The following is a 43,924-nucleotide window of genomic DNA, read 5'->3' on the forward strand; positions in this document are numbered from 1 at the left end:
ATGACCGACACGGCCAGGGCCTTGGGGTCGCGGGACGAGGGGATCAGGCCCATCGGCATCCCGGTTCGGGATGGCTGCCCCCGGCGTCATCCGTCAGGGAACAGGATCGCCTCGATGTCCATGGCGCCGTTCACGACATGCAGGACCGTGATCCGATCGGAGGCAACGCGGTAAAAGATCAGATAGCGCCCATGGACCCGGCGCCGGATGCCATGGCGCTCGTGGCGGGGCACGATCGGCCAGGCCAGCGGCATCTCTGCCAGGTCCATGCAGCACTGGTAAAGCTCTCGGATGAAGGTCACGGCGCGCGCGGGATTGTCGCGCGCGATATGGTCGCCGATCCCCTCCAGGTCCGCCTCGGCCGTGGCGGTGATCTCGACGATCATTCCGTGCCGCGCGGCCATGCCTCGTACCGGGCTTCCAGCCGCGCCGCCACGTCCCCGGCAGGCCGCACCCGCCCTGCGTCGGCATCGGCCAGGCCACGCGCCAAGGCCTGGTCCAGCACGGCCAGGCGTGTTTCACGCTCCTGGATCAGGCGGATACCCTCGCGCACGACCTCGCTCTTCGAGTTGTAGCGGCCGCTTTCGACAAGCTTTGCCACATAGCCTTCAAGCTTCGGTCCAAGTTCGGCACTCAGCATGTCCTGCTCCTTATGCTGGAACCAAGATGGCAAGTTTCATAACAGTTATCAAGTCTCCTTCCCTGGATCCCCCCGTTCCTTGGGCCAAACTCGGCCCGGCATCGGACATCCTCCGATGCAATCTGCAATGCGCCGCTGTCGAGGTTCTCGCGCACCATCGGGACCGGTAGTTGCAGGACGCCCACGCCCGCGACGTTGGCGGTGACGAGCCGGGGATGATGCTCGGCCACGGCCTTCGCCCGGAACCATCCGCCGCCTTCGGTCCGGGGGCAGGCAGGCCGGATCAAGCGTCCGCGCGCCGCGATCCGGCGGCTTGCAGCGCGACGGTTCTGCCTTGTTTCCGCCGGGAAGGGGCGTCGCCCTGGCGGTGTGCGTCCCTTACCGTCTGGCGGTGATCGCGGGGTTGCCTGCGGCGGTCAGGACCAGCGCGCCGGTGCCGTCGATCCGGTAGCCGTCCACGCGGCCGAGGGCGTCCAGGAAGCGGCGTTCCTGCGCCATCAGCGCCTCGGGGCAGGCCATCATCGTGGTTCCCGCGGGCGTCAGCGCCAGCCGCCCGCCTTCGGCCTGGTAGCGGCCCAGGATGCGGTTGCAGGTGCCGTTCCCCGCCAGCCGCCCGTCCCGCAGGAACTGCAGGCTGGCGTGGCTGTTGTCGATCACGCCCTGCCCGCCGATGTCCTCGGCCACCCATTCCGCGCCCAGCAGGGGCTGGTCGTCATGGGCGATCAGGTAATCGGCCACCGCGCGGAAGGCGGGCAGCGAGGTCGGGTCGCTGGCCGCGTTGGCCGCCACCGGGTGCGAGGCGAAGCGCGCGATCACCATGTCCGCCCGGGGGTCGATCCAGATCGTCTGGCCGTGGACGCCGCGCGCCGTGAAGCTGCCGTGGTCGTCATGGGTGATCCACCACAGGCCCTGATAGCTCCAGCCCGGCAGGTCATGGCCCGCCTTGGCGAAGCGGGCCCGGTCGCCCCCCTGCCGCAGGCGGGCGATGGCGGCTTCGGGGATGATCTGCCTGTCGCCCGCGCGGCCGCCGTCCAGGATCATCTGGCCCAATCGCGCCATGTCGCGCAGGCTTGCGTTGAAGCCCCCGCCCGCGAAGGGCGTGCCAAGCGCATCGACGGTGTAATAGCCCTCGCGCCGCTGGCCGAGCCTCGACCAGATGGTTTGCGCCAGGTGATCGGCCACCGACCGGCCCGTCACCCTGGCCACCAGCCAGCCCGCCACATCGGCGTTGGGGGTCTTGTAGCCGAAGGCCTCGCCATGGGTGCCGCCCTTTCCGATGCCCTGCAAGGCCTCGTAATAGCCGCGCGGGCCGGTGTCATCCGGCCCCTTGGGGAAGGCGCTGCCCGCGGCGGAATAGGTCCAGACCCCGGCCCCGGGGTCGGCGTAATCCTCGGAATAGTCCAGCGCGGTGGTCATTTCCAGCACCTGCCGGACGGTGGCGTCGCCAAAGGCGCTGCCCGCCAGTTCCGGGATGATTCCGGCCACGGGCGCGGCCTCGTCCAGCCGCCCTTCGGCGATCAGCGCCTCGGCCATCAGCCCGGTCAGGCTTTTGGTGACCGACATGGCGCCGTGCAGGCCGTCGGGTTCCAGGCAGCCGCCATGGCGTTCATAAACGACGCGGCCGTGGTGCAGCACGATCACCCCGTCGCTGTAATTGGCGTCGGAGGCCTCGTCCCAGGTCATCCGCCCGCCGCCGCCGCCCAGGGGCGTGAAGGCGACGGCCCCGATCGCGGGGTCCAGCGCCTCGGGCAGCGGGGCGGCGGCATCCGGGCCCCGGTCCACGGCGACCACCGGCATCATCCGGCTGAAATGGCAGACGGTCCAGCGCAGCTTGGGAAAGGCGAAGAAATCGGGATCGCCCGGACGGATGGTCTTGTCGGGCGCGGGCGGCTGGCCCTGCATCCAGCCCAGCACCCCGGGGTCCGAGGCCCGGGCCGACAGCGGCTCGGCCGGTTGGGGTCCGGTCTGCTGCGCCATGGCCGCGCCTCCGAAGGTCAGGGCCACGGCCAGCGCCGGGGCGGTCAGGGGGGTCATGTCACGCTTCTTTCCGAGGCTTCCGCCCTGCCGGGGCGGGCAGGTGCCGCAGTCTGCCCGGTCATGGGGGGGCGTGGCAAGGGCGGGGCCGCGCGCCCGGCCTGGCGCGCCGGGCTGTTCGCCCTTGGCGCGCATCAGACGCTTTCGGCCCCGTCGATCACCAGGGCATGACCCGTCATGAAGGCCGACCTGTCCGAGGCGAGGTAGAGGATGGCTTCGCCGATCTCCTCGGGGGTTCCGAAGCGGCCCATCGGAATGGTGTCGCGCACATAATCCTCCAATGCCGCGCGGCCGCCCATCTGCTCCTCAAAGCCGGCATTGAAGACGGTGTCGACGAAACCGGGGCACAGGGCATTGCAGCGCACATTGTGGCGGGCGTAATCGGCGGCGATCTGGCGGGTCATGGCGATGACCGCGTGCTTGGTGGTGCAATAGGCGATCATCCCGCGGTCATGCTGCACGCCGGAATTGGACGACGTGATGATGATCGACCCCATCCTGCGGGGGACCATGACGGACATCGCGGCCTTGGCGGCCACGAAATGCGCCCGCACGTTCAGCCGCCAGGACAGGTCCATGCCAGCCACATCCATCTGGTCCAGCCGTCCCGGCACCTGGACGCCCGCGTGCGAGTGCAGGACATCCAGCCGCCCGAACCGGGCCGCCGTGTCCAGAATGGCGCCCGACAGCGCCGCATCGTCGGTCACATCAAGGCCCAGGCTTTCGGCCTGTCCCCCCTGCGCGGTGATGTCGCGGGCGACGGCGGCGGCACGGCCGGCGTCAAGGTCGGTCACAACGACGCAGGCCCCTTCGCGCGCTAGGGCCATCGCGCCCGCCCGTCCGATCCCGGCACCGGCCCCCGTCATGAAGGCCACGCGGTCTTTCAGCATCATGGTCCATCCTTTGAAGGCATGTCAGCGTTTGCGGGGGCGGAGGATCATCTGGGCCGCGATCAGCAGCACCAGCGAGGCCGCCATGACCATCGCCCCGATGGCGTTGATTTCAGGGGTCACCCCCCGCCGTATCGACGAGAAGATATAGATCGGCAGGGTCGTTTCCGATCCGGCAACGAAGAACGCGACGATGAAATCGTCAAAGCTGAAGGTGAAGGCCAGCAGGAAGCCCGCCAGCACCGCGGGGGCGATCTGCGGCAGGGTGATCTGCACGAAGCTGCGCATGGGGGGTGCGCCCAGGTCGGCGGCGGCCTCCAGCAGGGTGCGGTCCATGCCCTGCAGGCGGGCGCGCACGATCACGACAACCAGCGCCATGGTGAACAGCCCGTGCGCGGCGATCAGCGACCCTTTCCCCAGGCCGAGTTGCGGTGGGGTTTCGCCGCCGAAGATCGCGGCCAGAAGCGGGTTCAGCGTGCCGAACACCGTCACCAGGGTGATCAGCGTGGCGATGCCGATGACGATGCCGGGCACCATCACGGCCATGTAGATCAGCGCGTCATAGACCATCCGCATCCAGCCCCTGATGCCTTGCAACGCGATCGCGGCAAGCGTCCCGCAGATCGTGGCCAGCAGGGCCGAGGCCAGGGCCACGGCGAAGCTGGTCTTCAGCGCCTCCAGCACAAAGGGGTTGTTCAGCGCCTTGCCATACCATTGCGTGGAAAACCCCGTGAACTGCGCCGCATGGCGCCCCGCGTTGAAGGAAAACAGCGCGATGATGCCGATGGGGATATAAAGAAACAGATAGACCGAAAGGACATACAGCCTCATCAGCGCGCCCCTTACATCATCGAGACATCGTCGCGCCCACCCGACAGGCGCTTCATCGCCCGCAGATAGATCGTGACGGTGACCAGCATGACCAGCACCAGCGTCGCCGCCACGGCGGCTCCGAAGGGCCAGTTCCGGGATTGAAGGAACAGGTCGACCAGGGCGTTGCCGACAAAGAACACCTTTCCGCCGCCCAGGATCTGCGGGATCAGGAATTCCCCCATCAGCAGGATGAAGACCAGCATCGAACCTGTGGCCACGCCTGCCAGCGACAGCGGCAAGGTGATCTGCAGGAAGGTCCGCCAGGGCGGGCTGCCCAGGTCGGCCGAGGCTTCCAGCAGGCGGCGGTCGATCTTTTCCAGCGCGACATGGATCGGAAAGACCATCAGCGGCAGATAGCCATAGACGATCCCCACCAGCACCGCGAAGGGCGTGTTGATCAGGCGGGGGCGGCCAAGACCCAGTTCGGCGATCAGGCGGGGAAGGCCGTTGCCGCCCAGGATCTGGATCCACGCATAGGACCGGATCAGGATGGAGGTCCAGAACGGCACGATGACCAGGATCAGCAGGATGGTGCGCCAGCGCGGATCGGCCTTGATCGCCAGGTGATAGGCCAGCGGATAGGCGATCAGCAGGCACAGCACCGTGCCAAGCGGGGCCAGCAGGATCGTGTTCCGAAAGGCCGTCCAGCGCGCGGACAGGTTGGCGTAATTGTCCAGCGTGAAGGCCGGGACGTATCCGCCCGCAGCCCCCCTTTCGCCAAAGCTGAACAGGACGACGACCAGCAGGGGAAGCACCAGCATGAACAAAAGCCATGCCGTGGCGGGTGCCAGGAAAAGGGTGGTGCGCAGGGCTGGCCGCACGTCCGTTCCCCCCTTCAGGCCGACTTGAAGCGGGCCATGATCTCGGCCCGCTCGGGGTTGGTGAGGGTGACTGCGGCGCCGAATTCCAGGGCGTTCAGAAGCTCGGCCGCCGGATAAAGGATCGGGCTGTTGCGCATCTCGTCGGGCAGCAGCGCATCCACGCGCCTGTCCCCGGTGGGATAGCCATGGAAGCGCGCTTCCTGGGCCGCCATCTCGGGGGCCAGCAGGAAGTTGATCAGCGCGTAAGCCGCGTCGCGGTGCGGGGCCGAGGCCGGAACGGTGAAGAAGTCCGACCACAGCTCGCCCCCCTCCCTGCCCAGCACATAGGCGATTTCCGGCATGTCGCGCTGCAACTGCACCGCGTCGCCGGTCCAGCACATCGACATGGCCGCGTCCCCCGAACGCATCGAGGGCTGGTAATCCGAGTTGATGGCAAAGAGATGCGGCTTCGTGTCGATCAGCAGCTTTTCGGCATCGGCCAGTTCCGCGGGATCGACCGAGTTGAAGGAATAGCCGTAATACTTCAGCGCGTTGCCGATGGCGGTCAGCTGATAGTCATGCACCATCGCGCGCCCCGACAGCTGGTCGCGGGCAAGATCCCAGAACTCTTTCCAGGTGGCGGGCGTGGCGCCGTCCAGTTCGGAGGTGTTCACGCAATAGCCGGTCGTGCCGATATTGCGCGGGATGGCATAGGTCTTGCCATCGATGACGCCCGGGCCGGCAAAGCGGGCATCGAAGGCCGAGGGATCGAAGTTCGGGATGCGCGACAGGTCCAGTTCCTCGATGATGCCCTGCTCGGCATAGGTGGAAATGGTGTAGTTGGTCGCCACCACCACGTCCCAGCCTGCGCCGCCTGCCTGCAGCTTGGCCAGCATTTCCTCGTTCGAGCCGAAGACGTTCACGTCCACCGCAGCCCCGGTGGCGGCGCGGAAGGCTTCGAGGCTTTCAGGGGCGTGATAGTTCGGCCAGGTCGCGATCACGACCCGGTCGCCGATGCTTCCCTGCGCCCAGGCCTGCCGCGCAAGGCCGGGCATGGCGCCGGCCATCGCGGCGGCCGCCAGCCCAAGGCCGGTCCGGGCCAGGAAATCGCGGCGCGAAATCGACCCCTTGCGATAGCTTTCCAGCGTCTGGAGAAAGTGTCTTTCAGTGGCGGTGGCACGGCGGTCGGTCATCTTTTTCCCCTGTTGAGTGATGCGAAGGAAAGGTGCCCGCGCATGGGTCTGCGCAGGTCGCTGTTGATCGGGATCAGTCCTTGGTCAGCGCCAGCGGGCCGCCGTCGCGCCAAAGGGCGGCGACTTCGGCGCCCACTTCCAGGTCATGTGCCGCGGCATCGGCGCCGCGCGGGACCACGGCGACCAGATGGCCGATGGCCACCGACGAAAGGTGATATTCGGTATGTTCGCCCAGGAAGATGCGATGCGTGATCCGCATCGGGTGGCCATCCGGCGCCCCAAGCGGGGCAATGCGGACATCTTCGGGCCGGAGGGAGAGCACGATCTCTGTTCCCGCCGCAAGCGGCCCGGGGGTGCGGGCGGTGAAGGCCAGGCCCTGTGGCCCCCGCGCGCGGACCCGGTCCCCCGCCATGCCCACCACCCGGGACGGGATGAAGTTCGACCGCCCCACGAAATCGGCCACATAGCGGCTTTGGGGCCGGTCATACAGGTCTTCCGGCGTGCCGATCTGGGCGATCTGCCCCTGGTTCATGATGCAGACCCGGTCCGACATGGACAGCGCCTCCTCCTGGTCATGGGTCACAAGGACGAAGGTGATGCCCAGTTCCCGTTGCAGCGATTTCAGTTCGATCTGCATGTCGTGGCGCAGCTTCTTGTCCAGCGCGGCCATGGGTTCATCCAGCAGCAGGATCTTGGGCCGGTTCACGATGGCCCGCGCCAGCGCGACACGCTGTTGCTGCCCGCCCGACATTTCCCAGATCCGCCGGTCCCCGAAGCCGGCAAGACGCACCATCTGCAGCGCCCGCCCCACCTCTTGCGCGATTTCGGCAGCGGGGGGACGGGGGCGGCGCTGATCAAGCCCGTAGCCCACGTTCCGCGCCACGTTCATATGGGGAAACAGGGCGTATTGCTGAAAGACCATGTTCACCGGGCGAAGATGCGGAGGCACCCCGTTGACCACCCGGCCATCGATCAGAACCTCGCCCTCGGTCGCCTGTTCAAAGCCCGCAAGCATCCTCAGCGCCGTGGTCTTGCCGCAGCCCGAGGGGCCCAGGAAGGACAGGAACTCTCCCTGCCGGATGGTGAGGTTCAGCCCGCGTGCGGCGGTGACCAGGCCATACCGCTTGGTCACGGCCCTCAGTTCGGCGATGGGTTGAACGTCCATGCTGCTCTCGGAAGCCTATCCCTTGACTTGGGGAAAAGCGTAGAAAATCATGGCAAGGCTGTATATATCACAAAAAGCATAGTTCGGTGGTGTTTGACGCTGCGGATACCAAAGGGGCCCAGACCGGACTGCTTGCCGCGGCCATCGCCGCGCTTGGCACGGCCGGCTTCTGCCCGGCGCTCACGGCATGGCTGCGCTCGGTGATGCCCTGCACGTTCACCGTTGTCTTCGGCTATCAGGGCGACAGCCGCCCCCTTGAGATCCACGATGATTTTCCGCAGGCCCGACGCAAGGTCTTTGTCAGCGACTATGTCGAGGGGCCCTATCTTCTCGACCCCTTTTTCCTGGGGGCGGTCCGTCCGGTGCCCCCCGGTCTTTATCGGCTGCGCGACCTGGCACCCGACCGCTTCTATCAGGGCGAATATTTCCGCACGTACTACATGCGGACCGAGATCGCGGAAGAAATCGGCTATTTCGCGCACCTGCCTGGCGATGCCCATGTCGTCCTGTCCCTGATGCGCGAGGAAAAGGTGTTCAGCCAGCCGGAATTCCGGCGTCTTTCCAGGATCTCGCCGATCGTCACGGCCCTGATGGGACAGCATTGGTCCGGCCTTGCGGAAATCTTCGCCACCCGCGCGGCCAGGAAGGCGGAACTGACCGGGCAGGGCCTGGACCGCCTCACACCGCGCGAGCGCGAGATCGTGGGCTATGTCCTGAAGGGCCATTCGGCCGAGGCGACGGGACAGGCGCTTGGGATCGCATCGGGCACGGTGCGGATCCACCGCCGCAACATCTATGCAAAGCTTGGCATCTCGTCGCAACGGGAACTGTTTGCGCGCTTCCTGGCCTCGGTTTCCTAGAACACCGGACAAAACCCTCTGATCTGGTTGAGGCAGATGAGGGCGCAGCCGAGGAGCATTCAGCCCGGCAGCGATGATGATCGCAGGCCTTGTCGGCATGACGCTTGTCGGGCCGCTTGCGCGCGGCTCAGGAAGCGCAATCGGTGAATATCAGCGGGGCTGAAATGGCGATAGCCGTTCGGCCCACGCTGCGGTGCCACAAGACCGATGTCCTCATGGCATCGGACCGTCCTGGAGGTGAGACCCGACGCCTGCGCGGCTTCGGGGATGTTCATTCCAGCCCTTCCTTGCCCTGAAGGATGCCGCGTGCGCCCTGACCGGGGACACGGCAAGGCTGCGGCCGGAACCGCCCCCGATCACGGCCAGGATGCCCAGGATCAGCGATCTAGCGAATGCCGTTCGCAACCTGAACCTCGCGCACGAAGCGGATGATCCCGGCCAGTTCCGGGTCCGTGAGCCCCGGCACCGGAGGCATGTTTCCGAAGGGCCAGTGATGGGCACGCACCCCGTTGCGTGCTGCCAGGACGAATGCCATGTCGCCGTGGTGGCCCGGTTCGTAGATCTTGTGGATGAGGGGTGGTGCAGTCCCCGCCCGCCCCTCGGCATCGGTGCCGTGGCAGGATGCGCAGTTGGCGGCGAAGGCCTGCTGACCGGCCTTGGCTGCGGGTGACAACGTGGCCGGCAGGGTTACAGCAACAACAGCCTGGCCGTCTTCAGCCGGCCTTCCGGCATCGGATCGGCCCCAGAGCCACCAGGCAGCGCCTGTGGCGACCGCGGCAATGGCCGCAAGAAGAACAGTTCGCATGATATCTTTCCTGTGATTGGCCCGCGCGGAGGAAGAGCCGCGCGAGCGGCGCCGGGATACCCGGCGCCAGCTTCAGCGATCCGGTCAGTTCGACGGCCCATGGACGATGCCGTTGGGGCGGTCGCCCACCGGCACCGATCCGACGACCTCCTGGCGCGCGACGTCGATGACCGAGACGCTGTCGTCCGCGATGTTGGTCACGAACACGAAGGCGCCGTCCGCCGAAACCGACACGCCATGCGCGCCGGCAGCGGTTTCCAGCGTCCTGGCAACCTCGCCGGTCGCCGTGTCGATCACCGACACGGTGTCGTTCGGGGCGGCCTCGGTCCCCTGGTTGGCGACATAGACCTGGCTGCCGTCGGGGGTGACGATCATCTGGATCGGATTGGGACCGACCTCGATCCTGGCCGTGACCTTGCGCGTGGCGGTGTCGATCACGGCGACGCGGTTCTCGTCGCGCAGCGAGACATAGACCCGGCTGCCATTAGGGGTGAAGCCAACCTGGACCGGCGCCGTGCCCACCGGGATGCGCGCCGCCTCGGTGAAGCTGGCCGTGTCGATGACCGAAACCGACCCGTCCTCGACATTGGCGACATAGAGCTCGGTCCCGTCCGGGCTGAGCCGCAGCCCGTGCGGATAAGCTCCGGTCCTGATGCGCTTGACCACCGATGCGTTGGCGAGATCGACCACCGCGACCTCGTCCGCGCCCGAGAGGGACGCATAGGCGCGACCCTGCGTATCGGCGACGACGTGGGCCGGGTGGGCACCGAGCTGCACCGTGACGGCAGGCTTCGAGAGGTCCTGTGGATCAAGCATCACCAGAAGTCCCGCGGCGTCCCCGTCGTGGCCATGCCCCTGAAAGCCATGATCACGGGAAGCCGGAGTGCCGACCGCCAGCAGGAAGCGCCCGTCCGGCGTCAGATCGACGTTATGGGGCGCGACCGGGACCGGCGCCGTCGTCACGGTCCCGGTGCCCAGGTCGATGGCGCTGATCGAGCTGCCGCCTTCGTCGGCGGACCAGACGGTGCCGCCGGTCTGGCCGAAGTCGATGGCCTCGGGGTGGGTTCTCTCCTTCAGCCAGGCTTCCATCTCGGCGATCTCGCGCTCTTGCGCGGCGATGATCTGCCCGGCCCATGCCCTGGTCTGCGGATCATCGCCGTACTGCTGGACGATCCGGGCCATGTCGATCGCGCCCTGATGATGCGGGATCATGCCCCGGACAAAGGCCGTGTCGGGGTCATCGGCCATGACGCCGTCCATCATCGGCCCGTGCATCGCGTCCATGGCATCCACATAGGCGCGGGTGAAAGCGGGGATGTTCCCATCGGCTGGCGCTGTCCCGGCAGCCTTCGAGGCATCGGCCGCCCCGTTCATCATCCCGCCCTGCATCATGGTCCGCATCTGGTCTGGCATACCCGGCATCGGCATCGTTGGGGCGGCCTGTTCCTGCGCCTGCGCGGGGTGGTGGGTGTCATGCCCGGCCTGCGCCAGGGCAACAGTCGGCAGCCCTGCCGCGAGGCCAAGGGAAAGGGCGATTGCAGTTCGTTTCATTGCTGTTCATCCATGTCCGGGAAAACGCGGCATCACACAGCGCACGCGCATCCCCCTGGTGATCGTTGATGTCCGAGTGGCGTTATCGGCCTGTCGGCCGAAATGGCCGGAAGGCGCGGACCTTTCGGGTCCGCAACGCCTTCACGCGGCGACGGATGAACGTGGTGGCCGCAGGATCCCCCCGGCAGTCCGCCCCAGGCGACCCACCAGAATCCCGAGGCGGGTCTCTCCGCCGGAAGGCGGATCGGCCCGGGGGCTTTCCGGCAGAAGGGCGGTGATCGTGCAGAACCGGGCGCAGCAGTCGTCCTGGGAACCCGGCCCGCCCTCGCCGGAACCGTCCTGATCCCCGGAAGTCGTCCGGGCACCGCCGGACGCCGCATGAGAATGATCGCAGCCCTGGTCCAAGGTCATGGCGACAGCCCGCTTGGCATGGAGGGTGTGTGCTGCCGGAAGGGTGTGGGCTCCGGCCTGCAAGGCCAGGGCGGCGAAAGCCACGACCAGCCACAGGGTTGCCAGCCATTGCCTCCAGCAACCGCGAAGCCCCCTGCCCTTTGCCACACCCCTGCTCATCAGACCGTTCGTTCTCTTCCTCTGGATCGTCTCAGGCTTCCTGCCTGCTCGGAAAGCAGGGAAGCGGCCATTTTCCGGCAGTGCCCTCATCACACCACGTCGTGCGGGAAGACGACACCTGAAACCGGCCAGGGCAGGTTGCGACATGATGCCGCCCGTCAAAGGCGCTGACGATCGACTCTGGCCGCCTTCCGGTCATCACAGCTTCACTCCCCGCAGCCGGGACGCGTTCGCGATCACGCTGACCGATGACAGCGCCATGGCCGCCGCGGCGATGATCGGCGACAGCAGGATGCCGAAGAACGGATACAGCACGCCGGCCGCGACCGGGATGCCGAGCGCGTTGTAGATGAAGGCGAAGAACAGGTTCTGGCGGATGTTGCGCATCACCGCCTGCGACAGCCGCCGCGCCCGCACGATGCCGGTGAGATCGCCCTTGAGCAGCGTGACGCCCGCACTCTCCATGGCCACGTCGGTGCCGGTGCCCATGGCGATGCCGACATCGGCGGCGGCAAGCGCGGGCGCATCGTTCACCCCGTCCCCCGCCATCGCCACGACTTCCCCGGCCGCCTTGTGCCGCTGCACGACCTCGCTTTTCTGGTCGGGCAGGACTTCCGCCTCGACCTCGTCGATGCCAAGCTGGCGCGCGACCGCCTTTGCCGTCGTCCAGTTGTCGCCGGTGAGCATGACCACCCGGATCCCCTGCGCCTTCAGCGCGGCAAGCGCCTCCGGCGTCGAGGGCTTGACTGGATCGGCGATGGCGAAGATCGCGGCGACGCGGCCGTCCACGCCCATGAAGATCGCGGTCGCCCCGTCCTTGCGCAGCCGGTCGGCCTGTTCGGCCAGCGGCGCGACGTCGACCCCCTGTTCGGCCAGGAACTTCGCGTTTCCCAGTGGAATGCGCCTGCCTTCGACCACCCCGAGCGCCCCCTTCCCGGTCGGCGAGTCGAAGTCTGCGACCGACGCAAGCGCGATGTCCCGCTCCTCTGCTGCCCGCACGATGGCGAGCGCGAGCGGATGCTCGCTCGCCCGTTCCACGCTTGCGGCAAGACGCAGGACATCCGCCTTGGCCCAGCCGGGTGCCGGAACGATGGCGGTGACGGCGGGCCGACCCTCGGTCAGCGTGCCGGTCTTGTCCACGATGATGGTGTCCACCTTCTCCATGTGCTCCAGGGCTTCTGCGTTCCTGATCAGCACGCCCGCCTGGGCGCCGCGGCCGACGCCGACCATGATCGACATGGGCGTGGCCAGCCCGAGCGCACAGGGGCAGGCGATGATGAGGACGGACACGGCGGCAACGAGACCGAAGGAGAAGCGTGGCTCGGGGCCCCAGATCGCCCAGGCGATGAAGGAGAGGATGGCGAGCCCGATCACCGCCGGCACGAACCAGCCCGAAACTTGGTCGGCCAGCCGCTGGATCGGGGCACGGGACCGCTGCGCTTCCGCGACAAGCTGGACGATCTGCGACAGCATGGTGTCGCGGCCGACGCGGCGGGCCTCGATCACCAGGGCGCCGGACTGGTTCATGGTCCCGCCGATCGCCGATGCGCCGACCTCCTTGGTCACCGGCATGGACTCGCCCGTCACCATCGACTCGTCCACGGCACTGCGGCCTTCGATCACTTCGCCATCGACCGGCACCTTCTCGCCCGGCCGGACCCGAAGGCGGTCGCCGACATGGACCGCATCGAGCTGGACCTCCTCCTCGGCGCCATCCACGCCGATGCGACGCGCGGTCTTGGGCGCCAGGTCGAGCAGAGCGCGGATGGCGCCGCTGGTGCTCTCTCGGGCGCGCAGTTCCAGCACCTGCCCCAGCAGCACGAGCACGGTGATGACCGCGGCAGCCTCGAAATAGACCGCGACCGAGCCGTCATGCTGGCGGAAGGCGTCGGGGAAGATGCCGGGCACAAGTGTCGCAACGACGCTGTAGATCCACGCCGCCCCCGTGCCCATGGCGATCAGGGTGAACATGTTCAGGTTGCGCGTGACCAGCGACTGCCAGCCGCGCTGGAAGAAGGGCCACCCGGCCCACAGGACAACCGGAGTCGCGAGGATCAACTGGATCCAGTTCGAACTGCGTTGGCTGACGAGGTGATCGAGCCCGAGCAGGTGCCCCCCCATCTCCAGGATGAACACAGGGATCGTCAGCACCAGCCCGATCCAGAAGCGGCGGCGCATGTCGATCAGTTCGAGATTGGGCTCGGCTTCCAGGCTGACCAGCACCGGCTCCAGCGCCATGCCGCAGATCGGGCACGACCCCGGCCCGACCTGCCGGATCTCGGGGTGCATGGGACAGGTGTGGATCGTCCCCTCGGGCACGGGTTCGACCTTTGCCGCCGCTGCGCCCGGGTCGAGATAGCGGTCCGGCTCTGCCAGGAATTTCGCGCGGCAACCTGCCGAACAGAAGTAATAGGGCCGGCCGGCGTGCGCGGCCTTGTGCTGCGTCGCATGGGGATCGACCATCATGCCGCAGACCGGATCCTTGGCCTGATGCGCGCTGCCTGTCAGAGCCGTCGCTGGGGCGTGCGAATGCTCTGACCCGTGATGGCCGGAGTGGACATGCCCATGATGCTGATGGCCACCGCCAGAACTGCTCTCCCTGTGGAGAAAGGCGGGGTGTTGGTCTTTGCTCTTGCTGGCCATCATCTACCTCGTCTGGAATCTACCCGAGAATCGCCCGCGATCGTCCTGCACCTTCCTGCCACTGGAAGGTCCAGAAGAATCGTGAGGCGGAAGCGGTTGCGTCAGTCGTCATGATGAACGTTCCCCCGTGCCAGGTTCTGCCGGACTGATCGGGTGGAGCCTGCATGACATCCTTGCGGTCATTAAGGCCGCCGCAGCTCCAAGCTCCGGCGGCCGGATGCTTACTGCTGGCCCGTGTTCTTCTTGACCCAGGCAGTCATTTCCTCGATTTCCGGGCCTTGGGCGTCGATGATCTTCTGGGCCATCTCTTTCGACTGCTCGTCGTCGCCATACTTCAGCTCGACCTCGGCCATGGCGATGGCGCCGGCATGATGCGCGATCATGCCGCAGTGGAAGGCAAGGTCGGGATCCTTGATGGTGTGGGTGGCCATCATCGGGACGTTCATCTTCATCATGACATCCATGGAGGCCTGCTGGGCCTCATCCATTCCTTCCATGCCGCCCATCATGCCGGACATGTCCATGCCCTGCATCATCCCCGGCATTCCGGACTGCTGGATCGCGTCCCGGCAGCCTTGGGGCAGGATCGACAGATCCGTCATGGAGCCTCCCTGTCCCGCCATGTGCCCCGCCTGCCCCCCGGTCCCGCTCTCCTGGGCGAGAGCCGCGGGCGCGGCAAGAAGGACGGCGAAGAGGGCGGCTGGTTTGAACTTACGCATGAAGGTTCTCCTTTGATGCAACTGGTTTCGTTGGCGATCAGGCGGCCATTTTCCGGCAGCTTTCGGCGCACCGGCGGCAGGCATCGACGCAGTCCTGCATGTCGCCGACCTGCTCGCAGCTCCGGGCGCACTCCTCGCAGACTTCAGCACAGACCGCGCAGGTGCGCTTGTGATGATCGGTGCCGATCAGCATGAAGTTCGCCGAGGTCTGGCAAATCTCGGCGCAGGCGATCATCAGGCGGAAATGCTTCGGCTCGACATGCCGGCCGCCTGCCTCAAGACAGTGGTTCATGGCCATGCCGAGGCAAACGCTGTGGCAGCGCTGGCATTCGTCGATGCAGCTCTGCATTTCCGGGGACATCTGGTGCATGTGGCTTCTCCGTTGCCAAGGCGCCGGGAACAGGAAGCGGCGAGCGCGGCGCCAGTCTCACCGCATCGGGGACGCAAGGTGAAAACCTCGGGTTCATTGACCGCAATCCGCCCGTCTGAGGCTTGGGATCGGGCGCCCACCTCCTTGATCAGGCCTGGCGCTTCACTTCCGGTGGAACGCGATCAGATCCGATAAAGGCGCCGTGGAGGACGACGCAGCCCTTCAGGGTCGTGTCCGGCCAATGAGAAGACAACGAACAGGGACTTCGACCTTACGCCCCAAGGTTCGTTCAGATGAATATCCACGTCCGGCATCAGCGCCAGCAGACACGCCTCTCCGCAGCAGGGAGCAGTTCCATCCTTGGCAGTGCCATGCTTGTGGCCGACCGCCGACGAATGCTCATGGTTCTTACCCGGCTCGGCAGGAATATGACCTGTGATGAGCGATAATTCGGCGGAAGCAACGGAATGATCGTGGGCGTGGGGAAGTGCGCCTTTGGCCGCTGCACCATGCGCCACGAACATCGCGACCGCCAGAATTGCGATTGCACTCGCAAGCTTCTGCCAGACCGATGCAACTCTCGTCCTGGTGACTGATCGTCCCATGGCACAGGAACGCCAACGACAAGGAGTCGTTCCCGCTGGCAAAAGGGACTTAAAGAAAACGGAGGTTTTCTTGCCCCACGCGACAGACCATCGTGTTCGGTGCAGAAGCTGCTGATTCTGGGTAATGCCCGGTCAATAAAACCAGGGTCGGGACTCGTTCTTGCGTCATGGCCAGAACATGACGGTTGCGGCGAGAGCGACTACGGAGAGGAAGACCTTGGGACATCTGTCCTGGCGGGTGGCGACCCTGCGCCAGTCCTTTAGTCACCGGAACATGATCTCGATCCTGTTGCGGCGCTTGTCGTGCTTGACAGGTTTGCCGCGCGACTTCCTACCGGGGCTTCAGGGCTTTATCCCATTGATTTCAAAGCATCTCTGAACCAATCAGCGTCGTGGCCCCGGTCAGCCAGCAACCATTGCGCTTTGGGCAAGCTACCCAGCAGCGCAAAGGCGTCCAGGATGGCGGTCGGCGCGGGCAGAAGAAAGGACGGGATGGCCAGCAGCCGCACCGCCAGCTCCTCCAGGACCACCGTGCCGCAACGGTGCCACAGCACCCATGGCCTTGGTGCATGGCGCGCCTGTAGATAAACCTTCGCTGTGAAGGTGCGCTTCTGTTAGATCTTGCAGATCCCATAGGGTTCGACCGAATGGAGTGGCTACAGCGACCTGCAATTCATCGCAGGCTGCCGTGACAGCTAAAGTCAGCGGCTGATAATGGACAACGGCCGCCTGGTGCAGGACGCCGGCCTCAGATGCTCAGGTGGTTTAGCACCGTCTGCCGGGAGGCCGCTTCGCAAGCCCCTCCGTCGACAATCCGGCCCAGCTTCATCACTGCCCAGCGGTCCGCCACGTCCAACGCAAAGGCCAGGTTCTGCTCGACCAGAAGGATGCTGACTCCGCGCCGTTCTTGCTCGGCCCGCAAGGCGGCGGCGATCCGCTGGACCACACTGGGCTGCACCCCTTCCGAGATTTCGTCGATGAGCAGCAGATCGGGTTCGCACATCATCGCACGCGACAGGATCAGCATCTTCTGTTCACCACCGGACAGGGTGCCCGTTTTCTGGTCCAGCCGGTCAAGCAAGAACGGAAAGCTGCAAGACACATGCTCCAGCGCACGCGGCAGGTCGCGGTCGTGGCGCAGCGCCAGCCGCAGGTTGTCGCGGATCGACAGGTCCTGGAACAGTGGCAGTTCCTGCGGCGCATAGCCGACGCCGTTGGCAAGAAGCCAGGAGGGGGGCTTGCCCGCAACCGGCCGCCCGTCAAGGGCGATCGTGCCGCCCCGCGTCCGGATCAGGCCCATCAGCGTCTTGAGCAGCGTCGTCTTGCCCATGCCGTTGCGCCCCATCAGCGCCAGGATCTCGCCCCGCTTCAGGGCCAGCACGACCCCTTGCAGGATATCGAGTGCGCCATAGCCTGACACGAGCCCGTCGATCGTCAGCTTGTTCTCAGTCATGGGCCACCCCTGAATAGATCGAGCGGACAAGGTCCGAGTTCACCACCGCATCAACCGGTCCGTCCATGACCAACCGGCCCTGGTGCAGGACGACGATGCGCTTTGATATCTGCCTGACGAAATCAAGGTCGTGTTCGATCAGGACGGCAGCATAGCCCAGATCCCGGGTTAGCCGGATCAGCACCTCGCCGATCAAGGTGCGTTCGGCCTTGGTCAGACCGGCCGTCGGCTCGTCCAGGAGGATCAGCCTGGGTTGCATGGCGACGACCATGGCCAGTTCCAAGCTTTGCCGCATGCCATGCGAAAGGCCGCTGACCGGCTCGCTCAGCTTGCCGTCCAGCCCGGTCAGCGACAGGATGTCAAGCACTGCCCGAGGCAGGGTGATGCGCGCGGCGCGGCGCCAAAGGCTCGGGCGTTCCTGCGTCACGCGTGCAAGGCGCAGGCATTCCGCGACGGTCATGGTCTCGAACACGCTTGCCACCTGGAACTTGCGGCCGACGCCCAGAGCCACGACAGCCTCGGGCGGGCGGCCCGCGATGTCCTGCCCGGACAGCAGAACGCGGCCTTCGATGGTTTCGGTGCCGTCCGACAGACAGCGCAGGAACGTCGTCTTGCCCGCCCCGTTCGGTCCGACGACCGAAACCAGCTCACCCGGCCTCACCTCGAGGTCAATTCCATCCAGGACGACGAAATCGCCATAGCTCTTGCGCATCCCGGATACGGACAGCAGCGGCGCGCTGTCTCTCTGCTGCATGTGGTCGGGCAAGGCGCCAAGCTGCGGCACGGGGGCGCCGCCCCTGCGTCGCGGGATGAACCCGGCAAGGCCGCGCGGCATGAACAAGATCATCACCACGAATAAGATGCCGATGATCAATTGCCACAGGTAAGGCATGGCCCCCGAAAGCTGCGCCCCCAGATAGTCGATGCCGATGGCGCCCATCGCCGGTCCCAGGATGGTGCCGCGCCCGCCAAGCGCCGTCCAGACGATCATCTGCGTGCCAAAGCCGAAGCCCGCGATTTCAGGCGCGACGATCCGCCCGGCATTGGCGTAAAGAAACCCGGCGATCCCCGCGACCCCACCCAGTGCCGTCATCAGCAGGATCTGCACCCGTTGCGTGCGGATGCCAAGATACGCCGCGCGCAGCGGGTTGTCGCGGATCGCCACCAACAGGCGCCCGGCATCCGAACGCACGATGACCCAGGACAGCGCCGCGAACAGGATCAGTGCCACCCCGGCCAGCCGGAAGTAATTCGCCGCGCCCAGCTTCATGGTCGGATAACCAACCAGTCCGCTGGACGATCCGGTAAAGCTGCCGCCCGCAAAGATTGCCTGCGTCAGCACGATTGGCACCACCAGCGAGATGACCGAGGCGTAAAGCGGAGTCGACTTGTGATAAAAGGACAGCCAGCCAACAAGCGCGGCAAGCCCCATCGGCAGGACTAGCGACAGGACAAGGGCCAAGGCAAAGTTCTGCGCCCCTCCGCCGACATGGGTCAGGATGAGCGCGGTGGCATAAGCGCCCGCACCGAAAAAGGCCGACTGGCCGAACGTCAGGATACCTGCATAGCCCCACAGCAGGTCCACCGTGATCGCCATCATCGCATAGATCATGGAGCGGGTCAGGACGTTGAGGGTGAAGCGGTCCAGAAACAGCGGGCCCAGCAGCACAAGCACAAGGCCCAGGACGCCCAGGGCGATCAGCCCGGTGCCATGCCGGGTCAGCAGTTGCTGGGGTGCGGGGGTGGATTGTGCTTGGTCAGTCACGGGCGAAACCCTTCGGATGAAGCCGCAGCATGACAGCGCACAGCACCGCCACGGTTACGCTGCCAAGGATGGGGCTGACCCAAGTCGAGACAAGCACCTGTGCCGCACCAAAGCACAGGCAGGCCAGCGCCAGCGCGGCAACCGAGGTGCCCGAAACCATGACCAGCATGAAGGCCCCGATCAGCCAGGAAATTCCCATCGACGGATCGACGCTGGACAAGGGCGTCAGCAGCACTCCGGCCACGGCCGCGATGGCGGAACCCAGCATGAATGTGATCATCCGCACCCGCCCTGTATTCATGCCAAGTGCCCGTGCCAACGTCTCGTTCATGATGACGGCCTGTGCATTCAGGCCCAGACGAGTGCGTTCGAGCACAAGAACGAAGACCACGCCCAGCACGACCGCCGCCGCCAGCAGAAACAGCCGATAGCTGGAATAAGGCGTGCCAAGCATGTTCACCGTTCCCCCCATCAGCGCGGGCGGCATCTGCATGTCGCGTCCGAAGCCCAAGGTGATCAGTTGCACGATCACGACCCCGAGCCCCCATGTCGCCAGGATCGCATCCAGCGGGCGGCGATAAAGCGGACGGACGATGGCAACCTCGGTCAAGGCGCCCAGCAGCCCGCCGACAAGCAGGGCCAAGGGCAGCGACAGCCAGGGGTCAAGTCCCATTCCGGTGGCGAGGACGGTGGTATAGGCGCCGATGGTAAGCCAGGCGGCATGGGCAAAATTGATGATCTTCAACACGCCGAAGATCACGAACAGCCCGGCGGCGACGATGAACAAAAGCGCGGCTGTGGTGGCGATATCAAGCAGCAGGGCCATGCGGTTCCTCCGTTGAGATGCGGGTTGGCCGCGACCGCGCAGCGGCGGTCGCCCCCTTCGCGCGTGTCAAAGATCGGGGCACTGCGCGCCGGGATCGACATCGGGGAGATGGGTGACAATCTTGACCGATCCATCGGCCTGCACCTCGCCCAGATACATCGTCAATGGCGCGTGATGCTGGCGGGACATCGCAATCTCGCCCCGCGGGCCCTTGAAGGACACCTGCGGCAGGGCGGCCAGGACTGCGTCGGTTTCGGTGCTGCCGGCCTTTTCAACGGCGGCCTTGTAAAGGTAAATTGCTTCGTATTGGGGAACGGACAGGTCGTTCGGGGTTCGCATGTCAGCGCCGAACTTTGCTGTCATGGCTTCGATGAAGGCCTTGTTTTCAGGGTTGTCGATCCCGGTCAGATACGAGGCCGAGATCAGGATGCCCGTTGCATCCGCACCCATGGCCTTGGCTGTCCCTTCGTCCACCGCAAGGTTGGCATAGGGGATCGCATTGCCCGCCGCCCGCAACTGCTTGGTCAGGGTGACATTGGGCGCACCGCCCGCTGTGGAGGTGATGACCGCATCTGCCCCAGACCCGCGCAGGTTCGAGATGATCGCCGTCCAGTCCGACCCGTCCATGGGCAGATATTCCTCGCCCGCGATCTCGCCGCCCTTGCTTTCGATATACTGGCGCGAGAATTCCAGCATTCCACGTCCGAAGGCGTAATCCGATCCGATCAGGAAAAAGCGCCTGGCCCCATCCGCCATCAGCTTCTCGACCACCGGGGGAACCTGCTGTTCAGGCACCCAGCCGTTGACGAACATATTGGGCGAACAGGAGCGGCCTTCATAGAAGGAGGTATAGATATAGGGCTTCTCGCCTTCCTCGACGATGGGCAGGCCGGCATTCCGCGCGGCCGAGGTTTCCATCGAGATCAACACATCCACGTCGTCCTGGAACACCAGCGTGTTGAAGGCCGACTGCGCGCCCGTCGCGCCCGAGCCGTCATCGACGACCTGGATCGCGACCGGCCGGCCAAGGATGCCACCGGCGGCGTTGATCTGTTCGACGGCCAGTTCGCTGGATTGCACGACAGCCGGGGCGACAACGCTGTTGGCGCCCGACAGCCCGACCGGGATGCCGATGGTGATCGGCTCGCCGTCCTGTGCCACGGCGGCGCCCCCGAACATCGTGGCCATCATCAGCCCGAAGCGGATGGATTTCATGGTCTTCATCTTTGTTTTTCCCTGTTGATTTGGTTGTTCATGGTCGGTCGATCAGGTGTAAAGATCGGTGCGGCGGTCTTCCCAGACGTTGTTTCGGTCGCTGAGGCGGCGATGGTTTTCCCTGTTGCCGAAGACCACATCGGCGATCAGGATTTCCGGCTCGGTCCCCGATGCCGGGCCAGCCAGCGGCCAGCCGCGCGGGCCGACGATCAGGCTGCACCCCAGGAAGAGCTGACCCCGTTCGACGCCCACACGGTCAGCGCAGGCGATGGAGACGCCGTTGGAATGGGCGGCCGCCTTGTGCAGGACGTTGGCCATGGGTTCGGCGTTCGGCGGCTGATCCGGCATGGGCACCCAGTTCGTCGGCACGCAGATCAGTTCGGCGCCGGCGGCGACCAGGCCGCGGAATGTTTCGGGGAACCAGCCGTCATAGCAGATCGCCACCCCAACCCTGCCGTAGGCGGTATCGAACACCGGAAGTCCCAGGTTGCCCGGCTCGAAGAACAGCTTTTCCGCATTCCACAGGTGCAGCTTGCGAAAGGTTCCCAGATAGCCTTCGGGACCGCAGAAGATGGCCGAATTGTAGTAATGGCCGTCGGCGTTTTCACACAACCCCGATGCGATATAGACGCCCAGGTCGCGGGCCAGGGCAATCAGGTGCTGCGCGGCACGGCCGTCCGGGATCGGCGCGGCAAGCCGTTCCACCTCGTCATGGCTTTCGAAAACATAGCCGGTGTCGGCCAGTTCCGGCAGAACAAGGATCCTTGCGCCTTGTGCCGCTGCCTCGGATGCAAGGCGGGTGATTTCGGCCAGATTGGCATCAACCGCGCCGAACTGCGGTTCGAATTGCAGGCAGGCCACGGTGACGGCCTGACTGAGTCGGTCTTCTTGTTCCAACGTGTCCTCCAACGAAAAAAGCCCATGGATGCGGACGAAACCGCATTCCATGGGCTACCCAGCCTTGATTTTCTGTCGGCAATCCTGCCGTGCGAGCGATCCTGCTCGTCCTTCAGCTTGCCACAAGGCCAGCGTATGTCAACAATGCAACAAGAAAATTCCCCCGTCTTTCAAAAGTCCGCAATATTCGATCAAGACAGAGACATGCCCGCTGCCTTATTTGGCAGAACCAGGATCGTTTCCTGATATGGACAGGCCTATCCCGCTCAGCGTGGTTTTTGCCTCAAGCAAGGCGCCCGCAACAGAAGCCAGCGACACGCGTCGCGCCGTCGCCTGCTCGTGCAATGTGCGATAGGCTTCGTCATCGGAAATGCTGCGCAGTTCGGCCATCAGCTTGACAGCGCGTTCGACCAGGCGGCGGCCTTTCATCGTTTCCTCAAGCTTCTGGATCTTGCCTGACAACCGCCCTTCATAGCCACGTCGATACCGCGCCAGCACAAATTGCGCCAGAATCCCGAAAGGGCGTAGCGGTTTCGAGATCACGCCATGCACGTTCAAGTCCATGATCGCCTGCAAGGCCGTCGGCGTTTCATAGGTCATGATGGCGATGATCGCAGGATTGCGATCCTGAAGCATCGCCGACAGGGTTTCTCGCGGCAGGTTGTCCACCTGGACAAAGATGGTGTCGGTATCGGGCGGCACAGCGGCAGGCAGCGGCCAAGTCGCCGTCACCGAACACCCCAGGCGTTTCAGATGCGCGGTCAGCATCGCCCCATCCTCGTCGCGCGGATGCAAGACCAGCACCCGCGCATGCCGCAGATCGTCAAGGACGCGGCGCATGACGGGGGGCTTGGGACGATCCGGCTGCCCGTTCATCAGACCCAAACCTCGTCAAAGCGCGCGGTGGCCAGATAGGGGTCAGGGCGCACCGGCCCGGTTGTCTGCCAGACGACGTCGAACAATCCGTCCGCGCGGGCAACGCCGATGCGCGGGGTCAACGACAGGTGACGGTTTTCCGAGTCGATGCCGACCAGTCCCTCGGGGGCGAGCAGGCTTTGGCCCAGAAGATGCGGCGACAATGCCGAAGGCTCCAGGCTATCCGCCATCTCCAGCGCGTGGGCCAGAAGATAGACTTGAAGATAAGCGGTTTGCGACCAGACGCTGGTGGTGAAATCCGCCCCGAATCGCGCCTTGTAGGCCTGGACGAAGCGTCGGTTTTCCGGCGATTCCAAGGTTTGGAAATAGCTTGCCGACAGCACATGCCCTTTGCAATGATCGATGCCGATCTCGCGGATCTCGGTTTCGGCCATGGTCAGACTGGCGATGGGGCGGCTTTGGGTATCGAAGCCGGCTTCGGCATACATGCGGTAAAGCTGGCGCGCCGGCGCCCCGATTACGGTGCTGAAGACCACATCGGCCTTCCAGTCGCGAAGGTGGCCCATCAGGCCTGCAATTTCAGCCTGCGACGCTTCCAGCGGGACATAAACCTCGCCCACGATCTGCGCGCCCTTAGCTTCCAGGATGTCGCGCATGGTGCGGTTCGATTCGCGGGGAAAAATATAATCCGCGCCGACAAAGCCGATACGCTTTCCATAGCGACCGATCAGAAAATCCGCCAAGGGAAAGGCGCATTGGTTCAAGGTAGCGCCGGAATAGATCACGTTTTCAGAATATTCGAACCCTTCATAAACCGAAGGATAGAACAGCAGCGCATCATGCCGTTCGACCAGGGGCAGAACCGCCTTGCGCGAGGCGGAATGGGAACAGCCGAAAATCGTTGTCACATCCTCGTCCACGATCAGTTGCCGGGCCATCTGGCGATAGATCGCCGGGTCGCTCGATTTCGGATCGCGAAATACCGGGCAAAGCGGGCGGCCCCTGACGCCCCCCGCATGGTTGATCTCTTCGATGGCCAGGATGGTGCCCCGCAGATGGTCGCTTTCCGTCAAGGCACTGAGCCCACTGCACGAGAACAGCACGCCGACACGCCAATCCTCTGAACCGTTGGGTTTAGTATTCATGGCCTGTCCGGGGGTGTTGTTGAAGGTCTTGAAAATACTGCTCCGATCATCCCGTCGGCACAAGGATCACGGGGCCGATCGCTTGCCGGCATCCGGAAAAAGGCAATCCTGTTTCGAGCGGCTGTTCTTGCATCCGCCAACCAGCGGACTGCGCCGGGCGGTGAAGCCTTGCGCCAGGTCATAGGCATGGCCAAGTTCCAGCAGGGCGCGGTCTGCGCGGGGGCGGCCCAGGATCTGCAACCCCATCGGCAGGCCGCCCGGGCCAAAGCCCGCGGGCACCGCCAGGACGGGCACACCGGCCATCGAGCCGGGGATGACCACCTCCATCCAGCGGTGATAGCTGTCCATCGTCCGGCCTGCGATTTCGAGGGGCCAGTGCTGTGTGGCGTCGAAGGGGAAGACCTGCGCCGTCGGCAGCACCAGATAGTCATGGCATTCAAACAGCCGCAGAATCTCCTGATACCAGGCCGAGCGGATGACCGAGGCTGCGAAAACCTGAGCGCCGGTCAGGGCGCGGCCCGTCTCGATTTCCCAGATTGCTTCGGGCTTCAGAAGGTCGCGTGCGACGGGGTTGTCATAAAGTGCCTGCAATCCCCCCGAAACCAGAAAGCTGCGCAGCGTGACCCAGGCCTGCCAAAGCCGGCTCATGTCGAAATCGGTGCGCGCGGCTTCGACATGGCAGCCCATGTCGGAAAAGATTTTCAGCGCACCTTCACAGGTGTCCAGCACCCCCGGCTCGGTAGCCAGATGACCGCCCAGATCGGCCAGCCAACCGATCCGCGCGCCCTGGGCGATGCCGATCAGGGGTGCGGCAAACTCTGACCCGTCGCCCGAACGCGCCAGGGGCGTGCGCGGGTCATCGCCCGCCTGCGTCGCCAGCAGCATCGCCAGGTCGGCAACAGTGCGCCCCATCGGCCCTTCGCAGGTCAGCTGCTGAAAGAACACCTCGGGCGCGGGACCGGCGGGCACCTGGCCCATTGACGGCCGAAGGCCATAGATGTTGTTCCAGCCTGCCGGGTTGCGCAGTGATCCCATCATGTCGCTGCCGTCCGCTACCGGCAGCAGATGGGCCGCAATCGCCACCGCCGCTCCGCCCGAACTGCCGCCCGCCGACAGCCGCTGGTCCCAGGCGTTCAGCGTGGTGCCGAAGACTGCGTTATAAGTATGCGAGCCAAGGCCGAATTCGGGGGTATTTGTTTTGCCGATCAGGATCGCCCCCGCTGCGCGGGCGCGGGCCACGACAATGGCATCCTCGGGCGGCAGGTTGTCGCGCAATCCGCGAAAGCCGCGCGTGGTCACGATGTCGGTGGTCGCGGCCAGATCCTTGGGTGCCTGGGGCATACCGTGCATCCAGCCGCGCGACCGGCCCGCCAAAAGCTCGTCGTCGGCCCTGCGGGCATCCGCCAGCAGCGCATCGCGCGGGCGCATCGAAACGATGGCGTTGACCTTGGGGTTCACCGCATCGATCTGGTCCAGATAGGCCGTCATCACCTCGACGCAGCTAACCTGACGCGCATGGATTGCGCGGGACAGATCCAGGGCTGACAGGGTGGGGATTTCAGGGATTTCAATTGCATGAGGACTGTCTGTCAAAGGTACGGCATTCGAAACCATCATCAGATCCGGCTGTCCAACACGCTGCGTCCAAGCCAAAGCATGGTCCCTTGCCTGTTGTTCGTCCAGAAAAATCAGTTCTGATCTGAATAGAAGGTATCTGCTGATCAGGATTGGTCGAACCAAAGGCCATTGGATGCCTTGGGCGCTGTCTGCATTCAGGGCCTTTGTCTGGTATGAGCATGTGCTCCAAGGAAGCCAAAGGAGGTCAGCCTTGAGCAGACGAACTCTGACAGACAGGCAATGGGCGCGGATGGAAGACCATCGTCCTGGTCGGATTGGGGCGCCGGGACGAACCGGGTGGACAATCGGCTGTTTGTCGATGCGATCTTATGGATGGCTGGCGATGCGGCGCGCTGGCGTGATCTGCCGGACCTGTTCGGCACGTGGACTGCGGTTCATGCAAGGTTCCGGCGCTGGTCGCACGCAGGCGTATGGGAGAGGCTTTTCCATGCCTTGGCCGACATGCCGGATTTCGGATATGTTCTGACCGACAGCACCGTTTCAAAGGTCCATGCCGATGCCACCGGCGCAAAAGAGGGGCTGAAGCTGCCGCCATCGGCCGCTCGCGTGGCGGGCTGACCACCAAACTGCATGGGCTCGTGGATGCGCTTGGCTTGCCGATACGCATCCATCCGACACCGGGACATCAGGCGACTGTCCGCAGGCCGAGGCGCTTCTGGCAGGATTGCAAGGTGTCATCCACGCCATTGCCGACGCCGCCTGCGATGCCGACCCGCTCGGCGGTTTCATCGCGGATCGCCTTGGGGCGAGCGCACAGATCAAGGCCAATTCCAGCCGTTCCGTCATGCCTCCGATCAACTGGAGCCTCTACAAGGAGCGTGATCAGATCGAACGCTTCTTCAATAAGCTCAGGCGCTTCCGCCGGATCGCCCTGAGATGCGAGAAGACCCTGACCACCTTCAGGGGGGTTCGTCCACCTCGCCTGCGCCATGATCTGGATAGGCTGAATGCAGACAGCGCCTAGGGAGAAGCTCGTCCCGGGCATGGTGAAGCACGGTTATTCGAGAACCTGGAGAGGAAAGCTCAACTCGATCCTCAATCCATCCACTTGGGGATGCCGTTCGATGGTGCCGCCCAACTCTCCTTCGACCATGAGGCCGAGAAGGCGCGTCCCGAAGCCCGAGGCAGAGCCAGGCATCCGGGCCGCCACGGCGGGTGTGCTTTCCTCCCAGCGAAGCTTGAGCGTTTGACCTGCCGATGCCGTGTCGACCGACCATGTCACGTTCAGCCTGCCCCCCTCCTGCGCAGCCGCCCCGTATTTGAGCGCATTGGTGGCAAGTTCGTGAAACACAAGGGCCAGTGCATGTGTCTGCTGGGCGGTAAGGGCCACCGCAGGCCCCGAGAGACTTGCCGCCGTTCCCGAAATCTGATCGGTTTCTGCCCGAAGAAGATCCTCGAGATTCGTGGTTTCGGTGCCCGAGGAGATCAGCAGATCCTGCGCCGCTGCCATGGCCTGAAGCCGCGCGCTCAGGCGGCTGACCATTTCAGTCTTGTCGGATGTTTCGCGCGCTGTTTGCCGCGCGATGCCTGACACGCGGGCCAGCATGTTCTTCAGGCGGTGGGCCATTTCGCGCATGAGCAGATCCTTCTGCTCGGCGCTGCGGCGCGCCATCTCGCCCAGGGCGCGCGACCTGTCGATGGCCAAGCCTTGCCAGTGAACCGCAAAGGTTGTGGTCAGGACAAGAAGCGCAAAGATGATCCCGCTCACGAAAGTGTAGCGCAGCGGGTCGGCATCATGGAAACCAGGCCCCGGTCTTGCCGACAGGATCCACTCTCGTCCGGCGATCTGGAGGGGGCTCTCGCTTGCCAGGGTTTCATGGGCGGCAGCCGCCGGATAACCCGGACTTTCGAACAGGGGCAGGTCCGGCACCCCTGCATCCGTCGCGCGAAGTTCCAGGGGAAGATCCTTGCCTGCAAGGGCGGCGGTAAAGAGGTCCCCCATGCGCAGGGGGGCATAGACAAAGCCGTCGGGTCGTGCGCGTTCCGTCCTGGAAAGCGGCATGTAGATCAGGATGCCGGCCTGCACATCCCGGGTGATTTCCTGGACAAGTTCGACGGGGGCCGTGGCCGTCGGCCCATTTTGTTCCAGGGCCTGCAGCATGGCTGTACGGCGATGGGCTTCGGTGGCCATGTCAAAGCCCAAGGCCGCGCGGTTCCGGGCATCGCTTGGTTCCAGAAGGACGATCGCGGTCCGCAGGCCCGGAACGGCTTCGGGCCAGACATCCAGCGAGATGTCATAGTTCGTGCGGATGCCGGCTTCGACGACACTCTCGGATCCCGGTGGCAGCAACTGCGAGATACCGATCCCCTGCAGCCCGGAATACTGCCCATCCAGATCCAGCTTCGAAACAAAGGCGGCAAAGACATCGCGCTCGAACGAGCGGGGATGAACTTCGAAAAACGCCCGTGTGGCCGTCAGGAGGGCAAGATGTTGCTCGATCCTGATTTCGATCCGGCGCGCGGCTCTTTGCGCCAGGATGTCGAATGCAGCCTGCCGACCTGCAACCTCCGTGCGATAGATGGTCCATGTCAGCCCCGTGCCGACAAGCGACAGGACGGCAGCCACGGCAATGGAAAGACGAGACAGGGACCTCATGGCGCATCGGTAAGACCGGAAAGCGCAAAAGTCCAACGGATCGACAGGAAAAGGAAGATCATCCGTGTGATGGTCTTTCCTGACATCGAAGGGTTACGGGAAAGCGCAAGACGACCTGCCCCTTTTCGGAAGGTCAGGAGACAAGGCAACGCCGGCGGCGTGACGTCAGTCCCGCTGCAATGGCCGCGCCGATGTCGGCGCAGGCGATGATGCCCTGAACGAACGGCCTGTCACGCATCAGATAGGAAAGGGCCGCGAGACAGAGGCGGCCGGGGTAAGGCCCCGCCTCACCAGGCTGTAGTCCTGGGATACGTCGGGAATGTCCTGACCGTTCTCCAGCAACGTCCGGCGCAGGCCTGGAAAGGGCAGATCCTCGGAGGTCAGGGCCTTTTGTCCCCGGGCGTCGATGAACAGCTCGAACATCTCCACCTGCCCGTCATGATGGGTGATCCTGGTCAGGCTTCCCTGCCGATCAAGTTCATAATCCTGGCCGAGCGTCAGCAAGGACGGGCAATGTCGCCGCCTATACCGCCTCGAAGGCGGCGGTGGTTCAACTGACGCAGGCCCTGGCCCTGGAATGGGCCCGCTTCGGCATCCGGGTGAACGCCCTCTGCCCCGGCTATGTCGAGACGCCGCTGAACCGCGACTTCTTCGCCAGCGAGGCCGGGCAGGCATTGATCCGCCGTATTCCACAGCGCAGGCTGGGACAGCTTTCGGATCTCGATATGCCCTTGCGGCTGCTTCTGTCGGACAAGGCCGCCTACATGACCGGGTCCGCCATCGTCGTCGATGGCGGGCATCTCTGCTCAAGCCTGTAAGGGACCTTCATGGACTTCACCATTTCGCCGCGGATCGAGGATTACCGGCGCCGCATCGCCGCCTTTGTAGCGGAACGGCTGCTGCCGCTGGAAACCGATCCGGCCAGCTATGACGCGCATGAGAACATCGCCCTGCCCCTGTTGGCCGATCTGCGCGCCCTGGCCCGTTCCGAAGGGCTGTGGTGCCTGCAACTGTCGCCCCAGAATGGCGGCCAAGGTCTTTCGCGCATCGGCATGGCCGTCTGCTATGAAGAGATGAACCGTTCGATCTTCGGGCCGGTGGTCTTCAACTCTGCCGCGCCGGACGACGGCAACATGATGGTCCTGCAAGCCCTGGGCACCCCCCGGCAGAAGGACCGCTGGCTGCGCCCCATCGCCGAAGGCCGCGTCCGCTCGGCCTTCGTGATGACCGAACCCGCCCCGGGCGGAGGGTCCGATCCCGGCATGATGCTGACCCGCGCCGAACGGGACGGCGGCGATTACGTTATCCGTGGCCGCAAGTGGTTCATCACCGGCGCCGCCGAGGCCGAACATTTCATCCTGCTGGCCCGCACCGGCGACGATCCCCGCCGTGGCCACAGCTGCTTTCTGTTCCACCGCGACGATCCCGGGCTGGCGTATCCTGCGCCGCATCCCGATCATGGGCCCCGAGGAACATGGCGGTCATTGCGAACTGGAATTCGACGGCCTTCGCATCCCCGCAGCCAACCTGCTGCTGGAGGAAGGCCGCGGCCTGAAGGTCGTGCAGACCCGTCTTGGCGTCGCGCGCCTGACCCATTGCATGCGGTGGCTGGGCCTTGCCCGACGCTGCGTGGAAATCGCCCGCGACTATGCCGACCGCCGCGAGGGATTCGGCGTCTGGCTGAGCGACCGCGAAAGCGTGCAGATCATGCTGGGCACGCTGGCCGCCGATATCGAGATCGGCCGGCTTCTGGTCATGCGCGCGGCCTGGGAACTGGATCGCGGCGGATTTGCGCAGAAAGAGGTCTCGATGGCCAAGATCCACGTGGCCAACCTGCTGCACCGTGCGGCCGATACGGGCATCCAGATCAACGGCGCAAGGGGCTATTCCAAGGATACGGTGCTGGAATGGATCTATCGCTATGCCCGCCAGGCCCGCCTGGTCGATGGCGCGGACGAGGTCCACAAGATGATCCTGAACCGCCACATGGCTTCGGAAGGACGCGACTTCTGGTGCTGGCCGGTGCAGGGGGCCGCAACATGACAAAGGTGGCGCCGGAACGCCTGAACCCGTTCCTCTCGGAACGCTTCGGACCAGGGGAAACCCGGCTGACGCGCATCGGTGGCGGACAGTCGAACCCGACCTTCATCGTCGATCACGGCGACCGCCGGATGGTCCTGCGCAAGCGGCCGGACGGAGGGATCCTGCGCGGCGCCCATGCCATCGACCGCGAATTCAGGGTGATGCGGGCCCTTCGCGACACCGATGTCCCGGTCCCCCACGCCCTGGTGTTCCACGACGATCCCGACCTGCTGGGCACGCCCTTCTACCTGATGGATTTCGTCGAGGGCCGGGTCTTCCCGGACTGCCGCCTTCCCGGCCTTTCGCCCGGGGAACGTCGCGAAATCTATCTCTCGATGGCTGGCACGCTGGCGCGGCTTCATGCGGTCCGTCCCGATGCCGTCGGCTTGGCGGACTTCGGACGTCCGGGCGATTACTTTGCGCGGCAGCTGCACCGCTGGACAAGCCAGCTGAGGGCATCGAGCCTTGCGAACGACGCCTCGCTTCTGGCGCTGTCCGAAAGGCTGGCCGCCTTGCAGCCCCCCGACGACGGCCTGACCGCGATTGCGCATGGCGATTTCCGGCTGGGCAACATGCTGATCCATCCCCGCGAACCGCGGGTGATCGCGGTCCTGGACTGGGAACTGTCCACCATCGGACATCCCTTGGCCGACCTGGGCTTCGTGGTGATGCCGTTCCATACCAGTCCCGACGAATATGGCGGCATCCTGGGCTCCCAAACCCCCGGCATTCCGTCCGAGGCCGACTTCATCGACGCTTATCGTGCCATCTGTCCGGGGGTTCCCGCGCCGCAGCCTTTCCACATCGCCTTCGCCCTGTTCCGTTTCGCGGTCATTTTCGTCGGCATCGCCGACCGCGCCCGCGCAGGCAATGCGGCCGATCCCGAGGCCTGGCGCCTTGCGCCGCTGGCTGGCCGGTTGGCCGAGCGTGCCTGGCAGGTCCTTGGCAAGACGCAGCCCCCTTTATGGATGGACCGCCCCTGCCGCCGGTCTCCGTGTAGATGTCGGTGTTCAATGTTGAACTCAAGAGCGAAGAGCCGCGCGACGTTCAGACGCTGCACCGGGTGCGGGATCGGCTGGTCGGAAAGCGCACTTCGCTGACCAACCAAGGACGCCGGGGAAGTGCCGGGCCTGACCTGCCCCGCCATCATCTTTGACACCGAACACGACACCGGCTTGGGTGGGGACCGTGGGCGGCTGGAGCTGCGCGTCCCGGGCCGGGGCCATGCGGACGGCAGCCTGAAGGAAGCCTTCGAGGCCACGCGCGACGCGTTGGCGCCGGACTTCGGGAACTGGCCGATCTTCGAACATTGCCTGCCCCTCGTCGTGAAGCGGCGGCGAGACGAATACGACGGCATCAAGCATCCCCGCATCTGGACCGCCGAACGCGACGGCGGGGTCGGGACCCGGTTGCAGGACTGATCGGCCGGGGCAGAGGAGGACAAACATGGCAAACGTGCAGGAAATTCCCGTTCCCAGGGAAATCGGCGCAGCCCGGCGGGCCGGTTCTGGACGCACTCCACGGGGGCGGCCTCGCTGCCGATCCGGACCGCGCAATCGCTGCGGCCCGCGCCGATGCGTGATGCGGTCGGCTGCGGCCAAGTTCGAGCGGCTGGCGCCGGAACGGGGCGGCAACGACACGAACATCACGCGGCCCGACGCGGATCGGTAGGCGATTGCGGAAGGCCTGTTCTGGGGCGCCTTCATCAACAACGGCCAGACCTGCGCGGCGCTGAAGCGGCTTCATGTCCATGACTGCATCCATGCGGCCGGGACAGGGGCTGTTCTTCCCGCCGACCGTCATTGTCGGTTTGCAGAAGCGATCGGCGGGTGGACCAGGAACAGTTCGGCCCCGCCATCCCCGGACGCTGCCGTCATCCCATTTTCTCGGACGCGAAGCTTCCCGGCGAGGCGGGGAACACGACCGTCTTGTTGCCATTGAGGAACACGCGGCGGTGGATATGGGCATGGATCGCGCGGGCCAGCACCTGGCTTTCCACGTCACGACCCAGCGACACGTAATCCTCGGCTGATTGGGCATGGGTGACGCGGACCGTGTCCTGTTCGATGATCGGGCCCTCATCCAGGTCGGCGGTCACATAGTGGCTGGTCGCGCCGATCAGCTTCACACCGCGCTCATAGGCCTGCCTGTAGGGATTCGCCCCCTTGAACGACGGCAGGAAGGAATGGTGGATGTTGATGATCCGGCCCGACATCCTGCGGCAAAGGTCGTCCGACAGCACCTGCATATATCGTGCCAGCACGATCAGTTCGGCACCGCTGTCCTCGACCACCTGCATCAGCTGCGCCTCGGCCCCGGGCTTGTTGTCCCGTGTGACCTTGATCAGGTGGAAGGGGACGTCGTGGTTCACCACGACCTTCTGGTAATCCATGTGGTTCGAGATCACCGCCACGATGTCGATGGGCAGCGCGCCAATGCGCCAGCGATACAACAGGTCGTTCAGACAATGCCCGAAGCGGCTGACCATGATGACGACCTTTGTCTTGCGGGCCTCGTCATGGAAGGCATGGTCCATGCCGAAGGCGCGGGCGGGCCCGGCAAAGCCCTGCGCCAGATCGTCAAGCCCGGCGCCGGTTTCCGGCACGAAGCTGACGCGCATGAAGAAGCGGCCGGTATCGCCGTCGTCGAACTGGCTTGAATCGACGATGTTGCACCCCTTGCCCGCCAGATAGGCCGAGATCGCGGCGACGATGCCGCGGCGCGACGGGCAGGTGACGGTCAGGCAGTATCGCGTCATGCGGATCATCCGGGTTCGGGGGGCGCGGGCCCCGTTCTGCTTGCGGAAAGGAAAGGCGTGCCGTGGCGGGTCAGGCCGGGCGGTCCGGGGATCCGGTGGCACCGGGGGTGACGGACCCTGCGGCGCGCCGCGCGCCGTCGAAGGTCCGGGGCCCGCCCGGCCCCCGGCCGCCCCGTTCATGCGGCCGAGGCGAGATCCCGGGCCCTGGGCCGTTCCGATTTCGGATCAAAGGCCGCGACGGTGTGGACACGGGCGGCAAGACGTTCGCCGGCGATGTCGATTTCCCACCGGCCGCTTGCCAGAAAGGCCGCGTCCACCCCGGCCTCGTTCCCGATCAGCGCCAGGCCGACCGCCCGGCCCAGGGTATAGCCGTAAAAGCCAGACCGCAGTTCGCCGACCGGCTGGCCGTCGCGCAGCACCGCCTCGCCGCCCCACAGCATCCGCGCGCCGTCCTCCAGCGTGATCTGGGCGATCCGGCGGCGGACAGGGCCTTGCGCCCTGGCGGCAAGCAGGGCGTCGCGGCCGATGAAACCGGGCTTTTCCCAGGCCACGGCAAAGCCCAGGCCAGCCTCCAGCGGGGTGATGTCAGGGGTCAGCTCGCGCGACCAGGCGCGATAGCCCTTTTCCAGGCGCATGGATTCGATGGCGTAATAGCCTGCATCGGCAAGGCCCAGGTCGGCCCCGCGTTCATGCAGCAGGTCATGGATGCCGGCAGCCATTTCCGTCGGCACCACCAGTTCCCAGCCAAGTTCGCCCACATAGGTCATCCGGTTGGCAAATCCGACCGCCTGGCCCAGGTCGATTTCCTGCACCGTGCCAAAGGGAAAGGCCCTGTTCGACAGGTCGGCGGGCGTGATGCGGGACAACAGGTCGCGCGACTTCGGTCCCATCACCGCCATCACGGCATAAGCCGAGGTGATGTCGGTCACGAAGGCATGGGCGGCGGGGTCGAGATTGCGGCCGATCCAGTCCATGTCGCGGACGGCCTGGGCCGATCCGGTGACAAGAAGGAACCGGTCCGGCGCCAGCCGCAGCACCGTCAGGTCGCTTTCATAGCCGCCGCGTTCGTTCAGAAGCCCGGTATAGACCGTCCGCCCCGGTTCGACATCCACATCCGCCGCGCAGATGCGGTTGAGTTCGCGCGCCGCGTCGCGGCCCTGGACCAAAAGCTTGGCAAAGGAGGTCTGGTCGAAGACCGCCACAGCCTCGCGCGCGGCCCGGACCTCGCGCGCGACCGCCGCGTCCCAGTTCTGCCGGTCGAAGGAATAATCGGTGCCGGTGCGTCCGCCGGGACCGGCGAACCAGTTGGCGCGTTCCCATCCCATCTTCGATCCGAAGCTGGCGCCCCGCGCGGCCAGCCTGTCGTAAAGCGGCGACCGGCGCAGGGGCCGGGCGGTGTCCAGTTCCCGGTTCGGCCAGGGCATGACGTAATGCAGGCCCAGCGTTTCCTTGACGCGGTCATGCAACCAGGCGCCGTTGTTGTTGAAGCGGGCAAAGCGGCGGATATCGACCGGCCACAGGTCCAGCGTGGGCGATCCGTTGACGATCCATTCCGCAAGCGCCCGGCCCGCGCCCCCCGCGCTGGCGATGCCCATGGAATTGAACCCCGCGCCCACGAAGAAGTTGCGCAGTTCCGGCGCCTCTCCCAGGATGAAGTTGTTGTCGGGGGTAAAGCTTTCGGGGCCGTTGTAGAATTTCCGGATCTCGGTTTCGGCCAGTTGCGGGACGCGGACCAGGGCGTTTTCCATCAGGATCTCGAACTGGTCCCAGTCGTCGGGCAGCAGGGCGAATTCGAAATCGTCGGGGATCCCCTGCATCCCCCAGGGCTTGGCCTCGGGCTCGAACCCGCCCATGACCAGCCCGCCGACCTCCTCCTTGAAGTAGATATAGCCGTCGGGATCGCGCATCACCGGCAGGTTGGGATGGACCCCCTCGATCCGCCCGGTGACCACATACATGTGTTCCGCCGAATGCAGCGGCACCGAGACGTTGCACATCTGCCCCACCTTGCGCGCCCATTGGCCCGCGCAGTTCACCACGATCTCGGCGGTGATGTCGCCCTGGTCGGTGCGCACGCCGGTCACGCGGCCGTCCTGCGTCTGGATGCCGGTGACGCGGACCTTTTCCACGATCCTTGCGCCCCGGTTGCGCGCGCCCTTGGCAAGCGACTGCGTCAGGTCGGTGGGGTTGGCCTTGCCGTCGCCGGGCAGCCAGACCGCGCCCTTGAGGTCGCCGGTCTCCATCACCGGCCACAAGGCCCCCGCCTCGGCGGCCGAGATCACCTCGACCGCCACGCCCTGCGCCCTTGCGGCGGCGGCGGTGCGTTTCAGCTGCGTCATCCGGTCGTCGGTGCGCGCCACCGACAGCGATCCGCAGTTCTTCCAGCCGGTGGCAAGGCCCGTTTCCCTTTCCAGATCCGCATAAAGCTGGGTCGAATACCGGATCAGTCCGGTCATGTTGGCGTGGCTGCGCAACTGCCCCACAAGGCCCGCCGCGTGCCAGGTCGTGCCGCCGGACAGGCGCCCCTGTTCAAGCAGGACCACATCGGTCCAGCCCAGTTTCGTCAGGTGATAGGCCACCGAGCAGCCGATGATGCCGCCGCCGATGATGACGACGCGGGCATGGGAAGGAAGGGGCGCGGGCATGGGGGTCTCCTGTGGGAAGATACCCACAGAAAGCCACATTTAGCCACGCAATGCAACATAAACCTGCATCGGCCCCGCAGGTCCGCGTCAGGGAAGGATCACGGGCACCCCCCGTGCTGCAAGGCCCGCGGCGATGGCGTCGGGGGGCGGGGCGTCGGTGATCAGGCCCGCGGCCTGCGCAACGATGCGGCAGGGCGTCCGCACGCCGAACTTGGACGAATCGACCACGAAATATCCCTGCCGGGCCGCCGCGATCATCAGGCCGCGCGTTTCCGCGCCCAGGGGGGTGAAGTCGGTGACCGATCCGTCGTCGGCCACCGCGCCTGCGCTGACAAAGGCGATGTCGATGCGGAACCGCGCCAGAGAGGCCGCGACCTCGGGGCCCTCGGCGGCCTCGTCGCCGGGATTGATGGTGCCGCCGGTGATCTGGACGCGGAACCCGTCGTGGCGGCACAGGTCGCGCGCGATGGGCAGGCTGGTGGTGATGACGGTCAGCCCGTGCCGTCCGCCCAGCATCGCGGCGATGGCCGCCGTTGTCGATCCCGCGTCCAGCAGCACCGACATGCCGTCCCGGACCAGGGCCGCCGCCCTTTGGCCGATCCGCGCCTTGGCCTCGGTGTTGCGGACCGACCGGCTGGCCAGTTCGGGTTCGACCGCGGCGGACCGCACGGCGCCGCCATGGGTCAGGTCCAGCGCGCCGCGCAGGGCAAGCGCCTTGAGGTCGCGGCGCGCGGTTTCATGGCTGACGCCGAACTGCTGGACGATATCGGAAACCAGGATCGCGCCCTGGGACTCGATCCGGGCCAGGATCGTTTCGTGGCGTTGCGGGGCAAGGGCGCGGGAAGGGGGGCTGTCCGACATGCCCGCAGTCTCGGGCAGCCGCGCGCCCGATGCAAGCGGTCCCGGCAAGGGGGGCGAAACCGGGGCGCGCGCAGGAATGGCGGGCACCGCGCCTGCCGCAAGCCCGGCGGACAATACCATCGGAAAAATCAATCTTTTTATCGAAAGAATAGATTTTACTAAATTTCCGTTATCGCCACCCTTTCCCCATGGCGAACCGACAGGCCGCGACGTGGCGGCGCAGAGATCGGAATACCACCGCAGGCGGCCCCCAATCCGGCCCTGCACACGTCCAACGAAAGTCCATCCACAGGGAAACCATCATGACCGGAAAGACTTTTCTCCTCTCGTCGGCCTTCCTGGCCCTGACGGCCTTGGCAAGCCGCGCCGAAACCGAACTGACCGTCTATACCGGCTTCGAGGCGGATCTGCTGGAACGCTATGCCGCGGCCTTCAGCAAGGCCCATCCCGACATCACCATCGACTGGGTCCGGGATTCGACGGGCGTGGTGACGGCCAAGCTGCTGGCCGAGAAGAACAACCCCCAGGCCGACGCGGTGTGGGGCCTTGCGGCAAGCTCGCTTCTGCTGCTCAAGGCGGAAGGGATGCTTGAACCCTATGCGCCGGCGGGCGTCGAGAAGCTGGATCCCCGCTTCGTGGACAGCGACAGCCCGCCGTCCTGGGTGGGGGTGGATGCCTGGATCGCCGCCGTCTGCTTCAACACCATCGAGGCCGAGAAGCTGGGCCTGCCCGCCCCCGCCACCTGGGAGGATCTGACGAAACCCGAATATGCGGGCCATGTGGTCATGCCCAACCCGGCCTCGTCGGGCACGGGGTTCCTGCAGGTGTCGGCCTGGCTGCAGATGTTCGGAGAGGAGAAAGGCTGGGACTACATGGACCGGCTGCACGCCAACATCGCGACCTATACCCATTCGGGATCGAAGCCCTGCAAGATGGCGGCGGCGGGGGAAACCGTGGCCGGCGTCTCGTTCGAGTTCCGGGGCGCCGCCGCCAAGACCGAAGGCGCGCCCATCGAGGTGATCACCCCGTCGGAAGGCCTGGGTTGGGACATGGAGGCCAGCGCCATCATCGCCGGAACCCCCGACCTGGAGGCGGCCAAGACCCTGATGGACTGGGCGATCACCCCCGAGGCCATGGCCGAATACAACGTGGGCTTCGGCGTCCTGGCCCTGCCCGGGGTCGCCAAGCCCGTGCCGAACTATCCCGCCGGGGCGGAAGCGGGCATGATCAAGAACGATTTCGAATGGGCCGCCAACCACCGCGCCGCCATCCTGGAGGAATGGTCCCGCCGCTATGACAACAAGAGCGAGCCGAAGTCCTGACCGCGAGATCCCGCAGGGGCCATCCCCCGGCCCCTGCCCGTGACCCTCGGCTTCCGGGGTGCCGACGCATCCCGGCGGCCGGATTTGTCCGTGATCCTTCGCCGGGGCCACGGACGGACAACAGGGGCCGCCCCCCTTGCGCAAGATGAACCCGCCGCGCCGGGGATTGCCCGCCCTACGCCGACCGGCATGAACACCGGCCAGGCCCCGGCTGGCTGAGGGCAGGGCAGCCCCTGTCGATCCGCCGCAGGCCTGCGCGGTGCCCCCGTCAACCCCCCCATGCAGCCAACACCGGCCGGTACCCGTGCGCGTCAGGCGCCCCGCTGCGGAACCCCGCCTGTCGCGCGCGCCGTCCCGTGCCTGTCCCGCCGGATTTTACGCCCGCGTTACGCCTTCCTCCCCCTTCCATATCGCCGCGTTACGCGGCCCGCTCCCATGCTCTGCCCATCCGAACCAAGGGAGCATGGAATGCTGTCCGACATCATCTTCATCCTGGGCGGGCTGGCGGTTTTCCTGCTGGCCGGGCTTGCCCTGCGCGGCGCCGACCGGTTGTGAGGGCGCGATGACCACCGAACTTGTCCTGGGCGGCGGGTTGGCCGCCCTGCTGCTGGTCTATTTCCTGGTGGCGCTGCTGGCGCCCGAAAGGTTCTGACATGGCGGCCGATCTGATCTTCTTCGCGCTGTTCCTGGCGGGGCTGACCCTGCTGGGGATGGCGCTTGGGCCCTGGATGGCGCGGGTCTTCACCGGCGGGGTGCGGTTCCTTGCCCCCATTGAGGCGGCGCTTTACCGCGCGGCGGGCGTCACGGGGCAGGGGCAGGGCTGGCGGGCCTATGCGGCGGCGGTGCTGGCCTTCAACGCGGCGGGCTTCGTGCTGCTGTACCTGATCCTGCGGCTGCAAGGGTTCCTGCCCTTCAACCCGCAGGGCTTCGGCGCGATGGAGGCCAGCCAGGCCTTCAACACCGCCGTCAGCTTCATGACCAATACCAACTGGCAAAGCTATGGCGGAGAGACCACCGTCAGCCATTTCAGCCAGATGGCCGGGCTGACGGTGCAGAACTTCGTCTCGGCCGCCACGGGGATCGCGGTGGCGGTCGCGGTGGTGCGGGGCCTTGCCGCGCGCTCGGTCGCGGATCTGGGCAACTTCTGGATCGACCTGACGCGGGCGACGCTGTATCTGCTGCTGCCCGGCGCGATCCTGATCACGCTGGTGCTGGTCTGGCAGGGGATGCCGCAGACGCTGGCGGGATCGGTCACCGCCACCACGCTGGAAGGCGCGCGGCAGGTCATCGCCCAGGGGCCGGTCGCGTCCCAGGCGGCGATCAAGATGCTGGGCACCAACGGCGGCGGCTTCTTCAACGCCAACGCCGCGCACCCTTATGAAAACGCCACTGCCCTGACGAACCTGGTGCAGATCTATGCGATCCTGGCCATTCCGGCGGCATTCCCCTTCTTCTTCGGCCACATGGTGGGCGACCGCCGCCAGGGCCGGGCGATCTTCGCCGCCATGAGCGTGATGTTCGTGGGCGTCCTGCTGGCCGCCTATTTCGCCGAGGCCGCCGGCAACCCGCTGTATGCGGGCCTGACCGACCCCGGCGTCGGCATGGAGGGCAAGGAGACGCGCTTCGGCCTGGCGCAGACGGTGCTGTTCGTGGTGGCCACCACCGTCGCATCCTGCGGGGCGGTGAACGCGATGCATGACAGCCTGATGGCGCTTGGCGGCATGATCCCGCTGTTCAACATGCTGCTGGGAGAGATCATCTATGGCGGCGTCGGCGCGGGCTTCTATGGCATGGTGCTGTATGTGGTGCTGACCGTCTTCATCGCCGGGCTGATGGTGGGGCGCACCCCCGAATGGCTGGGCAAGAAGATCGAGCCGCGCGAGATGAAGCTGGCCTCGCTGACGCTGCTGGTCATGCCGGTGGGCGTGCTGGTGCTGTCGGCCCTGTCGATCCTGACCGGCAACGCCCAAGGATCGGTGCAGGACGCGGGGCCGCACGGGCTGACCGAGCTGATCTATGCCTATACCTCGGGGACGGCCAACAACGGATCGGCCTTCGCGGGGTTCGGGGCCAACACGACATGGCACAACACCATGATCGGGCTGGCGATGCTGGTCGGCCGCTGGGGCTATGTCATCCCCGTTCTGGCCATCGCGGGGGGCCTTGCGGCCAAGCCGCGCGCGCCCGAAACGGCCGGAACCTTTCCCACCCATGGCCTGTCCTTCACCGTGCTGCTGGTCGTCACGATCCTGATCGTCGGCGCGCTGACCTTTCTTCCCGTCCTGGCCCTTGGCCCCATCGCCGAGCATGTCTCGATCGCGGCCGGGCAGGCGTTCTGAGGCCCATCATGTCCAAGCATCCCAAATCCGAGATCGGGCTGTTCGCGCCCGCCATCCTCCGCCCCGCGACCGGCGCGGCATTCGCCAAGCTTGACCCGCGCAGGCTGGCGCGCAACCCGGTGATCTTCGCCACCGCCCTGGTGGCCGGGCTGACCACGGCGCTGGTGCTGCTGCACTGGGGCCAGCCGGGCAGCTTTGTGTCCTTGCAGATCGCGCTGTGGCTGTGGGCCACGGTGCTGTTTGCCAACTTCGCCGAGGCCGTGGCCGAGGGCCGTGGCAAGGCCCGCGCCGACGCCTTTCGCGCCACCCGGTCCCATGCGCAGGCCAAGGTGCTGCTGGATCCCGCCCGCCGCGACCTGTTCGAGCTGGAGGACGTGGACCAGCTGGAGCTGGGCGAGGTGATCCTGGTCGAGGCGGGCGACATCCTGCCCACCGACGGCGAGGTGATCGAGGGCGTGGCCTCGGTCGATGAAAGCGCCATCACCGGGGAATCCGCGCCGGTGATCCGGGAATCGGGCGGCGACCGCAGTTCGGTCACGGGGGGCACGCGGCTGGTCAGCGACTGGCTGGTGGTGCGCGTGACCGCAAAGCCCGGGGAAACCTTCCTCGACCGCATGATCGCGCTGGTCGAGGGCGCCAAACGCGCCAAGACCCCCAACGAGATCGCGCTGGACATCCTGCTGGCGGGGCTCAGCCTCGTGTTCCTGCTGGTGGTGGCGACGCTGCCGGTCTTCGCGGGCTGGTCGGGCACGCGGATCCCCGTGATCTGGCTGGCCGCGCTGTTCGTGACGCTGATCCCCACGACCATCGGCGGCCTTCTGTCGGCCATCGGCATCGCGGGCATGGACCGGCTGGTCAAGGCCAACGTCATCGCCAAGTCGGGCCGCGCGGTCGAGGCGGCGGGCGACATCGACGTGCTGCTGCTGGACAAGACCGGCACCATCACCTTCGGCAACCGCATGGCCGACGCGTTCCTGCCCGTCCCGGGCGTGACGGAACGCGAGGTGGCCGAGGCCGCATGGCTGTCCTCTCTGGCCGACGACACGCCCGAGGGGAAATCCACCGTCGATCTGGCCGTCCGCCGGCACGGGCTGGCCGAAGGCACGCTGCGGCAGGGGGCAAGCCTTGTGGCCTTTTCCGCGCAGACCCGCATGTCGGGCATGGACCTGGCGGACGGCACGTCGCTTCGCAAGGGGGCGGCGGACGCCATGGCGCGCGCCTTTCCCCAGGGCGGCGCCGGGGCGGCGGAACCGATCGTGCGCCGGATCGCCATGGCGGGCGGCACGCCGCTGCTGGTGGCGCGCGACCGGCGGGTGCTGGGGGTGATCCACCTCAAGGACGTGGTCAAGCCCGGCATCCGCGAACGCTTCGCCGAACTGCGCCGCATGGGCATCCGCACGGTGATGATCACCGGCGACAACCCCCTGACCGCCGCCGCCATCGCCGCCGAGGCCGGGGTGGACGACTTCCTGGCCGAGGCCACGCCCGAACGGAAGCTGGATTACATCCGCACCGAACAGGCGCAGGGGCGGCTGGTCGCCATGTGCGGGGACGGATCGAACGACGCGCCCGCGCTGGCGCAGGCGGATGTGGGCGTCGCCATGAACTCGGGCACGCCCGCCGCCAAGGAGGCCGGGAACCTCGTCGATCTGGACAGCGACCCCACCAAGCTGATCGAGATCGTGATGGTGGGCAAGCAACTGCTGATCTCGCGCGGGGCGCTGACGACCTTCAGCATCGCCAATGACGTGGCAAAATACTTCGCCATCCTGCCCGCGCTGTTCGTGGCGGCCTATCCGGGCCTTGCCGGGCTTGACGTGATGGGCCTTGGCACGCCGCAATCGGCGATCCTGTCGGCCATCATCTTCAACGCGCTGGTGATCGTGGCGCTGATCCCGCTGGCGCTGAAGGGCGTGCGGTATCGCCCCGCATCCGCAGGCGCGCTGCTGTCGCGCAACCTTCTGGTTTACGGCTTGGGCGGCCTTGTCGCCCCGTTCATCGGCATCAAGCTGATCGACACCATCGTCGATCTGGTCCATCTGGCATGAGGTTTCCCATGATCCCGCAACTCCGCCCCGCTTTGGTGATGATGGGCGCCTTCACGGTCCTGCTGGGGCTGGCCTATCCGCTGGCCATGACGGGGATCACCCAGGGGACGATGCCGCGCCAGGCCGACGGTTCGCTGGTCACGCGCGGCGGGACCGTTGTCGGCTCGGCCCTGATCGGGCAGTCCTTCACCCGGCCCGGATACCTGCACCCCCGCCCTTCGGCGACCGATCCCGCCTATGACGCGGGTTCCTCCACCGGCTCGAACCTGGGCCCGTCCTCGGCGGCGCTGCTGGCGCAGGTCCGGGACCCCGCCACGGCGGGGGGGCCCGCGCCGGTGCCGTCGGTGATGGCGACCGCCTCGGCATCCGGCCTCGACCCGCATATCACGCTGCGGGCCGCGCTGCGGCAGGTGGACCGCATTGCCGCCGCGCGGGGCGTTCCCCCGGCCGACGTGGAAGCCGCGATCCGGGGGGCCGTGACCGGCCCCGCCTTCGGCTTCGTGGGAGAGCCCATCGTGAACGTCCTGGGCGCGAACCTCGCGCTGGACGCCCCGAAGGGCTAGAACGGCGCCATGACCGACGATCCGCGCCCCGATCCCGAACGCTTCCTGGCCGAGGCCAAGGCCGAGGCCGGCGGCGGCGCGACAGGGCGCGGACGGCTGAAGATTTTCCTGGGCGCGGCGCCCGGCGTGGGCAAGACCTATGCCATGCTGGAGGAAGCCGCCGCCCGCGCCCGCGCCGGGACCGATGTGGTGGTGGCCCTGGCCGAAACCCACGGGCGCAAGGAAACGGCGGCGCTGCTGGCGCAGCTTGACCAGATCCCCCGCCGCGTCATCGCCTATCGCGGCCGCCAGCTGGCCGAGATGGACCTGGACGCCCTGCTGGCCCGCCGCCCGCGCCTGGCGCTGATCGACGAGCTGGCCCATACCAACATTCCCGGCGCCCGCCACCCCAAACGCTGGCAGGACGTGGGCGAGGTGCTGGCGGCGGGCATCGACGTGTTCACCACGCTGAACATCCAGCATATCGAAAGCCTCAACGACATCGTGGCCCGCATCACCGGCGTGCGGGTGCAGGAAACCGTGCCCGACACGGTCTTGCAGATGGCCGACGAGATCAAGCTGATCGACCTGCCGCCCGACGACCTGATCGGGCGGATGCGCGAAGGCAAGGTCTACATGCCCGCCGAGGCCGGGCGCGCGCTTGGCAACTTCTTTTCGCGGCCCAACCTGACGGCCCTGCGTGAACTGGCGCTGCGCACGGCGGCCAGCCGGGTTGACGCCGAGATGCTGGCCCTTGCCCGGGGCAGCGGCCGGGCGGCATCGCAGGACCGGCTGATGGTCTGCCTGGACGATCCCGGCGCGGCCAAGGGGCTGGTGCGCGCGGGCCGCCGCATGACCGACCGCGCCCGCATCCCCTGGGTGGTGGCCACGGTGGTGACCCCCGCGGTCGAGGCGCGCGGCCCGGCGGCGGCCGCCGCCATGACCGACGCGCTGCAGCTGGCCGAACGTCTGGGCGCCGACACCCGCATCCTGCGGGCCGAGGATGACGTGGCCGGCGCCTTCCTGGACGCCGCGCGGCAATTGAACGTCACGCGGCTGATCCTGGGCCGGGGCGCGCAGGGCGGCTGGCGGGCGCGGCTGGCGGCGCTGGTCCGCCCCACGCCCACCCAGCGGCTGCTGTCCCGCGCCCGGGGGTTCGAGGTCACGCTGCTGGACCCCGCCGCCACCGGCACGGCCC

At 66.2% G+C, this 43,924-nt stretch carries 36 protein-coding genes and 6 pseudogenes; 13 read left to right on the forward strand and 29 right to left on the reverse strand.

What is annotated here, in order from left to right:
- Positions 1-86 precede the first annotated feature (86 nt).
- The 8 genes from JX613_RS09020 to JX613_RS09055 all read right to left on the reverse strand — a co-directional run bounded on the left by JX613_RS09020 (position 87) and on the right by JX613_RS09055 (position 7,595).
- Positions 87-404 carry a type II toxin-antitoxin system RelE/ParE family toxin gene (locus JX613_RS09020; RefSeq protein WP_237168463.1) on the reverse strand — a complete coding sequence of 106 codons (318 nt, stop codon included), beginning with the start codon at positions 402-404 and terminating at the stop codon, positions 87-89.
- Positions 383-640 (reverse strand): type II toxin-antitoxin system ParD family antitoxin, encoded by a 258-nt coding sequence (locus tag JX613_RS09025; protein WP_207101132.1) that lies wholly within the window; start codon positions 638-640, stop codon positions 383-385. Before JX613_RS09025 ends, JX613_RS09020 begins: the two co-directional genes overlap by 22 nt.
- A 378-nt stretch (positions 641-1,018) precedes the next feature.
- Complete coding sequence (locus JX613_RS09030) at positions 1,019-2,674, reverse strand: serine hydrolase (protein ID WP_207101133.1); 1,656 nt, start codon at positions 2,672-2,674, stop codon at positions 1,019-1,021.
- A gap of 134 nt (positions 2,675-2,808) precedes the next feature.
- Complete coding sequence (locus tag JX613_RS09035; protein ID WP_207101134.1) at positions 2,809-3,567, reverse strand: SDR family NAD(P)-dependent oxidoreductase; 759 nt, start codon at positions 3,565-3,567, stop codon at positions 2,809-2,811.
- Positions 3,568-3,588: 21 nt separating this feature from the next.
- Entirely contained in the window at positions 3,589-4,395 is an 807-nt protein-coding gene (locus JX613_RS09040; protein WP_207101135.1) for an ABC transporter permease, read from the reverse strand.
- Between the two features lie 11 nt (positions 4,396-4,406).
- Positions 4,407-5,258, reverse strand: a complete 852-nt coding sequence (locus JX613_RS09045) for an ABC transporter permease subunit (RefSeq protein ID WP_207101136.1) — start codon at positions 5,256-5,258, stop codon at positions 4,407-4,409.
- Positions 5,259-5,272: 14 nt separating this feature from the next.
- A complete protein-coding gene (locus tag JX613_RS09050) occupies positions 5,273-6,430 on the reverse strand; it encodes an ABC transporter substrate-binding protein (protein WP_207101137.1) in 1,158 nt (385 codons plus the stop codon).
- Between the two features lie 73 nt (positions 6,431-6,503).
- Positions 6,504-7,595, reverse strand: coding sequence for an ABC transporter ATP-binding protein (locus JX613_RS09055; protein WP_207101138.1), 1,092 nt, complete (start codon positions 7,593-7,595; stop codon positions 6,504-6,506).
- An 89-nt stretch (positions 7,596-7,684) separates the two neighbouring features.
- Between JX613_RS09055 and JX613_RS09060 the strand changes: the two genes are divergently transcribed.
- Entirely contained in the window at positions 7,685-8,455 is a 771-nt protein-coding gene (locus tag JX613_RS09060) for a helix-turn-helix transcriptional regulator (RefSeq protein ID WP_336512287.1), read from the forward strand.
- Between the two features lie 59 nt (positions 8,456-8,514).
- Here JX613_RS09060 and JX613_RS09065 read toward each other — a convergent pair whose 3' ends face one another.
- The 16 genes and pseudogenes from JX613_RS09065 to JX613_RS09140 form a co-directional block, all read right to left on the reverse strand.
- Positions 8,515-8,730 (reverse strand): MerR family transcriptional regulator, encoded by a 216-nt coding sequence (locus tag JX613_RS09065; protein WP_207101139.1) that lies wholly within the window; start codon positions 8,728-8,730, stop codon positions 8,515-8,517.
- A 110-nt stretch (positions 8,731-8,840) separates the two neighbouring features.
- Complete coding sequence (locus JX613_RS09070) at positions 8,841-9,260, reverse strand: c-type cytochrome (RefSeq protein ID WP_207101140.1); 420 nt, start codon at positions 9,258-9,260, stop codon at positions 8,841-8,843.
- A gap of 84 nt (positions 9,261-9,344) precedes the next feature.
- Positions 9,345-10,811: a CopM family metallochaperone gene (gene copM / locus JX613_RS09075; protein ID WP_207101141.1), complete on the reverse strand. Its 1,467-nt coding sequence runs from the start codon at positions 10,809-10,811 to the stop codon at positions 9,345-9,347.
- A gap of 768 nt (positions 10,812-11,579) precedes the next feature.
- Complete coding sequence (locus JX613_RS09080) at positions 11,580-13,889, reverse strand: heavy metal translocating P-type ATPase (RefSeq protein ID WP_207101172.1); 2,310 nt, start codon at positions 13,887-13,889, stop codon at positions 11,580-11,582.
- A 356-nt stretch (positions 13,890-14,245) separates the two neighbouring features.
- A complete protein-coding gene (locus JX613_RS20175) occupies positions 14,246-14,743 on the reverse strand; it encodes a DUF305 domain-containing protein (protein WP_207101142.1) in 498 nt (165 codons plus the stop codon).
- Positions 14,744-14,780: 37 nt separating this feature from the next.
- On the reverse strand, positions 14,781-15,113 hold the full coding sequence (locus JX613_RS09090) for a four-helix bundle copper-binding protein (RefSeq protein WP_207101143.1): 333 nt from the start codon (positions 15,111-15,113) through the stop codon (positions 14,781-14,783).
- 182 nt (positions 15,114-15,295) lie between these two features.
- Positions 15,296-15,718 carry a hypothetical protein gene (locus JX613_RS09095; protein ID WP_473754230.1) on the reverse strand — a complete coding sequence of 141 codons (423 nt, stop codon included), beginning with the start codon at positions 15,716-15,718 and terminating at the stop codon, positions 15,296-15,298.
- Positions 15,719-15,883: 165 nt separating this feature from the next.
- A pseudogene (locus tag JX613_RS09100) lies at positions 15,884-16,170 on the reverse strand (transposase); the annotation flags it as partial.
- Positions 16,171-16,466: 296 nt separating this feature from the next.
- On the reverse strand, positions 16,467-17,171 hold the full coding sequence (locus tag JX613_RS09105) for a branched-chain amino acid ABC transporter ATP-binding protein (protein WP_207101145.1): 705 nt from the start codon (positions 17,169-17,171) through the stop codon (positions 16,467-16,469).
- Positions 17,164-18,936, reverse strand: a complete 1,773-nt coding sequence (locus JX613_RS09110; protein WP_207101146.1) for an ABC transporter permease subunit — start codon at positions 18,934-18,936, stop codon at positions 17,164-17,166. The genes JX613_RS09105 and JX613_RS09110 overlap by 8 nt, the downstream gene beginning before the upstream one ends.
- On the reverse strand, positions 18,929-19,762 hold the full coding sequence (locus JX613_RS09115) for a branched-chain amino acid ABC transporter permease (RefSeq protein ID WP_207101147.1): 834 nt from the start codon (positions 19,760-19,762) through the stop codon (positions 18,929-18,931). Before JX613_RS09115 ends, JX613_RS09110 begins: the two co-directional genes overlap by 8 nt.
- Positions 19,763-19,828: 66 nt before the next feature.
- On the reverse strand, positions 19,829-20,986 hold the full coding sequence (locus tag JX613_RS09120) for a substrate-binding protein (protein WP_207101148.1): 1,158 nt from the start codon (positions 20,984-20,986) through the stop codon (positions 19,829-19,831).
- Positions 20,987-21,028: 42 nt separating this feature from the next.
- The gene (locus JX613_RS09125) at positions 21,029-21,874 is read right to left on the reverse strand and encodes a nitrilase family protein (protein WP_237168466.1); all 846 of its coding nucleotides are present in this window, start codon (positions 21,872-21,874) and stop codon (positions 21,029-21,031) included.
- A 216-nt stretch (positions 21,875-22,090) separates the two neighbouring features.
- Complete coding sequence (locus JX613_RS09130) at positions 22,091-22,714, reverse strand: ANTAR domain-containing response regulator (protein WP_237168467.1); 624 nt, start codon at positions 22,712-22,714, stop codon at positions 22,091-22,093.
- Between the two features lie 35 nt (positions 22,715-22,749).
- Positions 22,750-23,958: a transporter substrate-binding domain-containing protein gene (locus JX613_RS09135; protein WP_237168468.1), complete on the reverse strand. Its 1,209-nt coding sequence runs from the start codon at positions 23,956-23,958 to the stop codon at positions 22,750-22,752.
- 3 nt (positions 23,959-23,961) lie between these two features.
- Positions 23,962-25,512, reverse strand: coding sequence for an amidase (locus JX613_RS09140; RefSeq protein WP_207101151.1), 1,551 nt, complete (start codon positions 25,510-25,512; stop codon positions 23,962-23,964).
- Positions 25,513-25,723: 211 nt separating this feature from the next.
- Between JX613_RS09140 and JX613_RS09145 the strand changes: the two are divergent.
- Positions 25,724-26,480: pseudogene (locus JX613_RS09145) on the forward strand (IS5 family transposase).
- A 50-nt stretch (positions 26,481-26,530) separates the two neighbouring features.
- Here the strand turns inward: JX613_RS09145 and JX613_RS09150 are convergent.
- Together JX613_RS09150 and JX613_RS09155 are read right to left on the reverse strand one after the other, a co-directional pair.
- Positions 26,531-28,099 carry a CHASE domain-containing protein gene (locus tag JX613_RS09150; protein WP_207101152.1) on the reverse strand — a complete coding sequence of 523 codons (1,569 nt, stop codon included), beginning with the start codon at positions 28,097-28,099 and terminating at the stop codon, positions 26,531-26,533.
- A 267-nt stretch (positions 28,100-28,366) separates the two neighbouring features.
- Positions 28,367-28,633: a hypothetical protein gene (locus tag JX613_RS09155; protein ID WP_207101153.1), complete on the reverse strand. Its 267-nt coding sequence runs from the start codon at positions 28,631-28,633 to the stop codon at positions 28,367-28,369.
- Between the two features lie 14 nt (positions 28,634-28,647).
- Between JX613_RS09155 and JX613_RS09160 the strand changes: the two are divergent.
- The 5 genes and pseudogenes from JX613_RS09160 to JX613_RS09175 form a co-directional block, all read left to right on the forward strand.
- Positions 28,648-28,947 (forward strand): annotated as a pseudogene (locus JX613_RS09160) (SDR family NAD(P)-dependent oxidoreductase); the annotation flags it as partial.
- 9 nt (positions 28,948-28,956) lie between these two features.
- Positions 28,957-29,547 (forward strand): annotated as a pseudogene (locus JX613_RS19860) (acyl-CoA dehydrogenase family protein); the annotation flags it as partial.
- A 181-nt stretch (positions 29,548-29,728) separates the two neighbouring features.
- On the forward strand, positions 29,729-30,172 hold the full coding sequence (locus tag JX613_RS19865; RefSeq protein WP_237168477.1) for an acyl-CoA dehydrogenase family protein: 444 nt from the start codon (positions 29,729-29,731) through the stop codon (positions 30,170-30,172).
- A 77-nt stretch (positions 30,173-30,249) separates the two neighbouring features.
- Positions 30,250-30,879: pseudogene (locus JX613_RS19870) on the forward strand (phosphotransferase family protein); the annotation flags it as partial.
- Positions 30,880-31,332: 453 nt separating this feature from the next.
- On the forward strand, positions 31,333-31,632 hold the full coding sequence (locus tag JX613_RS09175) for a hypothetical protein (protein WP_207101156.1): 300 nt from the start codon (positions 31,333-31,335) through the stop codon (positions 31,630-31,632).
- 452 nt (positions 31,633-32,084) lie between these two features.
- On the opposite strand, the gene purU is transcribed toward JX613_RS09175, so the two are convergent.
- The 3 genes from purU to JX613_RS09190 form a co-directional block, all read right to left on the reverse strand.
- The gene (gene purU / locus JX613_RS09180) at positions 32,085-32,969 is read right to left on the reverse strand and encodes a formyltetrahydrofolate deformylase (protein ID WP_207101174.1); all 885 of its coding nucleotides are present in this window, start codon (positions 32,967-32,969) and stop codon (positions 32,085-32,087) included.
- Positions 32,970-33,145: 176 nt separating this feature from the next.
- Positions 33,146-35,614, reverse strand: a complete 2,469-nt coding sequence (locus tag JX613_RS09185) for a GcvT family protein (RefSeq protein WP_207101157.1) — start codon at positions 35,612-35,614, stop codon at positions 33,146-33,148.
- Positions 35,615-35,701: 87 nt separating this feature from the next.
- Positions 35,702-36,595 carry a DeoR/GlpR family DNA-binding transcription regulator gene (locus JX613_RS09190; protein ID WP_207101158.1) on the reverse strand — a complete coding sequence of 298 codons (894 nt, stop codon included), beginning with the start codon at positions 36,593-36,595 and terminating at the stop codon, positions 35,702-35,704.
- 182 nt (positions 36,596-36,777) lie between these two features.
- On the opposite strand from JX613_RS09190, the gene JX613_RS09195 reads away from it, so the two are divergent.
- From JX613_RS09195 to JX613_RS09220, 6 genes and pseudogenes are all read left to right on the forward strand, one after another.
- A complete protein-coding gene (locus tag JX613_RS09195) occupies positions 36,778-37,797 on the forward strand; it encodes a putative 2-aminoethylphosphonate ABC transporter substrate-binding protein (RefSeq protein WP_207101159.1) in 1,020 nt (339 codons plus the stop codon).
- A 562-nt stretch (positions 37,798-38,359) separates the two neighbouring features.
- Complete coding sequence (locus tag JX613_RS09200) at positions 38,360-38,449, forward strand: potassium-transporting ATPase subunit F (RefSeq protein WP_207101160.1); 90 nt, start codon at positions 38,360-38,362, stop codon at positions 38,447-38,449.
- 1 nt (position 38,450) lies between these two features.
- Positions 38,451-40,136: a potassium-transporting ATPase subunit KdpA gene (gene kdpA, locus JX613_RS09205; RefSeq protein ID WP_207101161.1), complete on the forward strand. Its 1,686-nt coding sequence runs from the start codon at positions 38,451-38,453 to the stop codon at positions 40,134-40,136.
- Positions 40,137-40,144: 8 nt separating this feature from the next.
- Positions 40,145-42,184, forward strand: coding sequence for a potassium-transporting ATPase subunit KdpB (gene kdpB / locus JX613_RS09210; protein WP_207101162.1), 2,040 nt, complete (start codon positions 40,145-40,147; stop codon positions 42,182-42,184).
- Positions 42,185-42,192: 8 nt separating this feature from the next.
- Complete coding sequence (gene kdpC, locus JX613_RS09215) at positions 42,193-42,747, forward strand: potassium-transporting ATPase subunit KdpC (RefSeq protein WP_207101163.1); 555 nt, start codon at positions 42,193-42,195, stop codon at positions 42,745-42,747.
- 9 nt (positions 42,748-42,756) lie between these two features.
- A pseudogene (locus tag JX613_RS09220) lies at positions 42,757-43,924 on the forward strand (two-component sensor histidine kinase); the annotation flags it as partial.

The organism is Paracoccus shandongensis, assembly GCF_017315735.1.
GTDB classification, from domain to species: domain Bacteria; phylum Pseudomonadota; class Alphaproteobacteria; order Rhodobacterales; family Rhodobacteraceae; genus Paracoccus; species Paracoccus shandongensis.

Excerpts from the sequence above, each read along its gene's own strand:
- JX613_RS09130 (WP_237168467.1), bottom strand. The coding sequence starts at position 22,714 with ATGCGCCGCGTCCTTGACGATCTGCGGCATGCGCGGGTGCTGGTCTTG.
- purU (WP_207101174.1), bottom strand. The coding sequence starts at position 32,969 with ATGACGCGATACTGCCTGACCGTCACCTGCCCGTCGCGCCGCGGCATC.
- JX613_RS09115 (WP_207101147.1), bottom strand. The coding sequence starts at position 19,762 with ATGGCCCTGCTGCTTGATATCGCCACCACAGCCGCGCTTTTGTTCATC.
- kdpA (WP_207101161.1), top strand. The coding sequence starts at position 38,451 with ATGGCGGCCGATCTGATCTTCTTCGCGCTGTTCCTGGCGGGGCTGACC.
- JX613_RS09055 (WP_207101138.1), bottom strand. The coding sequence starts at position 7,595 with ATGGACGTTCAACCCATCGCCGAACTGAGGGCCGTGACCAAGCGGTAT.
- JX613_RS09070 (WP_207101140.1), bottom strand. The coding sequence starts at position 9,260 with ATGCGAACTGTTCTTCTTGCGGCCATTGCCGCGGTCGCCACAGGCGCT.
- JX613_RS09140 (WP_207101151.1), bottom strand. The coding sequence starts at position 25,512 with ATGATGGTTTCGAATGCCGTACCTTTGACAGACAGTCCTCATGCAATT.
- JX613_RS19865 (WP_237168477.1), top strand. The coding sequence starts at position 29,729 with ATGCGGTGGCTGGGCCTTGCCCGACGCTGCGTGGAAATCGCCCGCGAC.
- JX613_RS09050 (WP_207101137.1), bottom strand. The coding sequence starts at position 6,430 with ATGACCGACCGCCGTGCCACCGCCACTGAAAGACACTTTCTCCAGACG.
- copM (WP_207101141.1), bottom strand. The coding sequence starts at position 10,811 with ATGAAACGAACTGCAATCGCCCTTTCCCTTGGCCTCGCGGCAGGGCTG.
- JX613_RS09185 (WP_207101157.1), bottom strand. The coding sequence starts at position 35,614 with ATGCCCGCGCCCCTTCCTTCCCATGCCCGCGTCGTCATCATCGGCGGC.
- JX613_RS09190 (WP_207101158.1), bottom strand. The coding sequence starts at position 36,595 with ATGGTATTGTCCGCCGGGCTTGCGGCAGGCGCGGTGCCCGCCATTCCT.
- JX613_RS09120 (WP_207101148.1), bottom strand. The coding sequence starts at position 20,986 with ATGAAGACCATGAAATCCATCCGCTTCGGGCTGATGATGGCCACGATG.
- JX613_RS09105 (WP_207101145.1), bottom strand. The coding sequence starts at position 17,171 with ATGACTGAGAACAAGCTGACGATCGACGGGCTCGTGTCAGGCTATGGC.
- JX613_RS09090 (WP_207101143.1), bottom strand. The coding sequence starts at position 15,113 with ATGCACCAGATGTCCCCGGAAATGCAGAGCTGCATCGACGAATGCCAG.
- JX613_RS09195 (WP_207101159.1), top strand. The coding sequence starts at position 36,778 with ATGACCGGAAAGACTTTTCTCCTCTCGTCGGCCTTCCTGGCCCTGACG.
- kdpC (WP_207101163.1), top strand. The coding sequence starts at position 42,193 with ATGATCCCGCAACTCCGCCCCGCTTTGGTGATGATGGGCGCCTTCACG.
- JX613_RS09035 (WP_207101134.1), bottom strand. The coding sequence starts at position 3,567 with ATGATGCTGAAAGACCGCGTGGCCTTCATGACGGGGGCCGGTGCCGGG.
- JX613_RS09065 (WP_207101139.1), bottom strand. The coding sequence starts at position 8,730 with ATGAACATCCCCGAAGCCGCGCAGGCGTCGGGTCTCACCTCCAGGACG.
- JX613_RS09030 (WP_207101133.1), bottom strand. The coding sequence starts at position 2,674 with ATGACCCCCCTGACCGCCCCGGCGCTGGCCGTGGCCCTGACCTTCGGA.
- JX613_RS09200 (WP_207101160.1), top strand. The coding sequence starts at position 38,360 with ATGACCACCGAACTTGTCCTGGGCGGCGGGTTGGCCGCCCTGCTGCTG.
- JX613_RS20175 (WP_207101142.1), bottom strand. The coding sequence starts at position 14,743 with ATGCGTAAGTTCAAACCAGCCGCCCTCTTCGCCGTCCTTCTTGCCGCG.
- kdpB (WP_207101162.1), top strand. The coding sequence starts at position 40,145 with ATGTCCAAGCATCCCAAATCCGAGATCGGGCTGTTCGCGCCCGCCATC.
- JX613_RS09095 (WP_473754230.1), bottom strand. The coding sequence starts at position 15,718 with ATGGGACGATCAGTCACCAGGACGAGAGTTGCATCGGTCTGGCAGAAG.
- JX613_RS09020 (WP_237168463.1), bottom strand. The coding sequence starts at position 404 with ATGGCCGCGCGGCACGGAATGATCGTCGAGATCACCGCCACGGCCGAG.
- JX613_RS09040 (WP_207101135.1), bottom strand. The coding sequence starts at position 4,395 with ATGAGGCTGTATGTCCTTTCGGTCTATCTGTTTCTTTATATCCCCATC.
- JX613_RS09025 (WP_207101132.1), bottom strand. The coding sequence starts at position 640 with ATGCTGAGTGCCGAACTTGGACCGAAGCTTGAAGGCTATGTGGCAAAG.